At 73.6% G+C, this 56,544-nt stretch carries 50 protein-coding genes and 1 riboswitch (1 of these 51 only partly in view); of the genes, 22 read left to right on the top strand and 28 right to left on the bottom strand.

From position 1 onward, the window contains the following. Together IH61_RS0116880 and IH61_RS0116875 are read right to left on the bottom strand one after the other, a co-directional pair. Positions 1–291: the 5' portion of a DUF485 domain-containing protein gene (locus IH61_RS0116880; RefSeq protein ID WP_051837233.1), read on the bottom strand. 66 nt of this gene lie to the left of the window's left edge; 291 of the gene's 357 nt are visible here — the first part of the coding sequence; its start codon is at positions 289–291; its stop codon lies off the left edge, out of view. A 257-nt stretch (positions 292–548) separates the two neighbouring features. Continuing rightward, positions 549–1,592: a zinc-dependent alcohol dehydrogenase family protein gene (locus IH61_RS0116875; RefSeq protein WP_031070454.1), complete on the bottom strand. Its 1,044-nt coding sequence runs from the start codon at positions 1,590–1,592 to the stop codon at positions 549–551. A gap of 122 nt (positions 1,593–1,714) precedes the next feature. Here IH61_RS0116875 and IH61_RS0116870 point away from each other — a divergent pair, with 122 nt between their 5' ends. Then, complete coding sequence (locus IH61_RS0116870) at positions 1,715–2,701, top strand: DEDDh family exonuclease (RefSeq protein ID WP_078911156.1); 987 nt, start codon at positions 1,715–1,717, stop codon at positions 2,699–2,701. A 31-nt stretch (positions 2,702–2,732) separates the two neighbouring features. After that, the gene (locus tag IH61_RS0116865; RefSeq protein WP_031070448.1) at positions 2,733–3,536 is read left to right on the top strand and encodes an SURF1 family protein; all 804 of its coding nucleotides are present in this window, start codon (positions 2,733–2,735) and stop codon (positions 3,534–3,536) included. Between the two features lie 52 nt (positions 3,537–3,588). On the opposite strand, the gene trxA is transcribed toward IH61_RS0116865, so the two are convergent. Together trxA and IH61_RS0116855 are read right to left on the bottom strand one after the other, a co-directional pair. After that, complete coding sequence (gene trxA / locus IH61_RS0116860; RefSeq protein WP_031070446.1) at positions 3,589–3,918, bottom strand: thioredoxin; 330 nt, start codon at positions 3,916–3,918, stop codon at positions 3,589–3,591. A gap of 3 nt (positions 3,919–3,921) precedes the next feature. After that, positions 3,922–4,356 (bottom strand): MerR family transcriptional regulator, encoded by a 435-nt coding sequence (locus tag IH61_RS0116855; protein WP_037972890.1) that lies wholly within the window; start codon positions 4,354–4,356, stop codon positions 3,922–3,924. An 83-nt stretch (positions 4,357–4,439) separates the two neighbouring features. On the opposite strand from IH61_RS0116855, the gene IH61_RS0116850 reads away from it, so the two are divergent. Further along, positions 4,440–5,201, top strand: a complete 762-nt coding sequence (locus IH61_RS0116850; protein WP_031070442.1) for an SDR family NAD(P)-dependent oxidoreductase — start codon at positions 4,440–4,442, stop codon at positions 5,199–5,201. Here the strand turns inward: IH61_RS0116850 and IH61_RS40955 are convergent. The 9 genes from IH61_RS40955 to IH61_RS40945 all read right to left on the bottom strand — a co-directional run bounded on the left by IH61_RS40955 (position 5,198) and on the right by IH61_RS40945 (position 12,166). Then, on the bottom strand, positions 5,198–5,833 hold the full coding sequence (locus IH61_RS40955; RefSeq protein ID WP_158845043.1) for an alkaline shock response membrane anchor protein AmaP: 636 nt from the start codon (positions 5,831–5,833) through the stop codon (positions 5,198–5,200). The genes IH61_RS0116850 and IH61_RS40955 overlap by 4 nt on opposite strands. Positions 5,834–5,844: 11 nt before the next feature. Then, a complete protein-coding gene (locus IH61_RS42920) occupies positions 5,845–6,507 on the bottom strand; it encodes a DUF6286 domain-containing protein (RefSeq protein WP_051837229.1) in 663 nt (220 codons plus the stop codon). Then, a complete protein-coding gene (locus tag IH61_RS0116835) occupies positions 6,504–6,860 on the bottom strand; it encodes an Asp23/Gls24 family envelope stress response protein (protein WP_031070437.1) in 357 nt (118 codons plus the stop codon). Before IH61_RS0116835 ends, IH61_RS42920 begins: the two co-directional genes overlap by 4 nt. Then, on the bottom strand, positions 6,857–7,048 hold the full coding sequence (locus IH61_RS0116830; protein ID WP_031070434.1) for a hypothetical protein: 192 nt from the start codon (positions 7,046–7,048) through the stop codon (positions 6,857–6,859). Before IH61_RS0116830 ends, IH61_RS0116835 begins: the two co-directional genes overlap by 4 nt. A 33-nt stretch (positions 7,049–7,081) precedes the next feature. Continuing rightward, entirely contained in the window at positions 7,082–7,624 is a 543-nt protein-coding gene (locus IH61_RS0116825; protein ID WP_078911155.1) for an Asp23/Gls24 family envelope stress response protein, read from the bottom strand. A 147-nt stretch (positions 7,625–7,771) separates the two neighbouring features. Then, positions 7,772–8,578: an enoyl-CoA hydratase/isomerase family protein gene (locus tag IH61_RS0116820; RefSeq protein ID WP_031070430.1), complete on the bottom strand. Its 807-nt coding sequence runs from the start codon at positions 8,576–8,578 to the stop codon at positions 7,772–7,774. A 242-nt stretch (positions 8,579–8,820) separates the two neighbouring features. Continuing rightward, complete coding sequence (locus IH61_RS0116815; protein WP_031070427.1) at positions 8,821–9,054, bottom strand: helix-turn-helix domain-containing protein; 234 nt, start codon at positions 9,052–9,054, stop codon at positions 8,821–8,823. 326 nt (positions 9,055–9,380) lie between these two features. After that, positions 9,381–10,979, bottom strand: coding sequence for an ABC-F family ATP-binding cassette domain-containing protein (locus IH61_RS0116810; RefSeq protein WP_031070425.1), 1,599 nt, complete (start codon positions 10,977–10,979; stop codon positions 9,381–9,383). Positions 10,980–11,224: 245 nt separating this feature from the next. Beyond that, positions 11,225–12,166, bottom strand: a complete 942-nt coding sequence (locus IH61_RS40945) for a hypothetical protein (RefSeq protein ID WP_037972888.1) — start codon at positions 12,164–12,166, stop codon at positions 11,225–11,227. Positions 12,167–12,544: 378 nt separating this feature from the next. Between IH61_RS40945 and IH61_RS0116800 the strand changes: the two genes are divergently transcribed. Beyond that, positions 12,545–13,744, top strand: coding sequence for a glycoside hydrolase family 26 protein (locus IH61_RS0116800; protein ID WP_107057160.1), 1,200 nt, complete (start codon positions 12,545–12,547; stop codon positions 13,742–13,744). 12 nt (positions 13,745–13,756) lie between these two features. Here the strand turns inward: IH61_RS0116800 and IH61_RS49580 are convergent, their stop codons facing one another. From IH61_RS49580 to IH61_RS0116750, 9 genes are all read right to left on the bottom strand, one after another. Beyond that, positions 13,757–14,932 (bottom strand): GNAT family N-acetyltransferase, encoded by a 1,176-nt coding sequence (locus tag IH61_RS49580; RefSeq protein ID WP_051837227.1) that lies wholly within the window; start codon positions 14,930–14,932, stop codon positions 13,757–13,759. After that, positions 14,929–15,753, bottom strand: a complete 825-nt coding sequence (locus tag IH61_RS42915; protein WP_051837225.1) for a Wzz/FepE/Etk N-terminal domain-containing protein — start codon at positions 15,751–15,753, stop codon at positions 14,929–14,931. Before IH61_RS42915 ends, IH61_RS49580 begins: the two co-directional genes overlap by 4 nt. 45 nt (positions 15,754–15,798) lie before the next feature. Then, positions 15,799–16,914, bottom strand: a complete 1,116-nt coding sequence (locus IH61_RS0116780; RefSeq protein ID WP_037972886.1) for a glycosyltransferase — start codon at positions 16,912–16,914, stop codon at positions 15,799–15,801. Further along, a complete protein-coding gene (locus tag IH61_RS0116775) occupies positions 16,911–17,753 on the bottom strand; it encodes a polysaccharide deacetylase family protein (RefSeq protein ID WP_324607602.1) in 843 nt (280 codons plus the stop codon). The genes IH61_RS0116780 and IH61_RS0116775 overlap by 4 nt, the downstream gene beginning before the upstream one ends. Beyond that, positions 17,743–19,500: a murein biosynthesis integral membrane protein MurJ gene (gene murJ, locus IH61_RS0116770; RefSeq protein WP_051837223.1), complete on the bottom strand. Its 1,758-nt coding sequence runs from the start codon at positions 19,498–19,500 to the stop codon at positions 17,743–17,745. Before murJ ends, IH61_RS0116775 begins: the two co-directional genes overlap by 11 nt. Then, positions 19,497–20,810, bottom strand: a complete 1,314-nt coding sequence (locus IH61_RS0116765) for an O-antigen ligase family protein (RefSeq protein ID WP_031070414.1) — start codon at positions 20,808–20,810, stop codon at positions 19,497–19,499. Before IH61_RS0116765 ends, murJ begins: the two co-directional genes overlap by 4 nt. 5 nt (positions 20,811–20,815) lie before the next feature. Then, positions 20,816–22,339, bottom strand: a complete 1,524-nt coding sequence (locus IH61_RS0116760; RefSeq protein WP_031070412.1) for a sugar transferase — start codon at positions 22,337–22,339, stop codon at positions 20,816–20,818. Positions 22,340–22,664: 325 nt separating this feature from the next. Beyond that, positions 22,665–23,819 carry a glycosyltransferase gene (locus IH61_RS0116755; protein ID WP_031070411.1) on the bottom strand — a complete coding sequence of 385 codons (1,155 nt, stop codon included), beginning with the start codon at positions 23,817–23,819 and terminating at the stop codon, positions 22,665–22,667. 211 nt (positions 23,820–24,030) lie between these two features. Continuing rightward, positions 24,031–24,471, bottom strand: a complete 441-nt coding sequence (locus IH61_RS0116750; RefSeq protein ID WP_031070409.1) for an SRPBCC family protein — start codon at positions 24,469–24,471, stop codon at positions 24,031–24,033. 103 nt (positions 24,472–24,574) lie between these two features. Between IH61_RS0116750 and IH61_RS0116745 the strand changes: the two genes are divergently transcribed. Next, a complete protein-coding gene (locus IH61_RS0116745; protein ID WP_051837239.1) occupies positions 24,575–25,477 on the top strand; it encodes a HipA family kinase in 903 nt (300 codons plus the stop codon). Between the two features lie 124 nt (positions 25,478–25,601). Here the strand turns inward: IH61_RS0116745 and IH61_RS0116740 are convergent, their stop codons facing one another. The 3 genes from IH61_RS0116740 to IH61_RS0116730 form a co-directional block, all read right to left on the bottom strand. Further along, on the bottom strand, positions 25,602–27,098 hold the full coding sequence (locus IH61_RS0116740; RefSeq protein WP_051837221.1) for a S8 family peptidase: 1,497 nt from the start codon (positions 27,096–27,098) through the stop codon (positions 25,602–25,604). 271 nt (positions 27,099–27,369) lie between these two features. Continuing rightward, the gene (locus tag IH61_RS0116735) at positions 27,370–28,794 is read right to left on the bottom strand and encodes a glutamine synthetase family protein (RefSeq protein ID WP_078911153.1); all 1,425 of its coding nucleotides are present in this window, start codon (positions 28,792–28,794) and stop codon (positions 27,370–27,372) included. Positions 28,795–28,870: 76 nt separating this feature from the next. After that, positions 28,871–31,570 carry an MXAN_6230/SCO0854 family RING domain-containing protein gene (locus IH61_RS0116730; RefSeq protein WP_051837219.1) on the bottom strand — a complete coding sequence of 900 codons (2,700 nt, stop codon included), beginning with the start codon at positions 31,568–31,570 and terminating at the stop codon, positions 28,871–28,873. 560 nt (positions 31,571–32,130) lie between these two features. Here IH61_RS0116730 and IH61_RS0116725 point away from each other — a divergent pair. From IH61_RS0116725 to IH61_RS0116685, 9 genes are all read left to right on the top strand, one after another. Continuing rightward, on the top strand, positions 32,131–33,906 hold the full coding sequence (locus tag IH61_RS0116725; protein WP_031070398.1) for a 3-hydroxyacyl-CoA dehydrogenase family protein: 1,776 nt from the start codon (positions 32,131–32,133) through the stop codon (positions 33,904–33,906). Positions 33,907–34,109: 203 nt separating this feature from the next. Next, a complete protein-coding gene (locus tag IH61_RS0116720) occupies positions 34,110–35,030 on the top strand; it encodes a TetR family transcriptional regulator (protein WP_031070396.1) in 921 nt (306 codons plus the stop codon). A gap of 382 nt (positions 35,031–35,412) precedes the next feature. Continuing rightward, positions 35,413–36,750: a crotonyl-CoA carboxylase/reductase gene (gene ccrA / locus IH61_RS0116715; RefSeq protein ID WP_031070395.1), complete on the top strand. Its 1,338-nt coding sequence runs from the start codon at positions 35,413–35,415 to the stop codon at positions 36,748–36,750. Between the two features lie 10 nt (positions 36,751–36,760). Beyond that, positions 36,761–38,791, top strand: coding sequence for a protein meaA (locus IH61_RS0116710; protein ID WP_031070393.1), 2,031 nt, complete (start codon positions 36,761–36,763; stop codon positions 38,789–38,791). Positions 38,792–38,825: 34 nt separating this feature from the next. Beyond that, positions 38,826–39,803, top strand: coding sequence for an HpcH/HpaI aldolase/citrate lyase family protein (locus IH61_RS0116705; RefSeq protein WP_031070392.1), 978 nt, complete (start codon positions 38,826–38,828; stop codon positions 39,801–39,803). Between the two features lie 2 nt (positions 39,804–39,805). Then, entirely contained in the window at positions 39,806–40,309 is a 504-nt protein-coding gene (locus IH61_RS0116700; protein WP_031070391.1) for a MaoC family dehydratase, read from the top strand. Positions 40,310–40,469: 160 nt separating this feature from the next. Continuing rightward, positions 40,470–41,672, top strand: coding sequence for an acyl-CoA dehydrogenase family protein (locus tag IH61_RS0116695; RefSeq protein WP_031070389.1), 1,203 nt, complete (start codon positions 40,470–40,472; stop codon positions 41,670–41,672). A gap of 499 nt (positions 41,673–42,171) precedes the next feature. Beyond that, on the top strand, positions 42,172–42,864 hold the full coding sequence (locus IH61_RS0116690) for a phosphatidylserine decarboxylase (RefSeq protein ID WP_031070387.1): 693 nt from the start codon (positions 42,172–42,174) through the stop codon (positions 42,862–42,864). Further along, positions 42,851–43,729: a CDP-alcohol phosphatidyltransferase family protein gene (locus tag IH61_RS0116685; protein WP_031070386.1), complete on the top strand. Its 879-nt coding sequence runs from the start codon at positions 42,851–42,853 to the stop codon at positions 43,727–43,729. The genes IH61_RS0116690 and IH61_RS0116685 overlap by 14 nt, the downstream gene beginning before the upstream one ends. Positions 43,730–43,829: 100 nt before the next feature. Here IH61_RS0116685 and IH61_RS0116680 read toward each other — a convergent pair whose 3' ends face one another. Beyond that, on the bottom strand, positions 43,830–45,152 hold the full coding sequence (locus tag IH61_RS0116680) for a hypothetical protein (protein ID WP_031070384.1): 1,323 nt from the start codon (positions 45,150–45,152) through the stop codon (positions 43,830–43,832). A gap of 404 nt (positions 45,153–45,556) precedes the next feature. Beyond that, a complete protein-coding gene (locus IH61_RS0116675) occupies positions 45,557–46,672 on the bottom strand; it encodes an alpha/beta hydrolase family protein (RefSeq protein ID WP_031070382.1) in 1,116 nt (371 codons plus the stop codon). Between the two features lie 229 nt (positions 46,673–46,901). Continuing rightward, positions 46,902–47,034: riboswitch (cobalamin riboswitch) on the top strand. Positions 47,035–47,138: 104 nt separating this feature from the next. Between IH61_RS0116675 and IH61_RS0116670 the strand changes: the two genes are divergently transcribed. From IH61_RS0116670 to IH61_RS0116640, 7 genes are read left to right on the top strand one after another with little or no spacing between them, the layout of a single operon-like run. Next, on the top strand, positions 47,139–48,092 hold the full coding sequence (locus IH61_RS0116670; RefSeq protein WP_031070379.1) for a cobalamin biosynthesis protein: 954 nt from the start codon (positions 47,139–47,141) through the stop codon (positions 48,090–48,092). Next, positions 48,093–49,682, top strand: a complete 1,590-nt coding sequence (locus IH61_RS0116665) for a cobyric acid synthase (protein WP_051837215.1) — start codon at positions 48,093–48,095, stop codon at positions 49,680–49,682. Continuing rightward, on the top strand, positions 49,679–51,763 hold the full coding sequence (locus tag IH61_RS0116660) for a putative cobaltochelatase (RefSeq protein ID WP_031070376.1): 2,085 nt from the start codon (positions 49,679–49,681) through the stop codon (positions 51,761–51,763). Before IH61_RS0116665 ends, IH61_RS0116660 begins: the two co-directional genes overlap by 4 nt. A 6-nt stretch (positions 51,764–51,769) precedes the next feature. Then, the gene (gene cobO / locus IH61_RS0116655) at positions 51,770–52,375 is read left to right on the top strand and encodes a cob(I)yrinic acid a,c-diamide adenosyltransferase (RefSeq protein ID WP_031070375.1); all 606 of its coding nucleotides are present in this window, start codon (positions 51,770–51,772) and stop codon (positions 52,373–52,375) included. A gap of 7 nt (positions 52,376–52,382) precedes the next feature. Beyond that, on the top strand, positions 52,383–53,771 hold the full coding sequence (locus IH61_RS0116650; RefSeq protein ID WP_031070373.1) for a cobyrinate a,c-diamide synthase: 1,389 nt from the start codon (positions 52,383–52,385) through the stop codon (positions 53,769–53,771). 19 nt (positions 53,772–53,790) lie between these two features. After that, entirely contained in the window at positions 53,791–54,321 is a 531-nt protein-coding gene (cpt, locus tag IH61_RS0116645) for a chloramphenicol phosphotransferase CPT (protein ID WP_031070370.1), read from the top strand. Between the two features lie 35 nt (positions 54,322–54,356). Further along, on the top strand, positions 54,357–54,827 hold the full coding sequence (locus IH61_RS0116640; RefSeq protein WP_031070368.1) for an OsmC family protein: 471 nt from the start codon (positions 54,357–54,359) through the stop codon (positions 54,825–54,827). A gap of 206 nt (positions 54,828–55,033) precedes the next feature. Here the strand turns inward: IH61_RS0116640 and IH61_RS0116635 are convergent, their stop codons facing one another. Then, positions 55,034–55,546 carry a MarR family winged helix-turn-helix transcriptional regulator gene (locus tag IH61_RS0116635; RefSeq protein ID WP_031070366.1) on the bottom strand — a complete coding sequence of 171 codons (513 nt, stop codon included), beginning with the start codon at positions 55,544–55,546 and terminating at the stop codon, positions 55,034–55,036. A gap of 122 nt (positions 55,547–55,668) precedes the next feature. Between IH61_RS0116635 and IH61_RS0116630 the strand changes: the two genes are divergently transcribed. Then, the coding region (locus tag IH61_RS0116630; RefSeq protein ID WP_051837213.1) for an EamA family transporter at positions 55,669–56,544 on the top strand (876 nt) is incomplete at its 3' end.

The raw sequence follows: 56,544 nt of genomic DNA, 5'->3' as shown, positions 1-56,544 counted from the left end.
CGGGTCGATCCGCCGGTCCGCGTAGCGGGCGTACCAGGCGGCGATGGCGAAGGTGGACGCGAACTGCAGGAGCCCGAACACCATCGCGAGGTTGACGTGGCCGGCGACCTTCGTGCCCATCAGCCCGGGGGCGTAGCAGGAGAGCAGCACGTAGAGCAGGTACCAGAGGACGAAAGCGATGGTGACGGGGAAGGCGAAGTTCCGGAACGAGCGCCGCAGACTCCTGAACTCCTCGCTGTCGTCGATGAGTTGGACTTCCGTGGGGGACGTGGTGATCGGCGGGGAATCCACCCTTACTCCTCACTCCTTCGGCGTAGCGTCGCACGTGGGGAACGATCGAACGTGAGGGGCGTCACAGTTCTCGTGCGCGCCGCGCAATGCTAGGAGCGTGGCGCCCACCCCGGAAGGGGTTGACCGCGATCAGCCAGCCGTTCACCCCTGCGCACCATCCGAATGGCCGAAAACCACCACCGTCTCCACATGCGGAAGGGGTGGCACCGCCGCCCGGCGGTGCCACCCCTTCCGACGTCGGACCGGCCGACGCCGCCTCAGAACGCGATACGGACCTTCAGTGCCGAGCGGTCGTCCATGGCCCGGTAGCCGTCCGGAACGCCGTCCAGGTCCACGGTGCGGTCGAAGACCAGGCCCGGCTCGATCGCACCCGAGAGCACGTCCGGCAGCAGCTCGGGGATGTACGCGCGGGCCGGGGCGACGCCCCCGTTGAGGGAAACGTTTCGGCCGAACATCTGACCGATGTCGACGCCCGCGCTGCCGCCGTGCGGCACCCCGACGTACCCGACGGCGCCGCCGTCGCGGGCGATCGAGACGGCCGTGCGCATCGACTCCTCCGTCCCCACCGCCTCCAGCACCGCGTGCGCGCCCAGCCCGCCGGTCAGCTCCCGCACCGCCTCGATCGCCGCGTCGCCGCGCTCGGCCACCACGTCCGTCGCCCCGAAGCGCCGGGCCAGGTCCGTGCGCGCCGTGTGCCGGCCCAGCGCGATGATCCGGCCCGCGCCCAGCCGGTGCGCCGCCAGCACCCCGCACAGGCCCACCGCGCCGTCGCCGACCACCGCGACCGTGACGCCCTCGCGCACCCGCGCCGAGACGGCCGCGTGGTGGCCGGTGGCCATCACGTCCGAGAGCGCCAGCAGTCCGGGCAGCAGCTTCTCGTCCCCGGCCGCCTCCTTCGGCAGCTTCACCAGCGTGCCGTCCGCGAACGGCACCCGTACGGCCTCGCCCTGACCGCCGTCCGAGCCGACCTGACCCCAGAACCCGCCGTGCGGGCAGGAGGTCTGCAGCCCCTCGAGACAGAACTCACACACGCCGTCCGACCAGACGAACGGCGCCACCACGAGGTCGCCCGCGGCGAAACCGCGCACCTCGGCGCCCGCCTCCTCGACCACGCCGAGGAACTCGTGGCCGATCCGCTGCCCGGCGACCCGCTGCGCCACACCGCGGTACGCCCACAGGTCGCTGCCGCAGATACAGGCGTTCAGTACACGCACGACCACGTCGGTCGGCTGCTGGATCACCGGGTCCGGGACCTCTTCGATCCGGATGTCGTTCGGGCCGTGGATCACGGTGGCGCGCATGGAATCGTCCTCACGAAACAGATGTACGAAGCCCCCCGGCTTTTGTACGAATCCCCCCGCCGCCCACTCTATTCCGGCCGGTCCGCCCGATCATTTCGACCGGCCCCTTATCCTGTTGGACCATGCAACCGATCCAGCCCGAGACGTACGGCGCGCAGCGGACCGCCACGGTCCCCGCCCAGCGCTCCGCCGCACCCTTCGCGGTGGTCGACGTCGAGACCACGGGCCTCGGCCGCTCGGACCGCGTCATCTCCGCGGGCGTCTACCAGCTGGACCACGACGGCGAGGTCACCGACCACTGGTACACCCTGGTCAACCCCGAGAGGGACCCGGGCCCGGTGTGGATCCACGGCCTCACCTCGGAGCTGCTCTCCGGCGCACCCACCTTCCCGCAGATCGCCGAGGAGTTCGCCGACAGGCTGCGCGGCCGCGTCCTGGTCGCCCACAACGCGCTCTTCGACTGGAACATGATCTCCCGCGAGTTCTCCCGGGCCGGCCTGCACGCCCCCGTCGAACAGCGGCTCTGCACCATGGTCCTCTCCCGCGACCTGCGCCTTCCGCTGCCCAACGGCAAGCTCTCCTCGCTCGCCGCCCACTTCGGCGTCCAGCAGCGCCACGCCCACAACGCCCTCGACGACGCCCGCGTCCTCGCCGAGGCGTTCCGCCCCAGCCTGCACCTGGCCCGCGACGGCGGCGTCCCCCTGCCCCTGCAGACCTGCGTCGCGGTCACCGACCTCGGCGAGGACGAACCCGCCACCCCCGGCCGCAGCGGCTGGACGGGCTCCCAGTACCGCCAGGCCAAGAAGCGCCCGCCCTGCCCGTACCCCAACCCGGGGCGCTGGGAGGACGGCAGGCCGCTCGTCCAGGGCATGCGGATCGCCTTCACCGGCGACACCGCCACCGACCGCGAGCTCCTCGAGGACCGCGCCGTCGAGGCGGGCCTGCACATCGCGACCTCCGTGAGCCGCCTCACCAGCCTGCTCGTCACCAACGAGCCGACCAGCTGGAGCGGCAAGGCCCGCAGGGCCCGCGAGCTCGGCACCCCGATCGTCGGCGAGGACGCGTTCCTCCAGCTCCTGCGCGAGGTCGCCCCGCACCCCGGTGCGTGAGCCGGGTGTGAGGTCGGCGTACCGTTCCGGTGTGTACCGATTCCTGCTGACCCGACAGTGGCTGATCACCGTCCTGATCGCGCTGCTGCTGATCCCCGCGACGATCAAGCTGGGATTCTGGCAGCTGCACCGCCACGAGGCACGGGTGGCCCGGAACGAGCTGATCGGCAAGGCCCTCACCGCCGCGCCCGTCCCCTTCGACACCCTCTCCGCCGCCCCCGGCGCCACCGTCCCCAAGGACCTCACCTGGCGCACGGTGACGGCCACCGGGCAGTACGACACGGCACACGAGTTCGTCGTCCGCAAGCGCACCGACTCCAGCGGCAGCATCGGCTACTTCGTGGTGACCCCGCTCAAGCTGGCCGACGGCAAGGGCAGCGTCCTGGTCAACCGCGGCTGGGTCGCCTCCGCCGCCACCGCCACCGAGTACCCGCCCGTCCCCGCCGCCCCCGCCGGCGAGGTCACCCTCACCGGCCGGCTGCGCGCCGACGAGACGTACGGCGCCAGCGGCATCAAGGACCGCGCGGGCCTGCCCGACCGCCAGTTCAACCTGATCAACACCGAGGAGCAGTCCAAGGAGAGCGGCACCCCCCTCCTCGGCGGCTACCTCGAACTCGCCGGCACCACCCCGGCCCCCGCGGACCAGCCCCAGCTCGTCCCCGAGCCCAACCACTCCGACATCGGGCCGCACATGGCCTACGCCATCCAGTGGTGGCTGTTCACCGCGATGATCCCGGTCGGCGTGCTGATCCTCGCCCGCCGCGAGGCCAAGGACCGGGCCAAGCAGGCCGCCGAGGCCGAGGTGTCCGTCGAAGCCGTCCCGGCCGACGCCTGACCGGCGGGCTGATCGGGCTCTGGCCGGACTCCGATCGGCGCCTGACCGGCCGCTAGAGGACCTCCTCCAGCTCGCGCAGCAACCGGGCCTTCGCCCGCGCCCCCACCACCGAGCGCACGGGCTCCCCGCCCTTGAACACCATCAGCGTCGGCATCGACAGCACGCCGTACGCCGCCTGCGTCTCCGGGTTCACGTCCACGTCCAGGCTCACCACGCGCAGCCGGTGCGCCTCCTCCCGGGCGATGTCCGCCAGCACCGGCGCCATCATCCGGCACGGCGGGCACCAGTCCGCGGTGAAGTCCACCAGCACCGGCCCCTCCGCCTCCAGCACCTCCGACGCGAACGTCGCGTCCGTCACCGCCGGCACCCCTGCGATCTCCATCGTCTACTCCTCCTCGGTCGAGTCCTCGGTCGAGTCCTCGGTCAGTTCACACAACGGCGGCTGCACGGAGGCCGCCAGCTCGTCCCGCGCCTGCACCGCCCGCTCGAACTGCCCGGCCACCTGCCGCCGGACGTCCTCCAGCCGGGCGATGCAGTCGTCCAGCTCCGCGAGCTTGCGCCGGTACACCTCCAGCGAGGCCGGGCAGGAATCCCCCTCCGGGTGCCCCGCCCGCAGGCACTCCACGAACGGGCGGGTCTCCTCCAGCCCGAAGCCGAAGTCCTGCAGCACGCGAATCTCCCGCAGCAGCCGAAGGTCCGCCTCGTCGTACGCCCGGTACCCGTTGCCCGCCCGACGGGCCGGCAGCAGCCCCAGCTGCTCGTAGTACCGCAGCGTGCGCGTGGTCGTCCCCGCCAGCTCCGCCAGTTCCCCGATCCTCATGGCCGCCCTTCCGTGCTCCCGAGTGACGACCGTAAACGTTCCCCCGGACGTCAACGCCAGCCCCGGGCGGCAAGATGGTCCCCATGGATCTCGGACTCAGGAACAAGGCGTACGTCGTCACCGGCGCCACCCGGGGCCTCGGCCTCGCCACCGCCCGCGAACTCGCCGCCGACGGCGCACACGTGCTGATCACCGGCCGCACCCAGGCCGGCGTCGACTCCGCCGTCGCCGAACTGTCCACCCTCGGCAGCGCCCAGGGCCTGGTCACCGACAACGCCGACCCCGCCACCGCCGAACGCCTCGTCACCGAGGCCCGCGAACGCTTCGGCCGCTTCGACGGCGTCCTGATCAGCGTCGGCGGCCCCCAGGCCGGCACCGTCGAAGCCACCCCCGAGTCCGCCTGGCGCGACGCCTTCGAGTCCGTCTTCCTCGGCGCCCTGCGCATCGCCCGCACCGCCGCCGCCGAACTCCCCGAAGGCGGCGTGATCGGCTTCGTACTCTCCAGCTCCGTCCGCCAGCCCGTCCCCGGCCTCGGCGTCTCCAACGGCCTGCGCCCCGGCCTCGCCATGGCCGCCAAGGCCCTCGCCGACGAACTCGGCCCCCGCGGCATCCGCGTCATCGGCCTCCTGCCCGCCCGCATCGACACCGACCGCGTCCGCGAACTCGACGGCCTCGCCCCCGACCCGGCCGCCGCCCGCGACCAGGCGTGCGCCGCCATCCCGCTGCGCAGGTACGGCACCCCGGAGGAGTTCGGCAAGGTCGCGGCCTTCGTGCTCTCGCCCGCGGCCTCGTACCTGACCGGCGTGATGATCCCGGTCGACGGCGGGGCGCTGCGCAGCCTCTAGACGACGCGCGGGTGCTGCTTGCGCCGGCGCCGCCCGCGCCGGTGCCGGTGCTCGACGGGGGCCGCCTGCAACACCCGCACCCGCAGCTCGGCGGGCAGCTCCGGCAGCCCCAGGCTCGCCAGGGCGTCCGCCCGGGGACCGTCCTCGAAGTGCGCCACCAACCCCGCCGGGTCCCCGCCCGGCGTCAGCCGTACGGCGCCGCGCAGCCGGGGGTGCCGGGGCGCCCGCACCAGTCGCACCCCCGCCCGCTCCACCTCCGGCAGCACCGCCGTCCCGCTCTCCAGCACCTCCTCCAGCGCCCGCGCCGCAACCCGCAGCTTCAGGCCCCCGGCCCCTGGCGTCGGCACGGCGATGCTGGAGAGCCCGCTGCGCCGCAGCTGCGCCACCAGCCACCAGGCCGTGCCCGCCACCAGCACCGACAGCCCGGAGATCACGGCGGGCCACCACCAGTCCTCCGCCACCCACCGCATCCGCGAGCGCTCACTCACCACCGGCTGGTCCGGCGAGGTCAACGGCCACCGGGACGGCGGCGAGACCCCCAGATGCCGGTACAGGTTCAGCCCGCCCGCCAGCACCAACACCCCCACCCCGAACAGCACCGCCCCCACCAGCCCCAGCAACACCCGATTCACCGCGCCCCGCCTCACACCGCCACCCGCTCTCGCTCCGGCCCGTCAGCCACACCACCGCCGCCGCCTGCGGCGCGTACGTCCAGCCGCAGCTCGCGGGCCAGGCCGACCCTCGCCAGCTCGTCCCTCAACTGCCGCTGAACCGACGCGGGATCGGCCGGGCCGGTCAGCCGCACGCGCACTCGCCTCCGGCGCACGCGGATGCGCAGGTCCTCGATTCCCGTCAGCCCCGCCGCCCGGTCGGCCAGCAGGTGGCCGACGCCGGCGCGGTCGATGGCCGCGCTGGTGCCGCCGTACGGGCGCAGCTGCAGCCACTTCCGCAGTCCGGGTGCGAGGGCCAGCCAGAGCAGCCAGCCGCCCAGCAGCACAGCCGCCCCGGCGCCGACCAGCACCCACAGGTCGTCGAGGTGACGGGTGGCCAGCTCGTCCGCGAGCTGCGCCCGCCAGCGGCGGGCGGGCTGCCCGGCCCGGACCGCCACCACGTCGTAGAGCAGCGCCCCCGCCGCGACCAGCAGCGCGGTGGCGACCAGCGCCGCGGCGGCCGTCCGCGGCGCCCGCAGCCGCCGCACCCTCACCGCCCTCGGCTCCTCAAGGCCCTCGCGCTCCTCGCGGGCCTCGCGCTCCTCAAGGCTGTCGTACTCCTCGCGGACCTCGGAGCCCTCGCGGTCCTCGCTCACGAGGCCCCCCGGGCGATCAACTTCTCGACCACGACCACCACTTCCGACACCCGTGTCCCCGTCAACTCCAGGACCTGCGCCGCCACCCGCTCCCGTACGCCCCGGGCCAGTGCGCCGAGGTCCGCGGGGAACGGCAGTTCCACGCCGACCCGCACGGTCACCGTGCTGCCCGGGACGTGCACCGAGACCGTGGGCGGCTTCCCGGTGGCGGCCCGGCCGACCCAGGCGGTGGCCAGGGCCTCGCGGGCGGCGGCCGCCGCGATCCGGGCGTAGACCCGGTCCGCGATCCGCAGGCGGCCTCTGGTGGCGGCCCGGGACGGGAGGGCGGCTCCGCCGCCGGCCGGGGGCGTCAACGACGCCGGTCCCGCCCGCGCAGCAGGTCACCGAGGTCACCCAGCTCGATGTCCCCTTCCAGCACCCGCCCGAGCACGAAGCCGACCAGTCCGAGCGCCGCCACGAGCAGGAACGCCGCGAACCCGCCGAAGTACCCGGCGAAACCGAGGGCCATGCCCACCACCAGGCCGACGATGGCCAGGTTCATCCGTTCCTCCTCGTACCGTGGATCCGTCCGGGTCTACCGGAGCCTCGGGCGCTGTCCCGGGGAGAGCGCCTGCTCTTCCTCCTCCTCGACATCCGCCTCGTCGGGCAGGTGAACGTCGTTGACGGCGATGTTGACCTCGACGACCTCGAGGCCCGTCATCCGTTCCACCGCGTCGATGATGTTCTCCCGCACCTGGTGGGCGAGTTCGGGGATGACCACGCCGTACTCGACGACCAGCGCGATGTCGATCGCGGTCTGCTTCTCGCCGACCTCGGCCTTGATGCCCCGCCCGACGCTGGACTTCCCACCGGGCACCCGGTCGCGCATGGCGCCGAAGGTGCGGGAGAGGCCGGAGCCGAGGGCGTGGATGCCGGAGACCTCGCGGGCGGCCATTCCGGCGATCTTCTCGACCACCCCCACGGCCAGCGCCGTCCGCCCGCGCTCGCCGACGGACCGGCCGCCGTCGCCTCCGGCGGCGCCGCTGGGGCCGGGCTTGGGGGCGGACGGCGCCGCGCCCGGGGTGGGGGCGTGGCCGGGGCTCTTGTGCAGGCTCGCGGGCGTCGGAGTGTCAGGCATGAGGTGGTTCTCCCGTCGTAACGGCACCAGCTGTATCGCAAAGCATCCCAACTGTGACATTCCGCCACGAACCCCGCCCGCCGGAACGGCGAGGGCCCGGCCCCGGGTGCTCCCCGGGGCCGGGCCCTGTCCCGTGCGGTACCGCGGTCAGTCGCCGATGCCGGCGAGCTCCCGCAGCCGACGGGCCTGCGCCACCCGTTCGGCGGAGCGCTGCTCGTCGAGGGTGCGCCGGGAGGCGCCCTGGAGCAGCGCCTTGGTCTCGATGACGGCTCCACGCGGGGCGGCCAGCAGGGCGGCGGCGAGGTCGCGGGCGGCGGCGTCCAGTTCGGTGCCGGGGACGGCCAGGTTGGCCAGGCCGATGGTGGTGGCCTCCTCGGCGCCGACCCAGCGGCCGGTGGCGCAGATCTCCAGCGCCCGGGCGTAGCCGACGAGGTCGGTGAGCGGCTTGGTACCGGCGAGGTCGGGGACGAGCCCGAGCGAGGTCTCCTTCATGGCGAACTGCACGTCCTCGGCGACGACGCGCAGGTCGCAGCCCAGGGCGAGCTGGAAGCCGGCGCCCACGGCGTGGCCCTGGACGGCGGCGACGGAGATCAGGTCGGCCCGGTGCCACCAGGTGAACGCCTCCTGGTAGGAGGCGATGGTGTCGTCGAGTTCGCGGTCCTCGGCGGCGGCGAGCTGGAGGAAGGTGGGCTCGCCGGGGATGCCCTCGGGGGTGAACATCGCGCGGTCGAGGCCGGCGGAGAAGGAGAGGCCCTCGGCGCGCAGCAGCACCACCCGGACGCTGCCGGGGAGGTCACGGCCGGCGTCGACGAGGGCACGCCAGAGGGCGGGCGACTGGGCGTTGCGGCGCGTGGGCTGACAGAGGGTGACGACGGCGAGTTCGCCCTCGATCTCCAGGCGGACGCCGTCGCGCTCCCAGCTCGGGGCCTGCGGGTCGATGGCGGGGGCGGTCATGCGGGAACCTCCGGTGGCGAGGGATTCGGCTACCGGAGAGTAACAAAAGCGGGCGCTCAGCGGCAGGGCCGCGCCCGGGAAAGATCCACGCGGGGCGACTGAGCCGAACGGGTGAAGGATCGGGACATGACGATCGGCGGCCGGTCCGCTCGGTCCGAGGACGGACGATCAGTCGGCGGTGGACCGCCGCGCCCTCGGCCGGCGTCCTGCCGCCGCGCCATTCAGCTGTGGCTGACGATCCGTCAGGAACCGGCCCCGGCAGTCGCCTTGCTCTTGCCTCGCGTGGCACCGCCGCGGCCCCGGAGCACCACTCCGGACTCGCTGAGCATCCGGTGCACGAAGCCGTAGGAACGGCCGGTCTCGTCCGCGAGGGCGCGAATGCTCGCCCCGGCGTCGTACTTCTTCTTGAGATCGGCCGCGAGCTTCTCACGCGCGGCACCGGTCACCCGGCTGCCCTTTTTCAGAGTCTCGGCCACCCGTGCCTCCTCATAGCGTTGCTCGGTCAGATTCCCATGATCACCCATCCACCGTCTCCTGGCCACCCATTCGACAAGTCCGATGTCGGGAATGCGCAGTCCTGCGGTGGTGATCCGAGCGCGTCGGGGCGCTCACTCAGAGTGCACGCCCCCAGTCGGCATCCGCCGTCCGCCGCGAAAGGGCTGATCAGCAGCGTCGGCCCGACCACGATCGAGTGGCGGGCCGACGGGAAGTTCTTAAACGGAATCGGGAGCTACTTCATTCCCGGACACGCCGTATGGACTAGTTTTTCTGGTCCTATCGGTGGACGGATGTCCACGTCCCGTCAGGCCAGGTTGACCAGGTCGGCGTACGCCGGGCTCCACAGGTCCTCCACGCCGTCCGGCAGCAGGATGATCCGCTCCGGCTGGAGCGCGTCGACCGCGCCCTCGTCGTGGGTGACCAGCACGACCGCGCCCGAGAAGTCGCGCAGCGCCCCGAGGATCTCCTCGCGGCTGGCCGGGTCGAGGTTGTTGGTGGGCTCGTCGAGCAGCAGCACGTTGGCCGAGGAGACCACCAGGGAGGCCAGCGCCAGACGGGTCTTCTCACCGCCGGAGAGCACCCCGGCCGGCTTGTCCACGTCGTCGCCGGAGAAGAGGAAGGAACCGAGGATCTTGCGGATCTGCACCAGGTCGGTGTCCGGCGCGGACGAGCGCATGTTCTCCAGGACGGTGCGGTCCGGGTCCAGGGTCTCGTGCTCCTGGGCGTAGTAACCGATCTTCAGGCCGTGGCCCGGGATCACCTCGCCGGTGTCGGGCTTCTCCACCCCGGCCAGCATCCGCAGCAGGGTGGTCTTTCCGGCGCCGTTGAGGCCCAGCACGACGACGCGGGAGCCGCGGTCGATCGCCAGGTCGACGTCGGTGAAGATCTCCAGCGAGCCGTACGACTTGGACAGGCCCTCGGCCGTCAGCGGGGTCTTGCCGCAGGGGGCCGGGTCCGGGAAGCGCAGCTTGGCGACCTTGTCGTTGACCCGGACCTGCTCCAGGCCGGCGAGCAGCTTGTCAGCGCGGCGGGCCATGTTCTGCGCGGCCACGGTCTTGGTCGCCTTGGCGCGCATCTTGTCGGCCTGCGCGTTCAGCGTCGCGGCCTTCTTCTCGGCGTTGGCCCGCTCGCGCTTGCGGCGCTTCTCGTCGTCCTCGCGCTGCTGCTGGTACTGCTTCCAGCCCATGTTGTAGACGTCGATGGCGGAGCGGTTGGCGTCCAGGTAGAAGACCTTGTTGACGACCGTCTCGACCAGCTCGACATCGTGGGAGATGACGATGAAGCCGCCCTTGTACGTCTTCAGGAAGTCCCGCAGCCAGACGATGGAGTCGGCGTCCAGGTGGTTGGTGGGCTCGTCGAGCAGCAGCACGTCCGAGTCCGAGAACAGGATGCGGGCGAGCTCGACGCGGCGGCGCTGACCACCGGAGAGGGTGTGCAGGGGCTGGCCCAGGATGCGGTCGGGCAGGCCGAGCGCGGCGGCGATGGTGGCGGCCTCGGCCTCGGCGGCGTACCCGCCCTTGGTGAGGAACTCCGTCTCCAGGCGGGCGTACTTCTTCATCGCCTGGTCGCGGGTGGCGCCCTTGCCGTTGGCCATCCGCTCCTCGTTCTCGCGCATCTTCTTGAGCACGGTGTCGAGGCCGCGGGCGGACAGGATGCGGTCCTTGGCGAGCACGTCGAGGTCGCCGGTGCGCGGGTCCTGCGGGAGGTAGCCGACCTCGCCCGAGCGGGTCACCGTCCCGGCGGCGGGGATGCCCTCACCGGCGAGGACCTTGGTGAGGGTGGTCTTGCCGGCGCCGTTGCGGCCGACCAGGCCGATCCGGTCGCCCGCGGCGACCTTGAAGCTGGCGGACTCGATGAGGACGCGGGCACCGGCGCGCAGTTCGAGGGCGGTGGCGGAGATCATGGCTGGGAACTGCTCCTGGGACGTGGCGGGCGAGCGGAAGGGGGCTTCGACGACGGTTCGGCGCTGCGGATCGAGCGCCGCCGCCCGCTATTGCCCGGAGAAGATAGCCATGACGGCAAGTCTACCGGGCCGCGCGAAACGCCCGGGAAGTACCTCCCCGGGGTACGCCCGGCCCGGGCGGTGACTACGCCGGTAGTGGCACTACTTCCGTAGTGCTCCACCGTGGGACTACTGACGTAGTGCCACTACTGCGGTAGTGCGCCCGGGGTGGCGGAGGGGTCGACACAGTTCAGCGGGCGGACGGCCGCGAACGGGGCCGCCGGGTTGCCGCAGGGCGTCTCGGGGGCGGCCGTCTTGGTGTCGATGACCTTCGGCGGCAGGATCGGCCCGTCCGAGACCTTCACCCGGCGCGCGTCCAGCACCTTGACGACCGGGCTCGGCCCGGTGCCCGTCGCCCAGCCGCTGCTGTCCAGCCGGTAGCCGGTGACGGCGCCGGAGACGGCCTGGCCGGAGCCGTTGGTGCAGGTGCGCGGGATCAGCACCGCGTAGTCGGTGTGGACGGTGCGCAGCGGGTCGAAGGCGCAGCCGCTCGGGGGCTTGTCGTTGTAGCGCAGGTCGCCGTCCGCGTCGCGCAGGCCCATGGTCAGGCTCGGGGTCACAACGGCCAGCCAGGGCGAGCCGTCCCGCTGGACGGTGTGCAGCGCGCCGGCGGCCCGCTCCTTGGCCAGCTGCTTGCGCTGCTCCGGGGTGCGCTTGTCGGCGCCCGGCTCGTCGGAGCCGCGCAGCCAGTCCACCAGGCCCGGGACGGCGCGGTGCCAGCGCACCTCGTGGTCGCCCGGGCGCACCGAGGTGACGAGGCCGTCGTCCCAGACCACGATCGCGTTCTCCCCGGCCATCGCCAGGTGGAGCGCCTCGGCGCCCTCGCGGCTGTACGTCCACGCGGAGGCGCCGCTCTGGCGGTGGAACGCCTCCAGGCCGCCGCCGACCACCCGCAGGTCGAGGTCTGCGGCGCTGAGCGACTGGGAGTTGACGGGCGTGGCGTCCGCGTTGCCCGGCCCGGCCACCCGGTCGCCGAACGGCACCGGCTTGTTGGCGTGTGCCGCCGCACCGGCCGCAAGGACCAGCATCACCGCCAGGGCAGGCAGGACCGAGCGGGGGGTCAGTACACGCAGAGGCTTCCGGGACACGGCCGGAGCGTACCTTTCGGCGGGCGGGCGAGTCAGCTCGGAATCGGGTGCCGCGGCCGCCCGCCGTCGCGCGCCCGGCCGGGTGCGCCGCCCCCGCGCGCCCACCCGCCGACCTGCGCCGTCGGGGCCGGGGCCGGGCGCGGACGCGGTCCGGCTCGGCCCGGGATCGGCTCGCCGGACCGTTACAGATCTGATACACGACCCCCACGGCGTCCACCGGTCGGCGCATTGCGGCAGACGGCGTTCGAATATCGCCCACTTTAGAGTGACATTCGGCTTTTCCGACGCCCTCCGGCCCTACTGTCGGCGAGCGGGTCATCACGGTCCGTCCGCACCGTCGCCCGTACCGCCCCCACCGCGCCGCCCGGAGGAGAGACCATGCGCATCGGCCGTCTGACGCTGGCCGCCGCCGCCCTGCTGCTGATGGCCACGGCCAGCGTCCCGGCCGGGACGCCGCTCAGCGCACCGGAGCGGCACAGCCTCTCCTCCGACACCTTCGAGCCGCGCGGGGCCGCCTCCCGCCCGACCGTGCAGCGGCCGAACCACGAGCCACCGTTCGGCGCCTTCGTCGGCTCCTGGGACAACTACATCCCCCAGATCGGCCGGTACGCCCAGTGGCTCGGAGACGCCAACCTCCAGGTGGGCCACACCTATCTGGCGGGCAACGGCTGGAGCGACGTCGAGGGCGATCCGGTGGTCCTCGGGCTGTGGGCGCAGTGGCGGCTGACCGATCCCTCCCGGCAGCTGGTCCTGGGCGTGCCGATGCTGGTGCCCAACGAGGCGAACGTGCCGGACGGCGAGGTCGCCAGGCTGCTCGCCCAGGGCGCGCGCGGGGACTTCGACCGGCACTTCCTCAGGCTCGCGCACCGGCTCGTCGCCCTCGGCGGGGCGGACACCGTGCTCACCCTGGGCTGGGAGATGAACGGCGTCACCTACACCCACCGCTGCAAGCCCGACCCCTCCGCCTGGAAGGCGTACTGGCGGCGGGTCGTCGGGGTGATGCGCTCGGTGCCCGGGCAGCGGTTCCGCTTCGACTTCACTCCCAACCGGGGCCTGGACGCCATCCCGTGGACGCGGTGCTACCCCGGGGACGACGTGGTCGACATCATCGGCATGGACAGCTACGACCAGCCGGCCGGGGCCGGCTTCGACGACTACGTGCGCGAGCCGTACGGCCTCCAGGACCAGGTGGAGTTCGCGGCGAAGCGCGGCAAGCAGGTCTCGTACCCGGAGTGGGGGCTGTTCCGCAACGGCGACAACCCGGACTTCGTGCAGCGGATGGTGGAGTGGATGCGCACCCACGACACCGCTTACCAGACCGTCACCGACTACTGCCCGCACGGCTTCTTCCAGTGCGACCGCAACCCGCGCTCGGCCGCGCGGTTCCGGCAGCTGATGACCGGCTCCAAGGGCGCCCCCGCAACCGTCCCCACCGCTCCCCCGGCGCCGACCGCACCGAGCACGCCGAGCACCCCGACCGCACCGGCCACCCCGAGTGCTCCCGCCACGCCGACGGCACCGGTCGCGCCGGGCACCTCGCCCGGCGCGACCGCGACCTCCAAGCCCGCCCGGCGCTGAGCGGAGGTGCCCTCAGCTGCGGCGGCGGGCCAGGAGGGCCTGCTTGAGGCGGGGGAAGCGGGTGCGCAGCTGGTGCACCGCCGCGATCCGGGTGCGGATCGCGGCGGCCCTGGCGGTGGCGGCGGGCGCCGGTCCGGCGGGGCCCAGCAGGAGGCGCTGGTTGGGGAGCTGGTCCGGGCGCCAGCGCTGCTTGTACGGCTCCTGGCCGCGCAGCAGTCCGAACACCGGGATGCCCGCGCCGACCGTCTCGTCCAGGGCCGCGCTGAACAGCAGCCCCGCGATGTCGAGGCGGTCCCGCAGCACCGGGTGGGCGCCGTACATGTAGAGCCCGCTGCGGGCCGGGCAGAGCAGCAGCAGGTTCACGGCGACCAGCTGGCCGTCGAGGTGGAACTGGTGGACGGCCGCCTTTCCGCTGCGGACCAGGGCGATCGTGGACTCCGTCAGGTGGCGGGCGAAGCGCTCGGTGCGGTGCTCGGGGGTGACGCCGCGTTCGCTCCACTGCAGGATGTGCAGCCGCAGCAGCCCCTCGAGGGCCTCCGGCACCTCCTCCACCGGCGTGGAGCGGACCTTCACCCCGGCCTCGGCGATCTTGCGCAGCTTCACCCGGCTGCGCTGGGCGGTCTTGCCGGGCACCCGCTTGAGCAGCCGGTCCATCGGGACGGCCGGGAGGTACTGGCAGAGCGAGTCCTCGTAGCGGCGCCGCCGCCCGCGCCAGTGCGCGTACACCCGCTGCACGGCCGCCTCGGGGTGCACCTCGCGCAGTTCCAGGAACTGCCAGGGGCGGGTGATCGGCAGGGCGGCGGCGAGTTCGGAGGCGGCCCGGTCGGCGCAGTCGTCGTCGAGCAGCACGTCGCTGTAGTCGACCAGGCCGTCGCCGAGGCCCGTGAGGCCGCCGAGCGGCCCGCCGCGCCGCTGGAAGGCGCCGGCGCCGACCAGCAGGCCGTCTCGGCGGACCAGCACCACCACCAGCGCGCCCGGGCGGCCGTAGTGGTTCCACCAGGAGCGCAGCCAGTCGGCGGCCTGGAAGAAGGTGGCCGTGCGGCAGCGGGCGGCGAGGTCGTCCCACTCCCCGGCGAGGGTGTCGAGGGCGTCGTCCTCGCGGCGCAGCTCGGTGGTCCAGGCCCGAGAGGGGGCCGTGGACGGGGCGGGCACGCGGGCCGCCTCCCGGCGGGTCTCGGTGCTGCTCATCGCGCGCTCCCCGCCGCGGACTTCTCCTTGGCGGGCTTCGTCCTCGGGTCGGGCTTCGCGTCGCCCTTCGCCTCGCCCTTCGTCTCGCCCTTCGCGTCGCCCTTCGTCTCGTCCTTCGCCCCGGTCTCCGGTTCCGCCTTCACCTCAGCCGCGGCCTTCCCGGCCGGCTGCTCCTCGGAGCGCGGGCGCGGGGTGCTCGGGGTCGCGGCGGCCTCGGGCGTCTCGGGCGTCTCCTCCGCCGGGACGGCCTGCGCATCCCCCGTCCCCGGGCGGCGGCGCGTCATCATCACCAGCGCGCCGATCAGCACCCCGGCCGCGCCGCCCACCGCGACGTCCAGCTTTCCGGAGGGGGTGGTCGGCTTGTCCGGCTCGGCGGCCGGGGCGAGCGTCACCAGGCGGACGTTGGTGTCCTTGCTGCTGGCGTTGGCGAAGGAGACCAGCGAGCGGGCCACCGCGTCGGCGGTCCGGGCGGCCTCCTGGGGTTGGCCGCCGGTGCCGGTGATCTCGATCATCGGGGCGTCGGGGGAGGTGGTGCCGTGGACCAGGGCCTCCATCTCGGCGCGGCTGTGGCCGGTCTCGGCCGCCGCGACCGCGAGCACCTGCGGCTGGCCGGCCAGCCGACCGTACGCCTGGGCGAAGTTGGTCGCGGTGGCGGCCTCCCCCGGGTTCTGCGCCACGACGAGCACGTAGGCGCTGGCGGCGTAGGAGGGGTGCGAGACGGCGGCGTACCCGGCGCCGGCCGCGGCGCCCAGCGGCACCGCGAGCGCCACCGGCCACCAGCGGCGGACCAGGCGGCGGGCGCTTCGGCGCGTTGTGGTCATGGGTGTGGCTCCTTGACTGTGGATCGGCGGTACCGGCGGGGGCGGTCAGACGCGGGCCAGCCGGTCGTAGAGGGCGCCCAGGTCGGCGGCGACGCGGGCGATGTCGTAGTGGCCGACGGCCGGCGGGGCGGGCAGCGGGTCGGCGCTGTGGTCGTTCACGTGCCGCAGGTCGCGCAGCGCGGCGGCGTACGCGGCGGGCTCGGAGGGGATGCGGCGGGCCTGCGGGGCGGCGCTGGGCGGCAGTTCGTCGAGGGCGGGGCAGGCGCTGTGCCGTACGGGCAGGCCCGCGGCCAGGCCCTCGAGGACGCCGAGGCCGAAGGTCTCCCTCGTGGAGGGCGCGGCCAGCACGTCCAGGGCGGCCAGCAGCTCGGGCACGTCGTCGCGCTCGCCGGTGAGCACCAGCCGTTCCCGGACGCCGAGTTCGGCGGCCCGGTGTTCCAGGGCGGCACGTTCGGGGCCTTCGCCGACCAGGACCAGCCGGCTGGCCGGGTCGAGTGCGGCGAGCGCCTCGACCAGCACCTCGAAGCGCTTGCCCGGCACCAGCCGTCCGACCCCGCCGATCGCCCAACTCCCCTGCGGCAGGCCGAGTTCGGCCCTGAGGCGGCGGCGGGCGGCGGCCCGCTCGGCGGGCGGGCGGCAGAAGCGGGCGGTGTCGATGCCGTTGGGGATCAGCTCGACGCGGGCGGGCGGGACGCCCCAGGAGTGCAGGGTCTGGGCGACCTGCCGGGAGACGGCCACGGTGGTGCTGCCGAGGCGTTCGGCCGCCAGGTAGAGGCCCTTGACGCCCCGGGTGACGGGGCGGCCCTCGATCACCCCGGCGTGCAGCGAGTGCTCGGTGGAGACCACGGCGCGCACCCCGGCCAGGCGGGCGGCCAGCCGGCCGTACAGCTGCGCCCGGTAGAGGTGGGTGTGGACCAGGTCGTAGCGGCCGTCGCGGACGAGGCGCACGAGCCGGGGCAGGGCGCCGAGGTCGCGGTTGCCGCGCATGCCGAGGTGGTGGACGGTCACGCCGTCGGCGCGCAGGGCGGCGGCGACGGTGCCGGGGTTGGTGAGGGCGAGCACCTCGCACCGCTGGTGGGCGGGCAGGTGCCGCAGCAGCAGGTGGAGCTGGCGCTCGGCGCCGCCGGAGGCGAGGCCCGTGACGATGTGCAGGACCTTCACCGCCCGACCCTCCGGCGCATCCCGGTCATCAGGTCGCGCAGGCGCTGGCGGCCCCTCTTGGCGCGCAGCCGCAGGCCCCCGTCCCGGTCGCCGACGTAGCAGCGCGGCAGGGCGAAGGGGCCGGTGAGCGCGGAGTGCTCGATGGCGCAGGCGTAGTCGTAGCCGGCGTCGCGCACGGCCAGGGTGGCGGGCAGGTCGACGGCGCCGTACGGGTAGCAGAAGCCGGTGACGGGGCCGTCGACGACCTCCTCGAGCAGTCGGCGGCTCTCCCGGGTCTGCACGGCGAGCTCCTCGGCGGGCAGGCCCGGCAGTGCCTTGTGGCCGAGGCCGTGGGAGCCGATCTCCCAGCCGGCTGCGGCGAGTTCGGTGACCTCCTCGACGGTGAGGAGCTGCTTGCGGGGGCCGTCGGCGTCCCAGCCGTTGTCGCGGCCGAGCAGGTCGGCGACGACGTAGGCGGTGGCGGTGAAGCCGTAGGCGTGCAGGATCGGTACGGCGTAGCGCCCGAAGTCGGCGTAGCCGTCGTCGAAGGTCAGGCCGACGAGCTTGTCGTCGCGGCCGAGGGCGCGGGCCCGGATGAGTTCGCGGACGGAGACGCCGCGCCGCCCGTGCCGGTGCAGCCAGGCGATCTGTTCGGCGAACCGTTCGGGGCTGACGGTGAGCCGGTACGGGTCCTCGCGTTCGACGGCGACGGAGTGGTACATCAGGATCCACGGCGATCCGGCGCCCCAGACGGCCGGTTCGCCGAGGGGGCTGCGGCTGCGGGGCAGGTGCGCCCGGGGGCTCCGGGCGTCGGCGGTACCCGTCCGGGCCGAACGGACTGTTCCCCGTTCAGTGTCCATGGGGACGCTTCCCTTCGTCGGCGGCGGTTGGCGGGGTCCTCAGTGACGGGGTCCTCGGGGGGCTCACGACGCGCCGGGCGGCGAGGACGGGGCCGCGCACCTCGCGGGCGCCGAGGACGGCCCCGAGGGCGGCGAAGGCCAGCGCCACGGTGAGGCCCCCGAGGAGGGTGGCGAGCAGCGGGTCGGCGCTCAGGCCGGCGGCGGCCGTGCCGAGGACGGTGGCCCCGGCGGCGGCGCCCACCAGCCGGCCGTGGCCGCCGAGCACCCGGCGCAGCCGCAGCGGGATGCCGCGCAGCACGAGCCCGTGCAGCAGCAGCGCGGCGGTGGTGGTGATCCCGGCGGCGTTGCCGGCGGCGATGCCGAGGGCGCCGAAGCGGCCGGTGGTGAGCAGGCCCACGGTGACGGTGACGGCGAGGCCGAGCAGCATCGCGCCGACGGGGTACCAGTCGAGCAGTCGCCGCCCGCCGGGCTCGGTGCGCGGGTCATCGGCTGTGCGGACCACCGGGCGCAGGGAGAAGTACGGGCGGATCATCACCCCGATGAGCGCCTGGGCGGGCAGGCCGAAGCTGTAGACGCGGATGACCTCGGCGGTGGCTTCGGTGTCCTGCGGGCCGAAGGCGCCGCGCTGGAAGAGCAGGGCGACGACGGAGGGGGCGCAGGCCATCAGGAAGGAGGTGCCGAGCAGGACGACGGCGGCGGCCTGGCCGAGGTCCTTCTCGACCCGGTCGCGGGCGGCGGTGAGGTCTCCGGCGGCGAGCGCCCTGGCCACCAGGGGGAAGGTGACGGTGACGATCAGGATGCCCGCGGTCATGGCGAGTTGGGAGACCTTGGCCGCGTAGTTGAGGTGCGAGATGGTGCCGGGCGGCAGGGCCGAACCGAGGTAGCGCTCGACGAAGACCTGGGACTGCCGGGTCAGGGTGAAGGAGGCGATCGGCAGCAGGGCGAGCGGCATCAGGACGAGTGCCTTGGGCGTGTCCGACGACTTGCGCCGGCCGCGGCCGGCGCCGCCGCCCTCGCGCAGGCGGCGCAGGAAGGGCACGACGAGCAGGCCCGCCATCAGGAGGCTGCCGACGGCGACGCCGAGGGCGGCGGAGCGCACGCCCAGGTACGCCTGGCCGGTGAGGAGGACGGCGAGGATGCCGAGGTTGTAGGCGACGTAGATGCCGGCGGGCGCGGTGAAGCGGTGGTGGGCGCGCAGGGCGGCGGCGAGGTAGCCGGCGACGCCGAAGGGCAGCACGGTGACGGCGGTGATCCGGGTGCAGGTGACGGCCAGGGCCGGGTCGTGCAGGCCGGGGGCGAGCAGGGTGACGAGTTGCGGGGCGCCGAGGGCGACGGTCAGGGAGAGGCCGCTGAGGGCGAGGAGCAGCCAGGGCAGGGTGGCGCGGACGACCTGGCGGACGGGGTCGGGGGCGTCCGGGTCCTCCTCGCGCAGCACCAGGGCGAGGGCGAAGGCGGGCACCATGAGGAAGGACATGGCGTCCTCGATCAGCAGCGGTGCGGCCGTCTCCGGGACGGTCCAGGCGACGAGGAAGGCGTCGGTGCCCTGGTTGGCGCCGAAGTAGCGGGCGAGCAGCAGGTCGCGCAGCAGGCCGAGGCCGGAGCCGGCGGCGCTGAGCACGGCGGTGACGCCGAACGCCTTGGCGAGGAAGCCGCCGCGGGGGGCCCGGCCGGGGCCGGGGGGCGGTTCGGGCGCGGTGCGCGGGGCCGGCAGGGAGGCGGCGAGTGCGGTGGGCCCTTCGGTGTTCACGGGGTCACCTCGCGGACGGCCGCGCGGGCGGCGAGGCCGAAGACGACGGAGGTCAGGACGGTGGTGGTGCCACCGATGTCGGCGTACAGGAAGTCGATCAGCTGCCAGGCGAGCAGCGCGAGGGCGGCGAGGCCGAGGCCGCTGCGGTTGCGCAGGCAGCCGAGGAGCAGGCCGAGGAAGAGGGCGGCGTAGGCGGTGATGCCGATCAGGCCCTGCTCGCTGAGCACCAGGAGGTACATGTTGTGCGGGGAGAGCAGCGGTTCGCGCTGGAATCCGCCGGTGGAGTCGGAGGTGTCGCTGCCGGAGGAGAGCCTCAGCGGGGCGTGGGAGTCGCGCAGTTGCTGGAAGGCTTTGGGGCCGGCGCCGTGCACGGGGTGGTCCTGCCAGATGCGGCCCGCGGTGGACCACAGGTCGTAGCGGTCGGAGACGGACTGGTCGGGAGCGGCTGAGACGGAGCCGATGGAGCTGATCCGTGCGGTGACGCCGGAGGCGCCGAGGCCGATCCCGCCGACGAGGACGACGGCGGCGGCCAGGCCGAGGACGGCGCCGCGCACCAGGAGGCGCGCGTCGGCGCGCAGCAGCAGGGCGGTGGCGGCGAGGCCCGTGGCGATCCAGCTGCCCCGGCTGAAGGAGACGGCGAGGGGGAAGGCGAGGAAGGCGGCGGCGGCGAACATCGCCCGGCGCAGCCGTGCGTCCCCTCCGGGCCGCCGTTCGCCGAGGGCGAGGGCGAGGGCCGCGAGCAGGCCGTAGCTGACGACGGTGGACATCGCCATGACGTCCAGGGCGCCGAAGGTGCCGACCGCGCGGATCGGCTGGCCGGTGTAGGAGGCGCCGGTGCGGGTGAGGTACTGGTGGACGCCGACGGCGCCCTCGACGAGCGCGGCGAGGACGAAGGAGCCGAGGACGAGCCGCTGGTCGGTGCGGTCGCGCAGCGAGCACAGCACCGAGGCGGGCACGAGGACGAAGACCTGGGTGAGCCGGACGAAGCCGGTGACGCTGGTGGCCGGGTCGATCGAGCCGACGGTGGCGACGGCGGCGGCGGCCACGATCCCGGCGAACAGCACGCAGGTGCCGCGGCTGACGGCGGGCAGCCGCCCGCGCAGCAGGTTGACGGCGGTGAGCGCGACCAGTGCCAGGGAGGCGAGGTCGGCGGCGGTGATGTGGACGGCGGCCGTGACGTCCTTCTCGCCGGTGGGCACGCAGACCAGCAGTACGGTCGCGGCGGCCAGCAGGCTGGGCCGGTCGGCGGCCGCCGCGAGGGTCCTCCGTAACGACGCTGGGCTCGGTACTGCGGGAAGGGTCAGGGCCACGCGGGTCAGCTCCCGTCCGGGTGGAGCATCAACGCCGCGGTGCGGCACAGGATCTTGACGTCCTGCCAGAGGCTCCAGCTCTCGATGTAGCGGTTGTCGAAGCGCGCCCGGTCCTCGATGGAGGTGTCCCCGCGCAGGCCGTTGACCTGGGCGAGGCCCGTGAGGCCGACGGGGACGCGGTGGCGGTCGGCGTACTCGGGGTACGCCTGGCTGAACCGCATGACGAAGTACGGGCGTTCGGGGCGCGGGCCGACCAGGCTCATGTCGCCGCGCAGGACGTTCCACAGCTGCGGCAGCTCGTCCAGGGAGCTCCTGCGCATGACGCGGCCGACGGCGCCCATGCGGTGGTCCTGGGAGATGTTCCAGCGGGTGGCCGACTCGTGCTCGTTGCTGGGGCGCAGGGTGCGGAACTTGAGGACGGTGAAGACCCGGCCGTCCAGGCCCGTGCGCTGCTGGCGGAAGAGCACGCCGGGGCCGGTGTCGAAACGGACGGCGAGGGCGCACAGGGCGAGGACGGGGGCGAGGAGCAGCAGGCCGAAGGAGGCGGCGAAGATGTCGAGGGCGCGTTTTCCGACCCAGCCGGGGCGGCGCATGGCGGCGGCGCCGACGCGTAGGCAGGGGAAGCCCCACAGGTGGTCGCCGCCGGCGATGGGGGCGGTGGGCAGGGAGCCGTACTCGCGCAGGGCGGGGACGAGCCAGACCTGGCAGCCGAGCCGGGCGGCCTCGCGCAGGGTGGCGGCGGTCTCGGCCTCGTCGGCAGCGCCGGCGGTGGCGATGACGTGGTGGACGCGGTGGCGGCGGACCTCGCGTTCCAGGGCCTCGCGGCCGCCGAGGACGGGCAGGTCGGTGTCGCCGGGCAGCAGCGGCGGGTCGGCGTCGAGGAAGCCGACGGGGCGCAGCCCGTACTCGCCGTGCTCGTCGAGGGCGGCGGCGACGCGGCGGCCGAGGCGGCCGGCGCCGAGCACCAGGACGGGGTTGGGCCGGCTGCGGCGGATGCGGCGCACGAGGTGGTAGAGGACGGCGCGGCCGAGGGCGGCGATCAGCAGTTGGGCGCCGAGCAGCACGGTGAGCCGGGCGGGGGTGGCCGGTCCGCAGTCGGGCCAGCGGCCGTCCAGGCAGCCGGCGAGGGTGACGGCGAAGGCGGTGGCGACGACGGCGCGGACGGCGAGTGCGGGCAGTTCGTCGAGGACGGAGAGGGTGAGCCGGGTGCGGTAGAGGCCGCCGGTGAGGTTGAGCAGGAGCAGGAGTGGGAGGACTGCGGCGACGCCCAGGAGGGGGGTGAGCCGGGTGGCCGGGTCGATGGCCCGGTTGGCGACGGCCGTGGCGGTGCACAGGGCGACGGCGTCGACCTGGAGCAGGGTCAGCGGCAGGGCGTAGCGGGAGGGGACCGGGCGGCGGTGGCGGCGCGGTGGGGCGACGGCGCGGGCCCGCACGGCTCCGTCCGGACGGTCGAGCAGTCCGGTGGCGGGCCGGTGGGGGCCGGGCAGGGGCCCGCCTGAGCGTGGCAAGCTGTCGTGGTCAATGGTCATCAGCGCACGAACTCCCCTGCTGTGTGCCCGGGGCGACGGCGCCCCTGCGCCGGTTGGCGGGGGGCGGCCGTCCCGGCCCGGTGGGCGCGGTCCTGACGGCACCTGCTGCCGCTGGCGGCTTTCGCGAATTCCCGGTGAGAAATCGAAACGAAGCAGGCAAAATCAGACAATACAGAACCGGGCGTTATCGGCTGGAAGTTGACTTGCCGTTTCATTCCAGCCGCCCATTAATAGGTATTTCTGATTGCCACTTCGCCCGAATATCCGGTCGAGGGTGCGAATACGACCGCGCCGTCACGGCGGGCATTCGCAGCAGGTGAAACGATCAGATCCGCTCCGGGACACGGGCCCGGCGCCGCCCCACGACCCCTCCGGCCCCCAGCAGGTGGCGGTAGAGCGCGTCCACCTGTTCGACCACGGTCCGCACGTCGTGGCGCGCCACCACGTGCTCGCGCAGCCGGGAACCGCGTCGCTCGCACTCGATCGGATCGGACAACGCCTCCGCCATCCGGGTGGCGAGCGCGCCCGCATCCTCCGGCGCGACCACCGACTGCGCGCGCTCCGCCGGGGGCAGGCACTCACGCGCCCCCGGCACGTCCGTCAGCAGCACCGGGCGGGCCGCCGCCATCGCCTCCAGCGGGGCCAGCGCCATGCCCTCCCAGCGCGAGGGCAGCACCACCAGGTCGGCCGCCGCCAGCCAGGGGCGCGGATCCGGCACGTCGCCCGTCAGCCGGACGCGGGAGGGCTCGGCCGTCTCCCGGACCAGCTCCGCGACCCGCTGCTCCTCCGGCCCGCCGCCGACCAGTGCCAGCCGGGCCTGCGGCACCCGGCGCAGCGCCTCCGGCCAGGCGGCCAGCAGCACGTCCTGGCCCTTCTGCCGACACAGGCGGCCCACGCAGACGGCGAGCGGGGCGTCGAGGTCCAGGCCGAGGGCGATCCGCGCGGCGCGGCGGTCGGCGGGCGCGTAGTGGCGCACGTCCACGCCGTTGGGCACCACCGCCCAGTCGGCGTGCACCCCGGCGGCCACGCCGTCCGCGCGTTCCTGGACGCTGACGCAGAGCAGGCGGTGCGCCCAGCGGGTCGCACAGCGCTCCCAGCGCAGGGTGGCGGCGGCCATGGCGCCGTCCACGGCGGCGAAGGACCAGGCGTGCGGCTGGAAGACGGTGGGCACCGCGCCGCGCACGGCCAGCCGGCCGGCCAGGCCGGCCTTGGCGCTGTGCAGGTGGACCACGTCGGGCCCGGCGGTCCGGACGATCCGGCGCAGCCGCCAGGCTTCGGCGGCGGTCGAGGGGCCCGGGGAGCGGTCGGCGGGCCAGTCGTGGACCAGCGCGCCCACCGAGGCCGCCTCCTCGGCCAGCCGGCCCCCGCGCGGGCAGGCGACCAGGACCCGGTGGCCGGCCTCCCGCTGCCCGCGGACCAGATCGGCGACGACGCGGGCGACTCCGCCGTCCACCGGCTGCGAAACGTGAAGGATCGTCATATGCACGGCGGCGAGCCTAGGGTCGCTCCCCCGTGCCGGGCGGGTCCCGTCACCCGGAGGTGGCGGGCCGTCCACCCGTACGGCTTTCGACTCGTACGGGTGGACGGGTCAGTCGAATTCCCGGGCGAATTCCCCGGTTCCGGTTCCGGTTCCGGTTCCGGTCCCGGTCCCGGTCCCGGTCCCGATCGGCGATCGGGGATCGGGGATCGGGTCAGCGGACCTCGGCGGCGAGGTTCTCCAGCACCTGGTCGTGAATGCGGTTCAGGCCCTTGGGGGCGAAGGTGCGCTCGAAGAAGCCGCCGATGCCCGTGGCGCCCTGCCAGGTGGCGGAGACGGTGACCTTGGAGCCGCCCTCGCCCACGGCCGAGACCGTCCAGGTGATCACCATGGTGGAGTTGGCGTCCTTCTCCACCAGCTGGTCCGGCTTCGGCGCCGAGACGGTGAACAGGCAGTCGCGCACCCGCTTCTCGGTGGCCTGCAGCCGCCAGTGCACCTGGGTGCCGGCGCCGGTGCCGCCGACCCGCACCTCGTACTCGCTGTACTGCGCCGGCAGCAGCTTCGGGCGGGTCACCTGGTAGTCGGCCAGCGCCTCGTACACCCGCTCGGGGGCCGCGTCGTAGACCCGCTCGGTGGTGGCCTGCACCTGTCCCATGACCTTGCACTCCTCGTGTGGTGGGGTACCGCTGTCCGTACCGCTCTGGCGGCAAGCCAATCACAGCGGCGCCGCCGCGACGCGCCGGGATAGGGTGGCCGGTGTGCTCGATCAGGTGACAGCGGTGCGCTACGTCGATCCACTGCGGGCCGGGGGTTCGGTGCCCGGGGTGGTGGAGACCGACGACCTGGGCACGTACGTGGTCAAGTTCACCGGGGCCGCGCAGGGGCGCAAGGCGCTGGTGGCCGAGGTGATCGTCGGCGAGCTGGCGCGGCGCCTGGGGCTGCGGGTGCCGGAGCTGCGGCTGGTGGACTTCGACCCGGCGGTGGCGGCGGAGGAGCCGGACACCGAGATCCAGGACATGCTCAAGGCCAGCGCCGGGCTCAACCTCGGGATGGACCTGCTGCCGGGGGCCCTGGACTACCGGCCGGGCCTGGTGGCGGTGGACTCCGCCGAGGCCGGGCGGGTGGTGTGGCTGGACGCCCTCACCGGCAACGTCGACCGCACCGTGCACAACCCCAACCTGGTGGTCTGGCACGGGCGGCTCTGGCTGATCGACAACGGCGCCGCGCTGATCTTCCACCACCGCTGGGCCTCCGCCGGGGCGGCGGTCGGGCGGCGCTACGACCTGAGCGCCCACGCGCTGGGCGCCTCGGCCCCGGACGTCCGGCTGGCCGACGAGGACCTCGGGCCGCTGGTGACCGCGGAGTTGCTGGAGGAGGTGCTGGCGCTGGTGCCCGACGAGTGGCTGGCCGGGGAGCCGGGCTTCGACTCGGTGGCCGCCGTCCGCCGCGCCTACGTCGAGCACCTGGCCGCCCGGGTGGTGCTCTCCGGGGAGTGGCTGCCGGAGGGGTTCTCCACGCCCGAGCAGCTGCGCGAGGCCGAGCGGCGCCAGGCGGCCCGCACCCGGGCCGGCCGGCCCGCCTGGCTGCGGGAGGTGCCGGACCTGCACGGCAAGCCCTCGGTGGAGACGGTCTGGGAGCACCACTTCGACGAGGACGGCTGAACGGAGGACGGAACCGGGGAGCGGGGCCGAAGCCCCGCTCCCCGGTTCAGCGGTGATCAGGTGTCACTGCTGTTGTCACTGCGGTTGTCACTGCGGTTGTCAGGTTGTCACCGCGGCGGGCGCGTCAGCGCCACCACTGGACCGCCTTCTCGGCGTTGATGATGCCCGCGCCGTAGAAGCCGTTGTCGTCCGCGCCACCCTCGCACTTGGCCTTCCAGTCGCCGGCGCCGCCCGGGTTGAAGTCCCCGGTCGGGCAGGCGTGGGACTCGGCCTGGCTGGTCAGCATCTCGGTCAGCTCCTCCGGGCTCGCCCACGGGAAGGTGCTGGCCAGCAGCGCGAGCACACCGGCGGCGTGCGGGGACGCCATCGAGGTGCCCTGCATGTAGCCGTACTTGCCACCGGGGATGGTGGACAGGGTGCGGCCGTTCTTGTCCGGGGTGTCCGGGATCTGGTAGCGGCGGTCGCCACCCGGCGCGGCGACGGTGACGACGCCCTTGCCGTAGCTGGAGTAGTACGCCTTGTCGCCGTTGACACCGACCGACGAGACGACGACGACGCCCGGCAGCTCGGTCGGCAGCGAGAGGCAGTCGTTGGTGATCGGGCGGGTGGTCTTGGTGGTGTCGTCCGGGCTGGAGACGTCAACCGTCTTGTGCGCCAGGTCGATGTTCTCGTTGCCCGCGGCGGCGACGTTGAGGACGCCCTTGCGCTGCGAGAACTCGACGGCCTTACGGACGGCGTCGGTGATCGCCGCCTGGTCCTTGTCGTTCGTGCAGTTGAACATCCACGGGTCGATGTAGTAGCTGTTGTTCGTCACGTTGAAGTGGTGCTCACCGGCCCACACGAAGCCGCAGATGGCGTACTCCGGGTAGATGAACTGGTTGTCGTCGACGACGCGAACGGCGGCCAGCTTGACGTTCGGGGCGATGCCGACGATGCCCTTGCCGTTCTTGGCGGCGGCGATGGTGCCGGCCACGTGGGTGCCGTGGTCGCCGTCGACGCCCGGCTGCCACGACTTCCAGTCGGTGTTCGGCTTGCCGCCGTCGATGCAGGAGACCGACTGCGAGGCGTCGACGTTGGCGGCCAGGTCCTCGTGGGTGGCGTCGATGCCGGAGTCCAGCACGCCGACCGTGACGTTGCGGCTGCCGAGCGAGATCTTGTGCGCCTTGTCGACGCCGATCTGGCGCATGTCCCACTGGTTGGGCTCGTACGGCTCCTGGCCGGGGGCGGCGGCGTTGGCACCGGACGGCGCCTCGGCGACCTCCGCCTTGCCCTGGTCGGCGGCGGTGATGCCCTTGGTACGGCTGGCGCCGACCGAGTCGACGCCCTTGGCCAGGCGCAGCTTCTCGGCGAACTTGGTGTCGTTCGAGCGGGCTATGACGACGCCGATCTGCTCGTACGAGTAGACGACGGTGCCGCCGAGGTTCTTGACGGCGTTCTCGACCTTCTGCACCTGGCCGTGGTTGGCCTTGGTGTTGACGACGTAGCTGAGCAGCGGACCGGTCGTCGAGTCGCCCGCGGGGGCGGCGACGGCGGTGCCGGCCGGCAGCGCGAGTGCGCCGGCGGTGGCGAGCACGAGGCCCACCGCCGCGTACCGGGTCCGGCTGATCCGAGGAACTCTCATAGGGGTAGGCCCTCCCGAGTCGTCATGCGGCAGCTGCGGCGAGGCAGGTGCACAGGGAATGACCGGGACGCTAATGAAGATTGGCTTAATTGCGCAAGAGGTAGTCATCTAATCGTCACATCTTCGCCAACTGCGGAGGGCAGGACTCCGCAGGTCACAGTAGGCAACAGAAAAGATGAGTGTTAAAAAGTGATGGTTTGCCGACGAGCGATGTGGTGAGCGTTCGGGCCCGCTGGAGCGCGTACGGCCGGTGGCCGATCGGCGTTTTTCGTCAGTAACGCCAGCGGGTGGCGGCCACCAACTCCTCGGGGCCGGCGGCCTCGTACCGCTCGGCCTCGGCGCGGCGCACCGCGGCCACCGCCCGGTACAGCGGCTCGCCGAGGGCCTCGCGCAGCACCGCCGACGCCTCGTACGCGGCCAGCGCCTCACCGGGACCGGTGGGCAGCCGGGGCACCGTGCCGGGCTCGGCGGCGGCCGGGTCCCCGGTGAACTCCGGTGGCAGGCGGCGGCCATCCGCCAGGCCCGCGAGACCGGCCGCGATGACGCCGCCGACGGCGAGGTACGGGTTGGCGCTGGCGTCGAAGCACTTGACCTCGGCGTTGGCGGCCGAGGCCCGCTCGCCGGTGGAGCCGGTGACCAGCCGCAGCGCGGCCTCGCGGTTCTCCAGGCCCCAGCACCGGTAGGCGCCGGCCCAGTGCTGGGGCACCAGGCGCAGGTACCCGGCGGGGCTGGAGCAGCCGAGCACCAGCAGGGCGGGCAGTTCGTCGAGGACGCCGGCGAGGAAGCCCTCGGCCTCGGGCGTGAGCCCGTGCGGGCCGGGGCCGCCGTGGCCGAGGTTGCGGCCCTCGCGCCACAGGCTCAGGTGCACATGGCCGCCGTTGCCGACGCCGTCGGTCTCGACGACGGGCGCGAAGGAGACCCGCAGGCCGTGGCGGGCGGAGACGGCGCGGATCGTGTGGCGGACGAGGACGGAGGTGTCGGCGGCGCCGACCGGGCCCTCGGGGGCGACGGAGACCTCGAACTGGCCCGGGGCGTACTCGGGGTGGATCTGCAGCACCGCCAGCCCCTGCTCGCCGAGGGCGCGCAGGACGTCGCGCAGGTAGTCGGAGAGGTCGGTGAGCCGGTGCATCCCGTACGCGGGGCCGTGCGTCGGGTAGCGCGGCTCCTCGGTCGGGGGGCCGTCCAGGGCGACGACCCACTCGACCTCGATGCCGGCCTTGAGGCTGAGGCCCAGCGCGGCGGCGGCCGCCGTCGTCCGGCGGGCGAACAGGCGCTGGCAGCCGGGGTGCGGGGTGCCGTCCTGGGTGTAGCGCTCGCCGGGGGCCCAGGCCCAGCCGGGCTGGGCGGCGAGGGGGACGGCCCGGTCGAGGTCGGGGTAGAGGCGCAGGTCCCCGGTGGGGCCGCCGATGAGGGGGCTGGTGGTGATCGCGTCGTCGGCGAGGAACACGTCGAAGCAGGGGGCCGTGCCGACGCCCCACTCGGCGGCGTGCCGCAGGCCCCCGAGCGGGACGGCCTTGACCCGGGTGATGCCCGCGTTGTCCACCCAGGTGACGGCGAGGGCGTCGACGGCGGCGGTGCGCAGCCGGTCGGCCGCCGCCTCGGCCCGGGCGGCGCGCTCGGCGCGCGGGGGCAGCGCGACGGAAGCCTCGGCGGCTTTTGTGGCCTCGGCGGTGTGGACGGTGGCTCCCGTGGTCATGCCACCATGCTGCCCCGCCCACCCGGGAGTCGTAACTCCCCCTACGGGTGGTCCGGTTGGACGCCCGTCCGCCCGTTCACCCGTTCGGGGCGAAGCGGGCCGTCCAGTCCCCCGCGGTGAGTCGCTCCACGGTGTCCGGGGCGGCGTCGGTCGGGCCGGGGTAGAGGCGGTAGAGCGCGCCGCCCGCCTCGGCCGGTGCGGGCACGTCGGCGTGCACCAGGGCCGTGAACGCCCGTGCGCCGGTGAGGCGTTCGGCGATCTGCCGGGCGATGTCGTCCGGTGCCTGCTCGATCCGCCGGTCGCTCACGTGCAGGCCGCGCAGGCGCTCGGCGAACTCGGCCACCGGCTCGTTGGCGCCCCGGCGGTAGTGGTCGAGCGTACGGCCGGTGCGGTCGCGCACCAGCACCTCGGGGCTGCCCGCGGCGGCGGTGGCGCAGGCGAGGTCCCAGAGGGTGGCGCGGGCGCCGGGGGCGAAGTGCCGCAGGACGTCCGAGGCGAGGGAGCCGATCCTCTCGTGGTGCTTGTAGAGGTTGTGGAACCCGGCGGCGGCGCTGACGTTGAGGTCCGTCCAGGTCTGGCGGCGCTGCTGGAGGTCGACGATCATCGGCACGCAGATGCGGGCGTCCCCGGCGAGGTCGAGGCGCTGGCGCAGCTCCTTGGGGCGGAAGCTGCCCTTGCGGACGCGGGCCGCCTCGGTCGGGGAGAGCGTCATGAAGCCGGCGAAGGCGTCGGTGAGGTCCTCGAAGGGGACGTCGTTGTAGCTGAACACGACGACCACGGCGTAGCGGATGGCCTCCGCGTCGAGTTCGGACAGGTCGAGGTCGACGAACTCGGTGGCGCCGTGCGGCGGCGGGGCGGTGGTGAAGTCGCCGGAGTGGACGGCGGCGCGCGGCCCGAGGACCAGGTTCGTGTAGTCGCACAGCCCCGTGAACTGCCAGTCCTCGTCGTAGAAGGCGACGGACAGGTCGAGGTCGACGCGCTGGTGCGGGCGCTGCATCCAGTGCACGAACAGCCGCAGGTGCTCCCCGTCCGGGAGCGGCTGCACGCTGCCGCGCGGCAGGGCGACGAGCGTCTTGGCGCTGGCACGCTCGGCGAAGGGGACGACCAGGTCGGCGAGCCCGGCGTCGAGCACGGCGAGGTCGTAGGGCTCCGGCTGCCCGGCGCGGCGCAGCAGTTCGGCCTCGATCAGGGCGCAGACGGGCTCGCTGAGCTCGGCGGGGACGCGGGTGCCCCAGTCGAAGCGGGCGTGTGCGGAGGCGACGCGGCCTCGCGGGAAGTACAGCCGGCGCTCGCCCTCCTCGCGCGGGGCGCGCAGCCGCCCGTACGCGCCGAGCAGCGGCCCGGGGGCGACGGCGCGCAGCGCACCCGGCAGGGCGTCCGTGAGCTCGGCGGGCAGCGGCTCACCGGGGTACCAGACGGTGTGCACCCGCAGCAGGTGGTGCAGTCGGCGCACGAGCTCGCCGGGGCGGGTGGCCAGCAGCCGGACGGCGGCGGGCATGTCGCCCTGGGCGAGGGCGTGCTCGGCCCGGGCGGCGAAGGTCTCGACGGTGAGCCGGGTGTGGCCGCCGGGCGTCTCGCGTACCTTCAGCGGGGCCGGGGCCTCGCGCAGCTGCGGGCCGAGGCCGTGGTGGTGAACGTCGGTCTCGCGCAGGACGGCGAAGGCGGCCGCCGCGTACGGGAAGCGGGCCCGGTGCTCGTACGGGTGCAGCAGTTCGCCGGCGCGCAGCCACGCCTGGCGGTGGCGGCGCAGGTCCTCGGCGAGGGTGCCGACCGGGAGCGCGTCGAGGACGGCGAGCAGGTCGCGGCGCAGCGGGCGGGGCAGGTTGCGCAGGCGGAAGGTGCGCGCGGTGTCGGCCAGCAGGTCGGGCTCGGCGCCGGACCACGCCCAGATCAGCCGTAGCACGTCGGTGGCGGTGGTGAGGTGGGCGTCGAGCAGGGGGCGCGCGGCCTCGCGGTCACGGCGCAGCAGGGCGGCGAGGACGGTGGCGCGGGTCTCGCGGACGGGGATCTCGGCGGGCAGCCAGGTGGCCGGGTCCGCCGGGACGTGGTCGAGGAGCAGGACGAGGTCCTCGCGGTCCTGCGGGCTGAGCGGCGTCTGCCGGTCGAGCAGGGTGGCGAGTTCGGCGACGGCGACCGCCGCGGCGTCCGTGCCGGCCAGGCGCAGCGGCTTGATCAGGCTGCCCGGCGCGAGGTCGCGGGCGACGTTGCGGGCGGACTTGGCGTCGAGGGTGAGGTAGCGCTCCTCGGTGCCGAGCGGGCTGTGGCAGTACGGGCAGTTGTGGCCTTCGCCGGCCGCGACCAGCTCCTCGTAGCAGTCGCCGCAGAGCAGGTGGGCGCAGGGGGCGAGGGCGCCGATGCCGGCGTCGAGGCTGCTGCGCTGGCAGGTGAAGCAGATCTGGCTGCTCTGGCAGAGCAGGTAGCCGCGGATCGTCGCCGAGTAGGTGGCGTGGGCGTGGCGGGGCACGGCCCTGGGGAAGTCGCGGAAGAGCGGCTTGTGGCGGCGGTCGGCGCCGAGCATGGCGTCGAGCTTGCGCAGCAGCCGGGAGCCCTTGGTGGCGAGGTCGGCGGGGCGCAGCAGGGAGAGGGCCGTGCGGAGGTCGCGGGTGAGGGCGTAGCCGCGCTGGGCGAGGTCGGCCTCCAGCGCGACGATGCCTTCGGCCGTCCAGGGCTGGGGCTCCTCGGGCCGGTCGCCGAGTTCGACCCGTACGGCGTGACGGCGCAGCAGGTAGGCGTCCAGGACGGTGTCGGGCGCGGCGGTGGCCGTCTTCTTGTTCACTGCTCCCCCGGGTGGATACGACGAAGCGGGGGCGGAGAGTGGGCGCACTCGATTCATAAGAGAGATGAGAGAAGGAAGCACGCCGCGGAGCCGCCCCCGCGTCGATCACCCTAGCGAACGGGTGCCGTCGGACCCGAACGGTTTTCTCCCGCCCTCTTCCTACTGGCCGGTAGCTTCGCTATGGTGGCCGCACGCATCACCGCCGGGCTTCGGGAGCCGCACCGGCGGGTTCCGCGGCGCCGTGTCCTTTCGGCGTTCGCACGGTGCCTTCACCGGCCGGTGCCGCGATCCGCGGCGGGGCCGGGTGCACTCCCCTTTCAGCTTCAGCTTTCAGCGTCGCTTCCTTCACCTCCGAGCGCCTGAGCACCTGCAGCACCACGGCACACCCGCAGTTCGGCCGGAGCGGACCGGCCGCGGCCGGTGTCGCCGGAACCCGTCACCTCCCCAAGCCCCCCGCGCGTGGACCCTCCTCCGGCGGCGGCCGCCGCCTGTCCGTCGACGGGTGCGGCGGCCCGCCCGCCGCTGCATGCGCGGGGCCCTTCATGACTAGGAGTCAGGACATGGAGCGTCCCTACCCCACCGTGGCCGTCGTCGGCCTCGGCACGATGGGCGCCGGCATCGCCGTCGCGATCGCCAGGAGCGGCCGCCGGGTGATCGGCATCGAGGCCGGCGAGGACTCGGCGGCCCGGGCGCTGGCCCGGATCGAGGAGAGGACCGCCCACGCCGTGGAGCGGGAGCGGATCACCGCCGAGGAGCGCACCGCGCTGCTGGCCCTGATCGAGGTCGGGCACGAGCTGACGGCCGCCGCCGGGGCGGACCTGGTGATCGAGGAGGTGCCCGAGCAGCTGGAGCTGAAGCGGGAGCTCTTCGCCGAGCTGGACCGGATCTGCCCGCCGGAGACGGTGCTGGCCACCGGCACCACCGCGCTGTCGGTGACCCGCATCGCCGCGGCCACGGCCCGTCCGGAGCGGGTGCTGGGCCTGCACTTCTTCAACCCGGTGCACAGCATGAAGCTGGTCGAGGTCGTCCGTACGGTGCTGACCTCCCCGCAGACCGCCGAGGACGCCGCCGCCTTCGCCCGGGACCTCGGCAAGGAGCCGGTGGCGGCCGGCGACCGGGCCGGGTTCGTGGTCAACGGCCTGCTGTTCGCGTACCTGAACCAGGCCGCCGCGATGTACGAGTCCCGGTACGCCTCGCGCGAGGACATCGACGCCGCGATGCGCCTGGGCTGCGGCCTGCCGATGGGCCCGCTGGCGCTGCTCGACCTGATCGGGATCGACACCGCGCGCACCGTGCTGGAGGCGATGTACGAGCAGTCGCGCGACCGGCTGCACGCGCCCGCGCCGATCCTCGGCCAGCTGGTCTCGGCGGGGCTGCTGGGCCGCAAGTCCGGCCGGGGCTTCTACACCTACGAGGCGCCGGGCTCCTCCAGGGCCGTGGACGCGGCGACCGGGCCCGCGCTGCCCAAGGTGCCGGGGCGCACCGTCCGTACGGTCGGTGTCTGCGGCTCGGGGACGATGGCGACCGGCATCGTCGAGGTGTTCGCCAAGGCCGGGCACCCGGTGCTGCTGGCCGCCCGCAGCCAGGAGAAGGCCGAGCGGGCGAAGGCGCAGCTGGCGAAGTCGCTGGAGCGCTCGGTGACCAGGGGCCGGATGAGCGGGGAGCAGCGGGACGCGGCGCTGGCGCTGGTCACCCCGGTCGGCGGGTACGCGCAGCTGGCCGACGTGGACCTGGTGGTCGAGGCGGTGGCCGAGGACCTCGCGGTGAAGCGGGAGCTGTTCGCCGCCCTGGACAAGGTCGTCCGCCCGGGCGCGGTGCTCGCCACCACCACCTCCTCGCTGCCGGTGATCAGCTGCGCGACCGCCACCTCGCGGCCGCAGGACGTGATCGGCATGCACTTCTTCAACCCGGCCCCGGCGATGAAGCTGGTCGAGGTGGTCTCCACGGTGCTGACCGCGCCGGAGGTCACCGCGACGGTGCTGGAGCTGACGGCGAAGGTGCGCAAGCACCCGGTGGAGTGCGGCGACCGGGCCGGGTTCATCGTCAACGCGCTGCTGTTCCCCTACCTGAACGACGCGGTGCGGATGCTCCAGGAGCACTACGCGACGGTGGACGACATCGACACCGCGATGAAGCTGGGCTGCGGCTACCCGATGGGCCCCTTCGAGCTGCTGGACGTCGTCGGGCTGGACGTCTCGCTGGCCATCGAGCGGGTGCTGCACCAGGAGTTCCGCGAGCCGGGCCTGGCCGCGGCGCCGCTGCTGGAGCACCTGGTCGCGGCGGGCTGCCTGGGCCGCAAGACCGGCCGCGGCTTCCGCGACCACGCGCGCCGGTGACCGGCCGACCGGCCGGCGGTCCGGGGGCGCACGGCAGCGGCCCTGCGCCCGCGGGCGGGCCGGGGGCGTACGGCGCCGGGCCGGGCTGGGCGCCGGGCTCGGTCGCCTCGCGCTGGCCGCGCCCGGCGGTGACGGGCCCGGTGACGCCGGTACGCCGGGGAAGGGCCGCGGGCGCCGAGCCGGGGCCGTGTAGCGTTCCGGACATGGATCGGGTTCAGTCAGCCACCCCGCAGCACCCCGCAGTCCCGCGCGGCACCGACCGGACGGCCCCCTCGACCGGGGGCGCCGGCCCGGAGGGCGGTCCCGGCAGCCGCAGGGCGGCCGCGCAGCGCCAGCAGATGCGCCAGGACCTGGCCACGGCCGCGATGGACCTGTTCGCCACGCAGGGGTACGAGGAGACGACCGTCGACCAGATCGCGGCGGCCGCCGGGGTCGCCCGGCGCACCTTCTTCCGGTACTTCCGGTCGAAGGAGGAGGCGATCTTCCCCGACCACGACGACACCCTGATCCGGGTGGCGGACCTGCTGGCCAGCGCCGAGCCGGAGGAGCACCCGCTGGACGTGGTCTGCCGGGGCATCAAGGAGGTGCTGCGGATGTACGCCTCCACCCCGGGGGTGTCCGTGGCCCGCTACCAGCTGATCCGTCAGGTCCCGGCGCTGCGCGAGCGGGAGATCGCCGTGGTGGCCCGCTACGAGCGGCTGTTCACCCGCTACCTGCTGGGCCGCTTCGACACCGGCGAGCCGATCCCCTCGGGCTGGCAGCGCGGCGGCGAGGACGACTCGATGCTGGCCGAGGTGTCGGCGGCGGCGGTCGTCGCGGCGCACAACCACGTGCTGCGGCGCTGGCTGCGGGCCGGCGGCCGGGGTGACGTGGAGGCGCAGCTGGACCACTCCTTCGAGGTGATCCGGCGCACCTTCTGGGCGGCCAGCGAACCGGGTGCCAGACGCCGCGGTTCAGTGGTGGCACCGGGTGCCAATGGGGCACCCGGGGAGGCGGTGGCGGAGAGCGCACTGAGTGCCAGCCCCCAAGGTGAGGTGCTCATCACAGTCGCCCGGACGGACGCTCCGCTGGACGTGGTGGTGGACAGCATCCGAGCCGCACTGAGCGGCGCCCGGGAGTCCTGAGCCGGGAATAACAGCAGGTCAGAGCGTTACGAAAGGCCCGCGCCGAACCGTCGGCGCGGGCCTTTCGCGTACGCGCTCAACGCGCGTCACGCCCGCTTTGCCGCCTTTCCAGGCTGTCCAAATTCGTGACACCCGGTGTCTTTACGTCTGGCACAGGGTGCCACTAGCTTGTTACCCACCAGTCGCGGCGCCGCGGCTCCCCACCTCGGCGCGCCGTCGTCCGGCGTTCCCACACCCCGGGAGCAGTGCCAGTCCCCGCCCGATCCACCCCGGGCACCGAACTGACCAGCCCACCCACCACCCGTACCAGCGAAGCCGGTGTCCGCTCCCGGCTCCCCCAGACGCCCTGTGCCCTCACACAGGTACGCCTTCGGAGGCAGCCATGCAGGAAATCCTCGACGCGATCCTCAGCCCCGACACCACGTCGGCCGACTTCGCGGCAATCGCACTGCCCGAGTCCTACCGGGCGGTCACGCTCCACAAGGACGAGGAGCAGATGTTCGCGGGCCTCGACAGCCGCGACAAGGACCCTCGCAAGTCCCTTCACCTCGACGAGGTCGCCCTGCCCGAGCTGGGCCCGGGCGAGGCCCTGGTGGCCGTCATGGCCAGCGCGGTCAACTACAACACCGTCTGGAGCTCGATCTTCGAGCCCGTCTCCACCTTCGGCTTCCTGGAGCGCTACGGGCGGCTCTCGCCGCTGACCAAGCGCCACGACCTGCCGTACCACGTGCTCGGCTCGGACCTCGCGGGCGTGGTGCTGCGCACCGGCGCCGGGGTCAACGCCTGGAAGCCGGGCGACGAGGTCGTCGCCCACTGCCTCTCCGTCGAGCTGGAGTCCTCGGACGGCCACAACGACACGATGATGGACCCGGAGCAGCGCATCTGGGGCTTCGAGACCAACTTCGGCGGCCTGGCCCAGATCGCCCTGGTCAAGACCAACCAGCTGATGCCCAAGCCGAAGCACCTCACCTGGGAGGAGGCCGCCTCCCCGGGCCTGGTCAACTCCACCGCGTACCGCCAGCTGGTCTCGCGCAACGGCGCGGGCATGAAGCAGGGCGACAACGTGCTCATCTGGGGCGCCAGCGGGGGCCTCGGCTCGTACGCCACCCAGTACGCGCTGGCCGGCGGCGCCACCCCGATCTGCGTGGTCTCCAGCCCCGAGAAGGCCGAGATCTGCCGGGCCATGGGCGCCGAGGCGATCATCGACCGCTCCGCCGAGGGCTACCGGTTCTGGAAGGACGAGAACAACCAGGACCCGCGCGAGTGGAAGCGCCTGGGCTCCAGGATCCGCGAGTTCACCGGCGGCGAGGACGTGGACATCGTCTTCGAGCACCCGGGCCGCGAGACCTTCGGCGCCTCGGTGTACGTCACCCGCAAGGGCGGCACCATCGTCACCTGCGCCTCCACCTCCGGCTACATGCACCAGTACGACAACCGGTACCTGTGGATGTCGCTCAAGCGGATCGTCGGCTCGCACTTCGCCAACTACCGCGAGGCGTTCGAGGCCAACCGTCTGGTCGCCAAGGGCAAGATCCACCCGACCGTCTCCAAGGTCTACTCCCTGGAGGAGACCGGCCAGGCCGCCCTGGACGTGCACCGGAACAGGCACCAGGGCAAGGTCGGCGTGCTCTGCCTGGCCCCCGAGGAGGGCCTGGGCGTCACAGACCCCGAGTTCCGCGCCAAGCACATCGACGCCATCAACCGCTTCCGGAACGTGTGAGACGCCTCCGATGACCGAGCCTCAGAAGCGCGACCGCCCCTGGCTGATGCGCACCTACGCCGGGCACTCCACCGCGAGCGACTCCAACGCGCTCTACCGGCGGAACCTGGCGAAGGGCCAGACGGGCCTGTCCGTCGCCTTCGACCTGCCGACCCAGACCGGCTACGACTCCGACCACATCCTCGCCCGCGGCGAGGTCGGCCGCGTCGGCGTCCCGGTCGGCCACGTCGGGGACATGCGCACCCTGTTCGACGGCATCCCGCTCGAGCAGACCAACACCTCGATGACGATCAACGCCACCGCCATGTGGCTGCTGGCGCTCTACCAGGTGGTCGCCGAGGAGCAGGGCGCCGACGTCTCCAAGCTCACCGGCACCACCCAGAACGACATCGTCAAGGAGTACCTGTCGCGCGGGACGCACGTCTTCCCGCCCGGCCCCTCGGTGCGCCTGATCACCGACATGATCGCCTACACGGTCGGCAACATCCCCAAGTGGAACCCGATCAACATCTGCAGCTACCACCTGCAGGAGGCCGGGGCCACGCCCGTCCAGGAGATCGCCTACTCGATGTGCACCGCCATCTCGGTGCTCGACGCGGTGCGCGACTCCGGCCAGGTGCCCGCCGAGCGGATGGGCGAGGTCGTCGCCCGGATCTCCTTCTTCGTCAACGCCGGGGTGCGCTTCGTCGAGGAGATGTGCAAGATGCGCGCCTTCGGCCGACTCTGGGAGAAGGTGACCCGGGAGCGCTACGGCGTCACCGACCCCAAGCAGCGCCGCTTCCGCTACGGCGTGCAGGTCAACTCCCTCGGCCTGACCGAGGCGCAGCCGGAGAACAACGTCCAGCGGATCGTGCTGGAGATGCTCGCCGTCACCCTCTCCAAGGACGCTCGCGCCCGCGCCGTCCAACTCCCCGCCTGGAACGAGGCGTTGGGCCTGCCCCGGCCCTGGGACCAGCAGTGGTCGCTGCGCATCCAGCAGGTCCTGGCCTTCGAGTCGGACCTGCTGGAGTACGGTGACCTCTTCAACGGCTCCGAGGTCGTCGAGACCAAGACCGCCGAGCTGCTGGCCGGCGCCGAGGCGGAGATCGCCAAGGTCATGGAGATGGGCGGGGTCATCCCGGCCGTCGAGTCCGGCTACCTCAAGTCCAACCTGGTCGCCTCGCACGCCGCGCGCCGGGCCCGGATCGAGTCCGGCGAGGACAAGATCATCGGGGTGAACTGCTTCGACACCACCGAGGAGAACCCGCTCACGGCCGACCTCGACACCGCCATCATGGTCGTCGACCCGGCCTCCGAGCAGTCCGTCCTCGCCGCCCTGGAAGCCTGGCGCGGCGGGCGCGACGAGGCTTCCGCCCAGGAGGCGCTGGCGCAGCTCAAGGCCGTCGCCGCCACCAGCGACAACCTGATGCCGGCCACCCTCGCCTGCGCCCGCGCCGGGGTCACCACCGGCGAGTGGTCCTTCGCCCTGCGCGAGGTGTTCGGCGAGTACCGCGCCCCCACCGGCGTGGGCGGCGCCCCGGTCGCCGTGGCCGCCGAGCCCGGCGGGGAGCTGGAGCAGGTCCGCGCCGCCGTGGCCGCCACCGCCGAGGAGCTGGGCTCCGGCCGGCTGCGCCTGCTGGTCGGCAAGCCCGGCCTGGACGGGCACTCCAACGGCGCCGAGCAGATCGCCGTCCGGGCCCGCGACGCCGGGTTCGAGGTGGTCTACCAGGGCATCCGGCTCACGCCCGAGCAGATCGTCTCCGCCGCCGTCGCGGAGGACGTGCACTGCGTGGGCCTGTCCATCCTCTCCGGCGCCCACACCGAACTGGTGCCCGACGTGCTCAAGCGGCTGCGCCGCGCCGGGGTGCAGGATGTTCCGGTGATCGTGGGTGGCATCATCCCGGCAGCGGACGGCGAGGCCCTCAAGGCCGCTGGCGTCGCCGCCGTGTTCACCCCGAAGGACTTCGGTATCACGACCATCATCGGCCGGATCGTGGACGAGATCCGGCTGGCCAACAAGCTCCAGCCGTGGACGCCCGCACCGACCGCGGCCACCAGCTGACCAGCTGACCACTGGGAAGGAACCCTCGAAAGACATGACCGTCAACCGCTTGCGCCCGCGCCGCTCCTGCCTCGCCGTACCGGGCAGCAATCCGCGCTTCCTGGAGAAGGCCCAGGGCCTGCCGGCCGACCAGGTCTTCCTCGACCTCGAGGACGCCTGCGCCCCGCTGGTCAAGGAGAGCGCCCGCCACCACATCGTCGACGCCCTCAACAACGGCGACTGGAGCGGCAAGACCCGCGTCGTGCGCGTCAACGACTGGACCACGCACTGGACCTACCGCGACGTGATCACCGTGGTCGAGGGCGCGGGCCCCAACCTCGACTGCATCATGCTGCCGAAGGTCCAGGACGCCGAGCAGGTCAAGGCGCTCGACCTCCTGCTCACCCAGATCGAGAAGACCATGGGCTTCGAGGTCGGCCGCATCGGCATCGAGGCGCAGATCGAGAACGCCAAGGGCCTGATCAACGTCGACGCCATCGCCCAGGCGTCGCCCCGGCTGGAGACCATCATCTTCGGCCCGGCCGACTTCATGGCCTCGATCAACATGAAGTCCCTGGTGGTCGGCGAGCAGCCGCCCGGCTACGGCGCCGACGCCTACCACTACATCCTGATGCGCATCCTGATGGCCGCCCGCGCCAACGACCTCCAGGCGATCGACGGCCCGTACCTGCAGATCCGCAACCCGGAGGGCTACCGCGAGGTCGCCCGCCGCTCGGCCGCCCTCGGCTTCGACGGCAAGTGGGTGCTGCACCCGGACCAGGTCGGCGCCGCGAACGAGATCTACTCGCCCTCGCAGGAGGACTACGACCACGCCGAGCTGATCCTCGACGCGTACGACTACTGCACCTCCGAGGCGGGCGGCGCCAAGGGCTCCGCGATGCTCGGCGACGAGATGATCGACGAGGCCAGCCGCAAGATGGCCCTGGTCATCTCCGGCAAGGGCCGGGCCGCCGGCATGCAGCGCACCACCAAGTTCGAACTGCCCGACACCGAGAAGAAGGCGGAGGCGTGACCATGCAGTTCGGACGCACCTACGAGGAGTTCGAGGTCGGCGCGGTCTACAAGCACTGGCCCGGCAAGACGGTCACCGAGTACGACGACCACCTCTTCTGCCTGCTCACCATGAACCACCACCCCCTCCACATGGACACCAACTATGCGGAGAAGACGACGGACTTCGGCAGGAACGTCGTGGTGGGCAACTACATCTACTCGCTGCTGCTCGGTATGTCCGTCCCGGACGTCTCCGGCAAGGCGATCGCCAACCTGGAGATCGAGTCGCTGCGCCACATCGCGCCGACCTTCCACGGCGACACCATCTACGGCGAGACGACCGTCCTCGACAAGTGGCCCTCCAAGTCCAAGGACGACCGGGGCATCGTCTACGTCGAGACCAAGGGGTACAAGCAGGACGGCACGGTCGTCTGCATCTTCCGCCGCAAGGTGATGGTGCCGACCGAGACGTACATCAAGGCGCGCGGCGGCGAGCAGCCCGGCCGCCCGGAGCCCCTCTCCTAGTCCTCTCCCCTATAGAGCCCTAGACCCATAGACCCCGGAGGGGCAGGCCGCCGTCATCGGCCGGCCCCCACCCGGTCGGGGGCCCTGCTGCCGCAGCCACGCCGGCAGGGCCCCCGAAAATCCCCCCCCCGCCCTCTTTCAGACATTCCGGAGCCGCACGATGGGACGCCTCGCACAGACCGACGGCCTCACCGAGATCCAGCGGGACATCCTCGCCACCGTGCGGGATTTCGTCGACAAGGAGATCATTCCGGTCGCGACCGAGCTGGAGCACAAGGACGAGTACCCCACCGCCATCGTCGAGGGGATGAAGCAGCTCGGCCTCTTCGGCCTCACCATCCCCGAGGAGTACGGGGGCCTCGGCGAGTCCCTGCTCACCTACGCCCTGGTGGTCGAGGAGATCGCCCGCGGCTGGATGTCCGTCTCCGGCATCGTGAACACCCACTTCATCGTGGCCCACATGATCAACGCCCACGGCACCCAGGAGCAGAAGGACTACTTCCTGCCGAAGATGGCGGCGGGGGAAATCCGCGGCGCCTTCTCGATGTCCGAGCCGGGCCTGGGCTCCGACGTTTCGGCCATCTCCACCAAGGGCGTCAAGGACGGCGACTTCTACGTCCTCAACGGCCAGAAGATGTGGCTCACCAACGGCGGCACCTCCACCCTCGTCGCGGTCCTGTGCAAGACCGACGAGGGCGGCAGCTCCCCGTACAAGAACATGACCACCTTCCTGATCGAGAAGACGGCCGGCTTCGGCCCGAACCCGACCGTGCCCGGCCTGACCGTGCCCGGGAAGATCGAGAAGATGGGCTACAAGGGCGTCGACACCACCGAGCTGGTGCTCCAGGACGTCCGGATCCCGGCGAACCGCGTCCTCGGCGGCGTCCCGGGCAAGGGCTTCTACCAGATGATGGACGGCGTCGAGGTCGGCCGCGTCAACGTCGCGGCCCGCGGCTGCGGCGTCGCGCGCCGCGCCTTCGAGCTCGGCATCTCCTACGCCCAGCAGCGCTCCACCTTCGGCAAGAAGATCGCCGAGCACCAGGCCATCCAGTTCAAGCTGGCCGAGATGGCCACCAAGGTCGAGGCCGCCCACCAGATGATGGTCATGGCCGCCCGCAAGAAGGACAGCGGCGAGCGCAACGACCTCGAGGCCGGCATGGCCAAGTACCTCGCCTCCGAGTACTGCAAGGAGGTCGTCGAGGACGCCTTCCGCATCCACGGCGGCTACGGCTTCTCCAAGGAGTACGAGATCGAGCGCCTCTACCGCGAGGCCCCGATGCTGCTCATCGGTGAAGGTACTGCGGAGATCCAGAAGATGATCGTCGGCCGCCGGCTCCTGGAGGAGTACCGGATCGCCGAGTGACCGGCCGGTCCCCCGCACTCCGCGGGGGACCCCTCGAACCGCCGGTCGACGGGCGTGCGGGCCCGTCCCGGCACCGCGCCGTGCCACCAGCGGCCCCGGCCTGGTCCGCCGGGAGCCGGGCACGGCCCTCCGGAAGCGGCCGCAGGGCGCACAGCTGCAGCGAGCGCCCCGCGGCCGCTTCCGCACACCTCTCCGCGGCCCGCCGGGCCGTTTCCCGGGCGCCCGGCGCTCGTACGACCGCCCGGGTTCACCTCGTGCCACCGCTGAGACAAGAGTCACCAGCCGCGTCGGGTCCCTTGGGAACCGGACCGGGTCGAGCTACGGTCGTATGAGTGGGTGCGCGGACGTGCTCCCACCGGACACATGAACGAGCAGGCGGGTTGCCCACCCACCGTGTGCTCCCGATAGCATCCACCGGGACAGCAAGCCGTCCCTCTTATTACCGATCCCGCGGTGGCCCCCGTCCAGCGGCCATGATCCCCCGCGACAAAGGTCTTCGATGCCCATCAGCCCGTCCCCTCACACCTCCGTCACGGACCGCGATGCCCTCGCAGCCCCGGCGGCCGGTCGGCGACCCCGCGTGACCATCGCGCGCGGAGCCACCCCCTGGTTCGTCCCCACCCTCGCCACGGCCGCCGTGACCACCGCCCTCACCCGGCGCAGCGGCAAGTGGGCCCTGGCGGCGGTACCCGCCTGCGCGCTCAGCGCCGGCATGCTGTGGTTCTTCCGCGACCCCGAGCGTGAGATCGGCACGGGCAGAGTGATCTCCCCGGCGGACGGCGTGGTGCAGAGCATCGACGCCTGGCCGGACGGGCGCACCCGGGTCGCGATCTTCATGAGCCCGCTGAACGTCCACGTCAACCGCGCGCCCCTGCCGGGCACGGTGACGTCGGTCGAGCACGTCGCGGGCGGCTTCGTTCCCGCGTTCAACAAGGACAGCGACCAGAACGAGCGGGTCGTCTGGCACTTCGACACCGAAATCGGCGACATCGAGATGGTCCAGATCGCGGGGGCCGTGGCCCGCCGCATCGTGCCGTACGTGGACGCCGGTACCAAGGTCGAGCAGGGCGAGCGGATCGGTCTGATCCGGTTCGGGTCCCGGGTCGACACCTACCTGCCGGCCGGCGTCGAGGTCGGCGTCGAGGTCGGCCAGAAGACCACCGCCGGGGTGACGCGCCTTGACCGTGACTGATCCTGAGACAATCGTCGGCCTGGACGACGAGGAGACGGCCCTGCGCCGCCGCCGCTGGGCGCGCGACCGCGAGCTGCGCGCCCCGCGCTCTCCTCAGCACCTGTCCACCGCGGACTTCCTGACCCTCGGGAACGCCGTCTGCGGCTTCCTGGCGATCTACTCGATCACCACCGGGGTCCTGGTCCCGCACATCACCAACCCGGACGCCGCTCCGGACCGGCACAGCGCGGCCACGGCGGTCACGCTGCTGCTCATCGGCTCGATGTGCGACCTCTTCGACGGCCTGGTGGCGCGCAAGCTGCGCTCCTCGGCCCTCGGGGCGGAACTGGACAACCTGGCCGACCTGATCAGCTTCGGCATCGCGCCGGCCTACTTCGTCGCCGTCTGGGGCATGGTCTCCAAGGACTCCAACACCAAGCTGTCGGCGCTGATCTCGCTGACGGTGCTGCTCGCGGTGGTCCTGCGGCTGGCCCGCTTCTCGGCCGTCAAGATGCGGCCCGGGGTGTTCCAGGGCATGCCCTGCCCGATGGGCGCGATGACGGTCATCGCCATCGTGCTGCTCGACCCGCCGTTCCAGCTGGGCCTGCTCGGGATCTTCGGCGCCGCGTACCTGATGGTCAGCCGGATCGAGTACCCGAAGCCGCAGGGGCTGCTGGCCACCGCGACCCTGTGCTGGGTCGTCGTCGCCATCGGCTGCCTGGCGGCCTGGGCGACCGGGCTGCCCGGCGGTGACACGCTGATGCACGTCGGCGCGTTCGCGCAGATCACCCTGGCGGCCATGGCGCCGATGCTGGTGATCCGCCGCAAGGTCGGCCAGAAGGTCGGCGACGTCCGCGCCCGGCGGGCGGAGTCGCGGCTCGGCTGAGCCTGCTCGTACGTACGGCGGAGGGCCCGGAACCATCAGGTTCCGGGCCCTCCGCCGTTTCTCGTGGCCGTGCTCAGGCCGCCGTTTCTCGTGGCCGTGCTCAGGCGCCGCCGGTGTGGACGCTGAAGGCCGAGCGGCGGGCCGCCCGGGCCACGCCCGGGTCCGGGTGCACCCCGGAGACCGCCGTCAGCACCGAGGCCGCGCGCGGGTGCCCGGACTGGCGGGCGCGGGCGAACAGCCGGACGGGGTCGCCCGCCGAGGCGCCCTCGACGTGGCCGACCAGCAGCTCCGTCTCGCCGTGGTCCAGCACCGCCGCCGCCGTGTCCACCCAGAGCCAGGCCGCGTCCTCCGCGCCCAGCACGTCCGCCGGGGAGACGCCCTCGTCGGCGCGCTCCGCCAGCCACAGCAGGGCGTACGGGCGCAGCACCGGCTCGTCCACCGCCGCGCGCACCGCCTGCTCGGCCGGGCCGCCGGCCACCCGCAGCGCCTCGAAGGCCAGGCCCCGTACCAGCGCGTCGTCGCCCTGGGCGGCGTCCAGCAGCTCGGCCACCGCGCGGTCGGCGGGGCGGGCGGCCACCCAGGCGCGGTACTCGGCGCGGGCCGGGCCCGGCGAGTAGTCGGCGCAGGCGTTCAGCAGCTCGAAGGCGCTCTGCTCGATGTGCCCGGCCGCCGTCTGGGCGACCGTGCAGATCTCCTCCAGCTTGGCGCGGACGGCCCAGTGGCCCAGCGGGGACAGCTCGGCGGCCTCGTCCCGGCGCACCACGGCGCCGACGGCCGCCAGGCCGTCCAGCATCCAGTCGAGGACGGCGGCCACGTCCGAGGGCGCGGCCGGGGTGTCGATCTGCGGCTCGCGGCAGGTGCCGCGCACGGCGGAGACGGCCGAGGCGGCGTGCGGCACTGGCGACAGGCCCGGGCCGGCTGCCCCGCCCACGCGGCGCTCGTCCAGGCCGCGGCGCAGCAGTTCCAGCAGCTCGCTGTCCGGGACGGGGCCGGCGACCAGGTGCAGGAAGGACAGCAGCTGCGGGGCCTGGTCCACGGCCTGGCCGGCCAGGACGGCGAAGACGCCGCGCAGGGCGGCGGGGGGCACGGGGGCCAGCAGCGTCCAGGCGTCGAACATCGCCGACCAGCCGCGCACCACGGCCTCGTCGTCGTGCTCCCAGGCGTGCAGGCGCCAGCCGGGGCCGGCACCGGCGTCCCGGGCCTCCACCAGGCCGACCAGCAGCGCCTGGCCCCACGCCTTGGCCGCCGCGCCGACCGTCATGGCCAGGGCGCGGCCCGCGGCGCGGGCGTCGTCGGGGAGCAGCTCGCCGCGCTTGTCGACCTCGTCCAGCTCGCCGGCCCAGCGGGCGATGCGGACGGCGTCCACGAGCATCCGGCGGGCCAGGGGCGCCAGCTCGGCCGGTGCGGGGAAGCCCTCGGGCACCGGAACCCGGCCTCGCCCGGGGGCCGGGGCGGGCCCTCGCCGGCGGGGTACAGCGGCCCCGCCCGGCCTGCCACCGGCGGGCCGGTGGGCCGTGCCGGGGAGACGGGTCACCGTCGCACCGGCACCGATCGTCGGTTGGAGCGGGGCATCACGGTCGCGCGGGTTCCGAGACGTCACGTCGAGCAGTCTTCCCCTTGCACGGGCCTTCTGTCACATCCGGTTGTCCGTACGACCGACCACACGCGGACAGCACCTCCGCAAGATCGGGCAACAGAGGCAAACCGCCTGGCCGGAAACGTGTGGCGGGGACATGCCGGGTTGTCGCGGTGGTCGTACGGGCGGTGACGGTGGGTAGCGGGACGGCCCTGCGGGAGGGTTCTGCAGGGGGGTTCCGCAGGAGGGTTCTAGAGGAGGGGGGTGAACCAGCGGCGGAGGAGTTCCGTGTAGTGCTCCGGGGCGGAGTTCCACAGGGCCGCGTGGTCGGCGCCGGGGAAGAGCTTGAGGCTCACCACGTCCCGGCGGACGGTGGCGAGGTGCTCGGCGGGGCCGACCGGGGCGATGGTGTCGTCCGGGCTCTGGAGCAGCAGGGTGGGAACGCGCAGGTCGGTGCCCTCGGCGATCCGGGCGAAGTCGGCGAGGTCGACCCCCGTACGGCCTTCGGCGGCCAGCGCGCCGAGTTCGGCGGCGGTGCCGGACAGGCCGGCCCTGCGGGCGTCACGGCGGGCCGAGGCGGGGAGGTCGAGCACCGGGGAGTCCAGGACCAGGCCCCGGATGGCGTGCGACCAGGCGGAGCGGGCGGCGGCCTGGAGGACCATGGTCGCGCCGACCGACCAGCCGTAGAGGATCACCTTGCCGGCGCCGTTGTCGAGGGCGAGGCGGATCGCGGCCTCCACGTCGCGCCACTCGGTCTCGCCGAAGTGGCCGAGCCCGTCCGGGGAGACGGGGGCGCCCTCGTCGCCCCGGTAGGTGACGGCGAGGGCGGGCAGGCCCAGGTGGTCGAGGACGGGGAGCACGGGCAGCGCCTGTTGGCGGTCGGCGCCGGGGCCGTGGACGAGGATCACCCAGGTGCCGCGTTTGCCGCCGAGGTGCCAGGCGGGCAGGGCGCCGAGTTCGCCCTCGGCGGCGGTCTCGGTGAACGGCAGGCCCAGGGCCTCGGTCGGGTCGCCGACCAGCACGCGCGGGGTGAAGCGGACCTCGGTGCCGGGCGCGAGGGTGCCGCGGTCGGCGCGGACCAGGCGGCGGGTGACGCCCTCCTCGTCGCTGTGGAGGACCTCCTCGACCACCGCGTGGCCGCCGTCCGCCCACTCCACGGCCCAGCGGCCGGGCATCAGGGTCTCGGGGCGCCGGGTGAAGGTGGCCCGGCCGGCGCCGAGGCTCCGTACGTGGACCGGGCCCGACTCCAGGACGACCGTCTCCGGGCGGACCATCCGCTCCGAGGCCCGGCGGCCGATCACCAGGACGGCGGCGGCCCCGGCACCCACGGCGGCGGCCGCCACGACGGCCGCGGTTCCCCAACGCATACGTGCTCCCCGCTCTGGTGGGCTCTGCCCGGCTCGGTCGGTGTCCGGCTCGGTCGGTGTCCGGCCCGGCCGGTGTCCGGCTCGGTCGGTGTGGATCGTGCACCAGTTCACCGGCGGCCGGTGGGGGCGGCCACCGGGCTGAGCCGATCGTGTGACCAAACCCTCCGTGACCTCGGTTGACTCCCCGTCGGAGCGCGTGGTGGGATTTCGGGGCCAATCGGAGGCATGGAGAGGAAGCCGGTGCGAATCCGGCGCGGTCCCGCCACTGTCACCGGGGAGCACGCCCGGAACATCGCCACGGCGAGCCGTCAGAAGCCGCTGGAAGGCCCGGGCGCGCGTCCGACCCGGAAGCCAGGAGACTCTCGCCCCCGTTACGTCGAGCCAGGGCGCGGACCCTGAGTGAGGACACCCACGCGATGCAGGCTGCCCCGCCCGGCCGGACTTCTCGCCGCCACTTTTCGAACGCATGCGTCCGCTGACGCGCGCCGCCGCGTTCGCGCTGGGCGCCGTCGCGGGCTACGCCGCCGACTCCCGCTTCGCCGACCCGCGCCGGGGCCACCCCGTCGCCCTGTTCGGCAGCGCCGCGGGCCGCCTCGAGCGGCGGCTGTGGCGCGACGACCGCGCGGCGGGCGCCGCGTACACCGCGCTGTGCGTGGGCACCGTCGCGGCGGGCGCGCTGGCCCTGGACCGTACGGTCGGCCGCCGGCCGCTGGGCCGGGCCGCGCTGGCCGCCGCCGCCACCTGGACGGTGCTCGGCGGCACCTCGCTGACCCGGGAGGCGCGCACCATCGGCCGCTCGCTCGCCGCCGGGGACCTCGCCGCCGCCCGGGAACGGCTGCCGCACCTGTGCGGGCGGGACCCGAGCGCCCTGGACGGGCAGCAGATCGCCCGCGCGGTGGTCGAGTCCGTGGCCGAGAACACCGCCGACGCCGTCGTCAACGCGCTGGCCTGGGGCGCCCTCGCCGGCACCCCCGGCCTGCTGGCCTTCCGCGCCGTCAACACCCTGGACGCGATGGTCGGCCACCGCTCGCCGCGCTACGCCCGCTTCGGCTGGGCCTCCGCCCGCCTCGACGACGTGGCGGGCTGGCCGGGCGCCCGGCTGACGGCGCTGCTGACGGTGGCCGCCGCGCCCGAGCCCCGTACGGCCTGGCGCGTCTGGCGGCGCGACGGCTCCTCGCACCCGAGCCCCAACGCGGGCCAGGCGGAGTCGGCCTTCGCGGGCGCCGTGGGCGTGCGCCTCGGCGGGACGCTGCGGTACGGCACCCGGGTGGAGCACCGGCCTGTCCTGGGCGAGGAACTTCGGCCGGTGACGGTGGACGACATCGAACGGGCCTGCACGCTGTCGCGGCGGGTGGGCGCGCTGGCGCTGGGTACGTCCGTCGCGGGGCACCTGGCCCTGCGGCTGTGGAGGGGTAGGTAGATGAGCAACGCGCTGCTGGTTGCCGGGACGACCTCGGACGCGGGCAAGAGCGTCGTCACGGCCGGGATCTGCCGCTGGCTGGTCCGTCAGGGCGTGCGGGTCGCGCCGTTCAAGGCCCAGAACATGTCGCTGAACTCCTTCGTCACCCTGGACGGCGCCGAGATCGGCCGCGCCCAGGCGATGCAGGCGCAGGCCGCCCGGGTGGAGCCGGAGGCGGCGATGAACCCGGTGCTGCTCAAGCCCGGGGCGGACGGGCGCAGCCAGGTGGTGCTGCTCGGCAGGCCCGTCGCCGAGGTCGGCGCGCTGGACTACCGGGAGCGCAAGCCCGTCCTGCTGGAGCGCTCCCTGGAGTGCCTGGCGGACCTGCGGGCGCGCTTCGACGTGGTCGTCTGCGAGGGCGCCGGCTCGCCCGCCGAGATCAACCTGCGCGACCGGGACATCGCCAACATGGGCCTGGCCACGGCCGCCGCCCTGCCCGTCGTGGTCGTCGGGGACATCGACCGCGGCGGGGTGTTCGCCGCGATGTACGGGACGCTGGCGCTGCTGTCGGCCGAGGACCAGCGGCATGTGGCCGGCTGGTTCGTCAACAAGTTCCGCGGCGACGCCCGGCTGCTGGCCCCCGGGCTGGAGATGCTGCACGAGCTGACCGGGCGTCCGGTGCTCGGCACGCTGCCGATGCTGCCGGGCCTGTGGCTGGACGCCGAGGACTCGCTGGACCTCTCGACGGTGGTGGACCGGAGCGTCGACGGGCGCGGCCCGCTGGGCGCCGACGTGCTGCGGGTGGCCGTGGTGCGCTTCCCCCGGCTGTCCAACTTCACCGACCTGGACGCGCTCGCCCAGGAACCGGGCGTGCTGGTGCGCTGGGCCACGCGGCCGGAGGAACTGGCCGACGCGGACCTGGTCGTGCTGCCGGGCACCCGGGCCACCGTGGCGGACCTCGCCTGGCTGCGGGAGCGGGGGCTGGAGCCGGCGCTCAGGGCGCGGGCGGCGGCCGGGCTGCCGATCCTCGGTGTCTGCGGCGGCTACCAGATGCTGGCGGGCTCGATCGTGGACGAGGTGGAGTCCGGGGCCGGTGCCGTGGACGGGCTCGGGCTGCTGCCGACGCGGGTGCGGTTCGGCGTGGAGAAGGTGCTCGCGCGGCCGGTCGGCGAGGCGTACGGGCAGCGCGTGGAGGGGTACGAGATCCACCACGGGATTGTGGCCGTTGACGGGGGTTCGGCGTTCATCTCTGATGACAACGGGCAGAGCCTGGACGGCTGCCGGGTCGGCTCGGTGTGGGGCACCACCTGGCACGGGGCGCTGGAGAACGACGGGTTCCGCCGTGAACTCCTGCGCGAGGTGGCGGAGTTGGCGGGGCGCGCGTTCGTCCCAGCGCCGGACATCTGCTTCGCGGCGGCCCGCGAGGCGCGGCTCGACCGCCTCGGCGACCTCATCGAGGAGCACGCGGACACCGACGCGCTGTGGAAGCTGATCGAGGGCGGGGTGCCGGCGGCGGGCTCGCTGCCGTTCCTCCCGCCGGGGGCGCCATCGCCCGTGGCTATGGCCCGTAGCTGTGGGAACGACACTGGAACGACTGGGAGTGACGCATGAGTGACGTCCGCTATCCGTTCACCGCGGTCGTCGGCATGGCCGACCTGCGGCTCGGCCTGCTGCTGAACGCGGTCTCCCCGGCCGTGGGCGGTGTGCTGGTGCGCGGCGAGAAGGGCACCGCCAAGTCCACCATGGTGCGGGCGCTGGCCGGGCTGCTGCCGTCCATCACCGTCGTGGACGACTGCCGGTTCGCCTGCGAGCCGGGGGCCGTCGACCCGCAGTGTCCGGACGGGCCGCACGAGGTGGTGGAGTCGCGTGAACGGCCTTCGCAGCTCGTCGAGTTGCCGGTCGGCGTGGCCGAGGACCGGATCGTCGGCTCGCTCGACCTCGAGCGGGCGCTGGCCGAGGGCGTCAAGGCGTACGAGCCCGGGCTGCTCGCCAAGGCGCACCGGGGTGTGCTCTACATCGACGAGGTCAACCTGCTCCAGGACCACGTCGTCGACCTGCTGCTGGACGCGGCCGCGATGGGCCGCTCGTACGTCGAGCGCGAGGGCGTGTCGGTGCGGCACGCCGCGCGGTTCCTGCTCGTCGGCACGATGAACCCCGAGGAGGGCGAGCTGCGGCCGCAGCTGCTCGACCGGTTCGGGCTCACCGTCGAGATCGCCGCCACCCGGGAGCCCACCGAGCGCGCCGAGGTCGTGCGGCGGCGGCTCGCGTACGACGCGGACCCGGCAGGCTTCGCGGCGCGGTTCGCGGCGGAGGAGCGGGCGCTCGCCGAACGGATCACCTCCGCACGGGAGTTGCTGCCGTCCGTCGAACTGACGAATGTGGCGCTGCGTCAGATCACCGCCGTGTGCGCCGCGTTCGAGGTGGACGGGCTGCGCGCGGACATCGTGATGGCGCGCACCGCCGTCGCGCTGGCCGCCTGGGCGGGGCGCACGGAGGTGCTGGAGGAGGACGTCCGCAAGGCCGCGCAGCTGGCGCTGCCGCACCGGCGGCGGCGCAACCCGTTCGACGCGCCGGGGCTGGACGAGGAGCAGCTCGACCGGACGCTGGAGGAGCACGCCTCGGACGGGGACGAGGACCCGCAGCCCGAGGGCGACGGGCCCGGCGAGGGGCCCGACGGCGGGCCGGACGGGGGTCCCGACGGGGGTCCCGACGGGGGCGGTCCGGACGGGGGCGGCGGTGCGCCGGAGCCCGTCGACGGCGGCGGGCCGGAGGCGCCCGAGTCGGCCCCCGAGGCCGAAGTTCCCGCGATGCCCGCCCAACACCCCGCCCCCGCACGGGAGTCGGCGCCCGTGGCGGCCACGGACCCGTACCGTACGCGGCTGTTCGCCGTGAAGGGCACCGGCCACGGCGCCCAGGGCCGCCGCTCCCCCGCCGAGACCACCGGCGGGCACACCATCCGCGCCCGCCGCCCCCAGGGCATGCTCAGCCGGCTGCACCTGACCGCCACCCTCCAGGCCGCCGCGCCGCACCAGGTGGCACGCGGGCGCGACGGGCGGGCGCTGGTCCTGCACAAGGACGACTTCCGCGAACAGGTGCGCCAGGGGCGGGAGTCCAACCTGGTGCTCTTCGTCGTCGATGCCTCCGGCTCGATGGCCGCGCGCCAGCGCATGAGCGCCGTCAAGGGCGCGGTGCTGTCCCTGCTGATGGACGCCTACCAGCGGCGCGACAAGATCGGCATGATCACCTTCCGCGGCGCCGGCGCAGAGCTGGCCCTGCCGCCCACCTCCTCCGTGGAGGTCGGCGCGGCCCGGCTGGAATCCCTGCCCACCGGCGGGCGCACCCCGCTGGCCGCCGGGCTGCTGCGCGCCCACGAGGTGCTGCGGGTCGAGCGGCTGCGCGACCCGAACCGGCGCCCGCTGCTCGTCCTCGTCACCGACGGCCGGGCCACCGGCGGGCGCGACGCGCTGGCCCAGTCCCGGCGCGCCGCCTCGCTGTTCGCGGCCCAGGGCACGGCCAGCGTGGTGCTGGACTGCGAGTCCGGGCCGGTGCGCCTGGGCCTCGCCCGCACCCTCGCCGGGGTGCTCGGCGGCACCGCCGTCAGCCTGGACGAGCTGCGCGCCGAGGGCGTGGCCTCGCTCGTCCGCGAGAACCGTGCTACCACTTCGATGGCTTCGATGCGAAAGGCGGCCTGAGCCGACATGCCCAAGGGTGTCCCCGAGAGCGTTCCCGACGACGGCCTGACGACTCGTCAGCGCCGTACGCAGCCGATCACCGCCGTGCACACCGGCCCCGGAAAGGGCAAGTCCACGGCCGCGTTCGGCATGGCGCTGCGGGCCTGGAACCAGGGCTGGTCCGTCGGGGTGTTCCAGTTCGTGAAGTCCGCCAAGTGGAAGGTGGGCGAGGAGAACGCGCTGCGCGTGCTCGGCGCCTCCGGCGAGGGCGGCAGCGTCGACTGGCACAAGATGGGCTCCGGCTGGTCCTGGATCCAGCGCTCCGCCGAGCAGGAGATGACCAGCGAGGAGGCGGCCAAGGAGGGCTGGGAGCAGGTCAAGCGCGACCTCGCCGCCGAGACCTACCGCTTCTACGTGCTCGACGAGTTCACCTACCCGATGCACTGGGGGTGGATCGACCCGGAGGAGGTCGTGGCGGTGCTCAAGGACCGTCCGGGCAGCCAGCACGTCGTCATCACCGGCCGGTACGCGCCCGAGGCGCTGACCGAACTCGCCGACCTGGTCACCGAGATGACCAAGGTCAAGCACCCCATGGACGCGGGCCGCAAGGGCCAGCGCGGTATCGAGTGGTGACCCTGTCTTGAGCAACCTCCCCCGCCTCGCCATCCCCCGTCTCGTCATCGCCGCGCCCTCCTCGGGCGCGGGCAAGACCACCGTAGCCACCGGCCTGATCGCGGCGCTCGCCGCGCGGGGGCTGGCGGTGTCGCCGCACAAGGTCGGCCCCGACTACATCGACCCGGGCTACCACGCGCTCGCCGCCGGGCGGCCCGGGCGCAACCTGGACGCCTTCCTGTGCGGGCCCGAGCGGATCGCCCCGCTCTTCCTGCACGGCGCGGCGGGGGCGGACGTCGCGATCGTCGAAGGCGTGATGGGCCTCTTCGACGGGGCGTCCGGGCGTGGGGAGTTGGCGTCCACTGCGCACGTCGCGAAGCTGCTGCGGGCGCCCGTGGTGCTGGTCGTGGACGGCTCCTCGCAGTCCCGGTCGGTGGCCGCGCTGGTGCACGGCTTCGCCTCCTGGGACCCGGAGGTGCGCCTCGCCGGGGTCATCCTCAACCGGGTGGCCTCCGACCGGCACGAGCAGTTGCTGCGGGAGGCGCTGGAGGAGGGCTCCGGGGTGCCGGTGCTCGGCGCGCTGCGCCGCTCGACGGCCGTCGCCACGCCCTCGCGGCACCTCGGACTGATCCCGGCGGTGGAGCGCTCGGCGGAGGCGCTCAAGGCGGTTGCCGACATGGGGGAGCTGGTCGCTTCCTCGGTCGATCTGGATGCTCTGCTCGAACTCGCCCGTACGGCGCCCGAGTTGGACGCCTCGCCATGGGACGCCTCGACGGAGGTCACCGCCGTGGGCGGGCGTCCGCGCGTCGCCGTGGCGGGCGGGGCCGCGTTCTCCTTCTCGTACGCCGAGAACGCCGAACTGCTCGGCGCGGCGGGCGCGGAGGTCGTGCCCTTCGACCCGCTGCACGCCTCCTCCCTCCCGCCGGACACCGCCGGGCTGGTCATCGGCGGCGGCTTCCCGGAGCTGTACGTACGGGAGTTGAGCGGGAACGCCGAACTGCGGCGCTCCATCGCGGAGTTCGCTTCCCGCGGCGGCCCGATCGCCGCCGAGTGCGCCGGACTCCTCTACCTCGGGCGCGAGTTGGACGGCCTGCCGATGTGCGGGGTCCTGGACACCGCCTCCCGCATGACCGAGCGCCTCACCCTCGGCTACCGGGAGGCCGTCGCCCTCCACGACTCCCCGCTCGCCCCCGCCGGCACCCGGCTGCGCGGGCACGAGTTCCACCGCACGGTCTGCGAACCCGGCGAGGGCGAACACCCCGCCTGGGGCTGGCACTTGCCCACCGGCCCGAGGAGGGAAGGCTTCGCGGGCGGCAACGTCCACGCCTCCTACCTGCACCTGCACTGGGCGGGGGCGCCGTCGGTGGCCTCGTCCTTCGCGGCGGCGGCGGCGAAATTCTCGGCCGCCCTCCCGTAAGCGTCCTAGGCTCTCCCGTATGGACGTGATCATCCTCAACGGGGGCTCCAGCTCGGGCAAGTCCAGCATCGCGCGGTGCCTCCAGGACCTGCTGCCCGACCCCTGGCTCCACCTCGGCGCGGACACCCTCGTCGCTGCCCTGCCGCCCCGGCTGGTCGGTGGCGGCGAGGGGATCGGCGGGGTGGAGGACGGGGACGGCACCGTCTCGGTCGGCCCGGCGTTCGCCGCCCTCGACGCCGCCTGGACGCTCGGCGTCGCCGCCATGGCCCGCGCCGGCGCCCACATCCTCGTCGACGAGGTGTTCCTCGGCACCACCGCCTCCCAGGCCCGCTGGCGCGACGCGCTGGCGGGCCTTTCCGTCCTCTGGGTCGGCGTCCACTGCTCGCCCGCCGTGGCCGCCTCCCGCGAAGCCGCCCGCGGCGACCGCGTCACCGGCATGGCGGCCGCCCAGGCCCACCTGGTGCACGAGGGCGTCACCTACGACCTCACCGTCGACACCTCCCGGGCCGCCCCTCAGGACTGCGCCCGCGCCATCCTCGCCCACCTCTGACCACCTCTGACCCACCCGTCTCCGGAGGACCGCAGATGCCCAAGCAGCACACCTACACCGTCGACATCACCTGGACCGGCAACCAGGGCACCGGCACCAGCGACTACCGCTCCTACGCCCGCGACCACGACGTGACCGCCCCCGGCCTCCCCCTCATCCCCGGTTCCTCCGACCCCGCCTTCCGCGGCGACCCGGCCCGCTGGAACCCCGAACAGCTCCTCCTCGCCTCCCTCTCCCAGTGCCACCTGCTCTGGTACCTCCACCTCTGCTCCGTCAACGGCGTCGTCGTCACCTCCTACACCGACCACCCCGTCGGCCACATGGCCGAGACCGCCGACGGCGGCCACTTCACCTCCGCCGTCCTCCACCCCCACGTCGAGGTCGCCACCCCGGAGATGACGGAGAAGGCCCTCGCCCTCCACGCCGACGCCCACAAGTCGTGCTTCATCGCCAACTCCGTCAACTTCCCGGTGACGCACGAGCCGGTGATCACGCTCGCGAGCTAGCCCATCACGGAGATCAACTGCCCGTGCCGAAGGTGCCGCTGAGGGAGTTCTCTTTCTCGGAACAGGTGAGGCAGCGGAGGTGGGGGGGATGTTCGGCGTGGACGACGACGGGCTGGGGGCCACCGTCGAGGAGGTGGTCGCACCAGGTGCAGGACCGGGACTCCCCGCCCGGGTTGACGCCCCCGCCCGGCGCCGGACACGCGCCCTCAGCCGGCCAGCGGCTCGGTGTCGCCGTGGGCGATGAGCAACTTGCGCAGCAGGCCCTTGAGCTGGGCGCGCTCCTCCGCGTCCAGGGCGGCGAGGATGCGCTCCTCGTTGTCGACGTGCCCCTGCATCGCCCCGTCGATGAGGTCCTTGCCCGCCGGAGTGAGGCGGACCAGCACGGCGCGGCGGTCGTTCGGGCAGGGGTTGCGCTCGACGAGGCCCTTCGCCTCGAGGCGGTCGACGCGGTTGGTGATGGCGCCTGAGGTGACCATCGCGGCCTTGAGCAGGGCGCGGGCGTTGAGTTCGTACGGTTCGCCGGAGCGGCGCAGGGTGGCGAGGACGTCGAACTCGGAGGAGTCCAGGCCGCAGGTGGTGAAGTAGGCGCGCAACTCGTTGTCGACGCGGACGTTGAGGCGGCGCAGCCGGCCGATCACGGCTATGGCGTCGGTGTCGAGGTCGGGGCGGGCCTTGTTCCACTGCTCGACGATCTCGTCGATGGTGTCGCGCTGCTGCATGTTCGTCCGCCTCCCGGGGCTCGCCGTCGCCACATATCTTAACATTCACATACTTGACGTTCGCCGACCTCCAGGCGTAGAAATATCTCAACGTTCAGATAATCAACGTTCAGGGGGATCTCATGGACCGCAAGCGCTTCGGCATCGCCGCCACCGCCGCCCTCGCCCCGGCGATGTGGGGCACCACCTACCTGGTCACCACCCAGCTGCTCCCCGAGGGCCGCCCGCTCCTGCTCGCCGCGCTGCGCGCCCTCCCCGCCGGGCTCCTCCTACTCCTCCTCGGACGCAAGCTCCCCAAGGGCCGCTGGTGGGGGCGCGCCGCGATCCTCGGGATGCTCAACATCGGGATCTTCTTCCCGCTCACCTTCGTCGCCGCCTACCGCCTGCCCGGCGGCGTCGCCGCCACCATCGGGGCGATCCAGCCGCTGCTCGTCGCCGGGTTCTCCATCGGCGTCCTCGGCGTACGGCCCGGACGGCGGGCCGTGTTCGCCGGACTCGTCGGGGTCGGCGGGGTCGCGCTGCTCGTCCTCAACGGCCACGCCCGCCTGGACGGCCTCGGCATCGCCGCGATGGTCGGCGCGATCGCGCTGATGGCCATGGGCACCGTCCTCATCCGCCGCTGGGGCCGCCCCGAGGGCGCCACCCTGCTGGACCTGACCGCCTGGCAGCTCCTCGCCGGCTCCGTCGTCCTCGTCCCCCTCGCCGCCTTCGTCGAGGGCGCCCCGCCCGCACTCAGCGCCGCCAACCTCTCCGGCTTCGCCTACCTCAGCCTCTTCAGCACCGCGATCGGCTACGTCCTCTGGTTCCGCGGCATCGAGCGCCTCGGCGCCGGCCCGGCCTCCTTCCTCGGCCTGATCAACCCCGTCATCGCCACCCTCGGCGGCCTCGTCGTCCTCCACCAGACCCTCACCCTCTGGCAGCTCCTCGGCCTCACCCTCGCCCTCGGCGCCCTCCTCCTCGGCCAGTCCCCCACCCGCCAGCCCACCCCGCCCCTCACC

It is taken from the genome of Streptomyces sp. NRRL WC-3742 (assembly GCF_000720635.1).
Classification (GTDB): Bacteria; Actinomycetota; Actinomycetes; order Streptomycetales; family Streptomycetaceae; genus Kitasatospora.
The sequence above is the reverse complement of the archived record's forward strand: the minus strand, read 5'-3'. Positions and strand labels throughout refer to the sequence as shown.

What these genes read in the sequence shown, in the direction of transcription:
- IH61_RS0116750 (WP_031070409.1), bottom strand. Translation starts at nt 24,471, where the DNA reads ATGGGACAGGTGCAGGCCACCACCGAGCGGGTCTACGACGCGGCCCCC.
- IH61_RS0116870 (WP_078911156.1), top strand. Translation starts at nt 1,715, where the DNA reads ATGCAACCGATCCAGCCCGAGACGTACGGCGCGCAGCGGACCGCCACG.
- IH61_RS0116660 (WP_031070376.1), top strand. Translation starts at nt 49,679, where the DNA reads ATGAGTGACGTCCGCTATCCGTTCACCGCGGTCGTCGGCATGGCCGAC.
- IH61_RS0116855 (WP_037972890.1), bottom strand. Translation starts at nt 4,356, where the DNA reads ATGAGGATCGGGGAACTGGCGGAGCTGGCGGGGACGACCACGCGCACG.
- IH61_RS0116670 (WP_031070379.1), top strand. Translation starts at nt 47,139, where the DNA reads ATGCGTCCGCTGACGCGCGCCGCCGCGTTCGCGCTGGGCGCCGTCGCG.
- cobO (WP_031070375.1), top strand. Translation starts at nt 51,770, where the DNA reads ATGCCCAAGGGTGTCCCCGAGAGCGTTCCCGACGACGGCCTGACGACT.
- IH61_RS0116760 (WP_031070412.1), bottom strand. Translation starts at nt 22,339, where the DNA reads ATGACCATTGACCACGACAGCTTGCCACGCTCAGGCGGGCCCCTGCCC.
- IH61_RS0116820 (WP_031070430.1), bottom strand. Translation starts at nt 8,578, where the DNA reads ATGACCGCCCCCGCCATCGACCCGCAGGCCCCGAGCTGGGAGCGCGAC.
- IH61_RS0116640 (WP_031070368.1), top strand. Translation starts at nt 54,357, where the DNA reads ATGCCCAAGCAGCACACCTACACCGTCGACATCACCTGGACCGGCAAC.
- IH61_RS0116825 (WP_078911155.1), bottom strand. Translation starts at nt 7,624, where the DNA reads ATGCCTGACACTCCGACGCCCGCGAGCCTGCACAAGAGCCCCGGCCAC.
- IH61_RS0116725 (WP_031070398.1), top strand. Translation starts at nt 32,131, where the DNA reads ATGGAGCGTCCCTACCCCACCGTGGCCGTCGTCGGCCTCGGCACGATG.
- IH61_RS0116720 (WP_031070396.1), top strand. Translation starts at nt 34,110, where the DNA reads ATGGATCGGGTTCAGTCAGCCACCCCGCAGCACCCCGCAGTCCCGCGC.
- IH61_RS42915 (WP_051837225.1), bottom strand. Translation starts at nt 15,753, where the DNA reads ATGACCACAACGCGCCGAAGCGCCCGCCGCCTGGTCCGCCGCTGGTGG.
- IH61_RS0116665 (WP_051837215.1), top strand. Translation starts at nt 48,093, where the DNA reads ATGAGCAACGCGCTGCTGGTTGCCGGGACGACCTCGGACGCGGGCAAG.
- IH61_RS0116755 (WP_031070411.1), bottom strand. Translation starts at nt 23,819, where the DNA reads ATGACGATCCTTCACGTTTCGCAGCCGGTGGACGGCGGAGTCGCCCGC.
- IH61_RS0116800 (WP_107057160.1), top strand. Translation starts at nt 12,545, where the DNA reads ATGCGCATCGGCCGTCTGACGCTGGCCGCCGCCGCCCTGCTGCTGATG.
- IH61_RS49580 (WP_051837227.1), bottom strand. Translation starts at nt 14,932, where the DNA reads ATGAGCAGCACCGAGACCCGCCGGGAGGCGGCCCGCGTGCCCGCCCCG.
- IH61_RS0116775 (WP_324607602.1), bottom strand. Translation starts at nt 17,753, where the DNA reads ATGGACACTGAACGGGGAACAGTCCGTTCGGCCCGGACGGGTACCGCC.
- IH61_RS0116740 (WP_051837221.1), bottom strand. Translation starts at nt 27,098, where the DNA reads ATGAGAGTTCCTCGGATCAGCCGGACCCGGTACGCGGCGGTGGGCCTC.
- IH61_RS0116735 (WP_078911153.1), bottom strand. Translation starts at nt 28,794, where the DNA reads ATGACCACGGGAGCCACCGTCCACACCGCCGAGGCCACAAAAGCCGCC.
- IH61_RS0116850 (WP_031070442.1), top strand. Translation starts at nt 4,440, where the DNA reads ATGGATCTCGGACTCAGGAACAAGGCGTACGTCGTCACCGGCGCCACC.
- IH61_RS0116810 (WP_031070425.1), bottom strand. Translation starts at nt 10,979, where the DNA reads ATGATCTCCGCCACCGCCCTCGAACTGCGCGCCGGTGCCCGCGTCCTC.
- IH61_RS0116690 (WP_031070387.1), top strand. Translation starts at nt 42,172, where the DNA reads ATGCCCATCAGCCCGTCCCCTCACACCTCCGTCACGGACCGCGATGCC.
- ccrA (WP_031070395.1), top strand. Translation starts at nt 35,413, where the DNA reads ATGCAGGAAATCCTCGACGCGATCCTCAGCCCCGACACCACGTCGGCC.
- trxA (WP_031070446.1), bottom strand. Translation starts at nt 3,918, where the DNA reads ATGGAGATCGCAGGGGTGCCGGCGGTGACGGACGCGACGTTCGCGTCG.
- IH61_RS0116635 (WP_031070366.1), bottom strand. Translation starts at nt 55,546, where the DNA reads ATGCAGCAGCGCGACACCATCGACGAGATCGTCGAGCAGTGGAACAAG.
- IH61_RS0116710 (WP_031070393.1), top strand. Translation starts at nt 36,761, where the DNA reads ATGACCGAGCCTCAGAAGCGCGACCGCCCCTGGCTGATGCGCACCTAC.
- IH61_RS0116695 (WP_031070389.1), top strand. Translation starts at nt 40,470, where the DNA reads ATGGGACGCCTCGCACAGACCGACGGCCTCACCGAGATCCAGCGGGAC.
- IH61_RS0116705 (WP_031070392.1), top strand. Translation starts at nt 38,826, where the DNA reads ATGACCGTCAACCGCTTGCGCCCGCGCCGCTCCTGCCTCGCCGTACCG.
- IH61_RS0116875 (WP_031070454.1), bottom strand. Translation starts at nt 1,592, where the DNA reads ATGCGCGCCACCGTGATCCACGGCCCGAACGACATCCGGATCGAAGAG.
- IH61_RS0116830 (WP_031070434.1), bottom strand. Translation starts at nt 7,048, where the DNA reads ATGAACCTGGCCATCGTCGGCCTGGTGGTGGGCATGGCCCTCGGTTTC.
- IH61_RS0116700 (WP_031070391.1), top strand. Translation starts at nt 39,806, where the DNA reads ATGCAGTTCGGACGCACCTACGAGGAGTTCGAGGTCGGCGCGGTCTAC.
- IH61_RS0116675 (WP_031070382.1), bottom strand. Translation starts at nt 46,672, where the DNA reads ATGCGTTGGGGAACCGCGGCCGTCGTGGCGGCCGCCGCCGTGGGTGCC.
- cpt (WP_031070370.1), top strand. Translation starts at nt 53,791, where the DNA reads ATGGACGTGATCATCCTCAACGGGGGCTCCAGCTCGGGCAAGTCCAGC.